Source organism: Roseateles sp. (assembly GCF_036486225.1).
GTDB lineage: Bacteria > Pseudomonadota > Gammaproteobacteria > Burkholderiales > Burkholderiaceae_C > Roseateles.
In genome coordinates this window covers 1-43,218 of record NZ_DASVNZ010000337.1, presented here as the reverse complement: position 1 = coordinate 43,218, position 43,218 = coordinate 1, and the positions used below count along the sequence as shown (strand labels likewise).

At 68.8% G+C, this 43,218-nt stretch carries 40 protein-coding genes; 29 read left to right on the top strand and 11 right to left on the bottom strand.

Annotation, left to right across the window (positions count from 1 at the left end; translation table 11 throughout):
* The first annotated feature begins 118 nt into the window (after positions 1–118).
* Positions 119–766 (top strand): epimerase, encoded by a 648-nt coding sequence (locus VF536_RS22010; RefSeq protein ID WP_331617039.1) that lies wholly within the window; start codon positions 119–121, stop codon positions 764–766.
* Complete coding sequence (locus tag VF536_RS22005; RefSeq protein WP_331617038.1) at positions 751–1,959, top strand: MBL fold metallo-hydrolase; 1,209 nt, start codon at positions 751–753, stop codon at positions 1,957–1,959. The genes VF536_RS22010 and VF536_RS22005 overlap by 16 nt, the downstream gene beginning before the upstream one ends.
* A 76-nt stretch (positions 1,960–2,035) precedes the next feature.
* On the opposite strand, the gene VF536_RS22000 is transcribed toward VF536_RS22005, so the two are convergent.
* Positions 2,036–2,695: a helix-turn-helix domain-containing protein gene (locus tag VF536_RS22000; RefSeq protein WP_331617037.1), complete on the bottom strand. Its 660-nt coding sequence runs from the start codon at positions 2,693–2,695 to the stop codon at positions 2,036–2,038.
* A 341-nt stretch (positions 2,696–3,036) separates the two neighbouring features.
* Here VF536_RS22000 and VF536_RS21995 point away from each other — a divergent pair, with 341 nt between their 5' ends.
* The 3 genes from VF536_RS21995 to VF536_RS21985 all read left to right on the top strand — a co-directional run bounded on the left by VF536_RS21995 (position 3,037) and on the right by VF536_RS21985 (position 7,893).
* Positions 3,037–6,396 carry a di-heme oxidoredictase family protein gene (locus tag VF536_RS21995; protein WP_331617036.1) on the top strand — a complete coding sequence of 1,120 codons (3,360 nt, stop codon included), beginning with the start codon at positions 3,037–3,039 and terminating at the stop codon, positions 6,394–6,396.
* Positions 6,397–6,518: 122 nt separating this feature from the next.
* Positions 6,519–7,094: a hypothetical protein gene (locus tag VF536_RS21990; RefSeq protein ID WP_331617035.1), complete on the top strand. Its 576-nt coding sequence runs from the start codon at positions 6,519–6,521 to the stop codon at positions 7,092–7,094.
* Positions 7,095–7,500: 406 nt separating this feature from the next.
* Positions 7,501–7,893: an SMI1/KNR4 family protein gene (locus tag VF536_RS21985; RefSeq protein WP_331617033.1), complete on the top strand. Its 393-nt coding sequence runs from the start codon at positions 7,501–7,503 to the stop codon at positions 7,891–7,893.
* 53 nt (positions 7,894–7,946) lie between these two features.
* Here VF536_RS21985 and VF536_RS21980 read toward each other — a convergent pair whose 3' ends face one another.
* From VF536_RS21980 to VF536_RS21965, 4 genes are all read right to left on the bottom strand, one after another.
* Positions 7,947–8,237 (bottom strand): hypothetical protein, encoded by a 291-nt coding sequence (locus VF536_RS21980; protein ID WP_331617031.1) that lies wholly within the window; start codon positions 8,235–8,237, stop codon positions 7,947–7,949.
* A gap of 29 nt (positions 8,238–8,266) precedes the next feature.
* Positions 8,267–8,872, bottom strand: coding sequence for a hypothetical protein (locus VF536_RS21975; RefSeq protein ID WP_331617030.1), 606 nt, complete (start codon positions 8,870–8,872; stop codon positions 8,267–8,269).
* Between the two features lie 65 nt (positions 8,873–8,937).
* Positions 8,938–10,119 (bottom strand): GGDEF domain-containing protein, encoded by a 1,182-nt coding sequence (locus tag VF536_RS21970; RefSeq protein WP_331617029.1) that lies wholly within the window; start codon positions 10,117–10,119, stop codon positions 8,938–8,940.
* 21 nt (positions 10,120–10,140) lie between these two features.
* Complete coding sequence (locus VF536_RS21965; RefSeq protein ID WP_331617028.1) at positions 10,141–10,587, bottom strand: helix-turn-helix domain-containing protein; 447 nt, start codon at positions 10,585–10,587, stop codon at positions 10,141–10,143.
* Between the two features lie 54 nt (positions 10,588–10,641).
* Here VF536_RS21965 and VF536_RS21960 point away from each other — a divergent pair, with 54 nt between their 5' ends.
* Positions 10,642–11,934, top strand: coding sequence for an MFS transporter (locus VF536_RS21960; protein WP_414710429.1), 1,293 nt, complete (start codon positions 10,642–10,644; stop codon positions 11,932–11,934).
* 37 nt (positions 11,935–11,971) lie between these two features.
* Here VF536_RS21960 and VF536_RS21955 read toward each other — a convergent pair whose 3' ends face one another.
* On the bottom strand, positions 11,972–12,370 hold the full coding sequence (locus VF536_RS21955; RefSeq protein ID WP_331617027.1) for a GtrA family protein: 399 nt from the start codon (positions 12,368–12,370) through the stop codon (positions 11,972–11,974).
* A 116-nt stretch (positions 12,371–12,486) separates the two neighbouring features.
* Here VF536_RS21955 and VF536_RS21950 point away from each other — a divergent pair, with 116 nt between their 5' ends.
* The 10 genes from VF536_RS21950 to VF536_RS21905 all read left to right on the top strand — a co-directional run bounded on the left by VF536_RS21950 (position 12,487) and on the right by VF536_RS21905 (position 20,995).
* On the top strand, positions 12,487–13,044 hold the full coding sequence (locus VF536_RS21950) for a hypothetical protein (protein ID WP_331617025.1): 558 nt from the start codon (positions 12,487–12,489) through the stop codon (positions 13,042–13,044).
* Complete coding sequence (locus tag VF536_RS21945) at positions 13,041–13,703, top strand: response regulator (protein ID WP_331617024.1); 663 nt, start codon at positions 13,041–13,043, stop codon at positions 13,701–13,703. Before VF536_RS21950 ends, VF536_RS21945 begins: the two co-directional genes overlap by 4 nt.
* Positions 13,700–15,133, top strand: a complete 1,434-nt coding sequence (locus tag VF536_RS21940) for a sensor histidine kinase (protein ID WP_331617023.1) — start codon at positions 13,700–13,702, stop codon at positions 15,131–15,133. The genes VF536_RS21945 and VF536_RS21940 overlap by 4 nt, the downstream gene beginning before the upstream one ends.
* Positions 15,134–15,262: 129 nt before the next feature.
* The gene (locus tag VF536_RS21935; RefSeq protein ID WP_331617041.1) at positions 15,263–16,261 is read left to right on the top strand and encodes a glycosyltransferase family 2 protein; all 999 of its coding nucleotides are present in this window, start codon (positions 15,263–15,265) and stop codon (positions 16,259–16,261) included.
* Complete coding sequence (locus tag VF536_RS21930) at positions 16,258–17,793, top strand: glycosyltransferase family 39 protein (RefSeq protein WP_331617022.1); 1,536 nt, start codon at positions 16,258–16,260, stop codon at positions 17,791–17,793. The genes VF536_RS21935 and VF536_RS21930 overlap by 4 nt, the downstream gene beginning before the upstream one ends.
* A 9-nt stretch (positions 17,794–17,802) precedes the next feature.
* Complete coding sequence (locus VF536_RS21925) at positions 17,803–18,639, top strand: ChbG/HpnK family deacetylase (protein ID WP_331617021.1); 837 nt, start codon at positions 17,803–17,805, stop codon at positions 18,637–18,639.
* Between the two features lie 93 nt (positions 18,640–18,732).
* Positions 18,733–19,110, top strand: coding sequence for a PepSY domain-containing protein (locus VF536_RS21920; RefSeq protein WP_331617020.1), 378 nt, complete (start codon positions 18,733–18,735; stop codon positions 19,108–19,110).
* A gap of 12 nt (positions 19,111–19,122) precedes the next feature.
* Positions 19,123–19,890, top strand: coding sequence for a hypothetical protein (locus tag VF536_RS21915; RefSeq protein WP_331617018.1), 768 nt, complete (start codon positions 19,123–19,125; stop codon positions 19,888–19,890).
* An 89-nt stretch (positions 19,891–19,979) separates the two neighbouring features.
* A complete protein-coding gene (locus VF536_RS21910) occupies positions 19,980–20,429 on the top strand; it encodes a hypothetical protein (protein WP_331617017.1) in 450 nt (149 codons plus the stop codon).
* An 80-nt stretch (positions 20,430–20,509) separates the two neighbouring features.
* Positions 20,510–20,995 (top strand): hypothetical protein, encoded by a 486-nt coding sequence (locus tag VF536_RS21905; protein WP_331617015.1) that lies wholly within the window; start codon positions 20,510–20,512, stop codon positions 20,993–20,995.
* On the opposite strand, the gene VF536_RS21900 is transcribed toward VF536_RS21905, so the two are convergent.
* Together VF536_RS21900 and VF536_RS21895 are read right to left on the bottom strand one after the other, a co-directional pair.
* Positions 20,970–22,367 carry a sensor histidine kinase gene (locus VF536_RS21900; protein WP_331617014.1) on the bottom strand — a complete coding sequence of 466 codons (1,398 nt, stop codon included), beginning with the start codon at positions 22,365–22,367 and terminating at the stop codon, positions 20,970–20,972. The genes VF536_RS21905 and VF536_RS21900 overlap by 26 nt on opposite strands.
* Complete coding sequence (locus VF536_RS21895) at positions 22,345–23,034, bottom strand: response regulator transcription factor (RefSeq protein WP_331617013.1); 690 nt, start codon at positions 23,032–23,034, stop codon at positions 22,345–22,347. The genes VF536_RS21900 and VF536_RS21895 overlap by 23 nt, the downstream gene beginning before the upstream one ends.
* 41 nt (positions 23,035–23,075) lie before the next feature.
* Between VF536_RS21895 and VF536_RS21890 the strand changes: the two genes are divergently transcribed.
* The 13 genes from VF536_RS21890 (at position 23,076) to VF536_RS21830 (ending at position 40,849) form a co-directional block, all read left to right on the top strand.
* The gene (locus VF536_RS21890; protein WP_331617012.1) at positions 23,076–23,816 is read left to right on the top strand and encodes a response regulator transcription factor; all 741 of its coding nucleotides are present in this window, start codon (positions 23,076–23,078) and stop codon (positions 23,814–23,816) included.
* A gap of 188 nt (positions 23,817–24,004) precedes the next feature.
* On the top strand, positions 24,005–25,567 hold the full coding sequence (locus tag VF536_RS21885) for an efflux transporter outer membrane subunit (protein ID WP_331617011.1): 1,563 nt from the start codon (positions 24,005–24,007) through the stop codon (positions 25,565–25,567).
* Positions 25,564–26,820, top strand: coding sequence for an efflux RND transporter periplasmic adaptor subunit (locus tag VF536_RS21880; protein ID WP_331617010.1), 1,257 nt, complete (start codon positions 25,564–25,566; stop codon positions 26,818–26,820). Before VF536_RS21885 ends, VF536_RS21880 begins: the two co-directional genes overlap by 4 nt.
* A gap of 2 nt (positions 26,821–26,822) precedes the next feature.
* Positions 26,823–29,948: an efflux RND transporter permease subunit gene (locus tag VF536_RS21875; protein ID WP_331617009.1), complete on the top strand. Its 3,126-nt coding sequence runs from the start codon at positions 26,823–26,825 to the stop codon at positions 29,946–29,948.
* Positions 29,945–30,718 (top strand): hypothetical protein, encoded by a 774-nt coding sequence (locus VF536_RS21870; RefSeq protein ID WP_331617008.1) that lies wholly within the window; start codon positions 29,945–29,947, stop codon positions 30,716–30,718. Before VF536_RS21875 ends, VF536_RS21870 begins: the two co-directional genes overlap by 4 nt.
* On the top strand, positions 30,715–30,927 hold the full coding sequence (locus VF536_RS21865; RefSeq protein WP_331617007.1) for a hypothetical protein: 213 nt from the start codon (positions 30,715–30,717) through the stop codon (positions 30,925–30,927). Before VF536_RS21870 ends, VF536_RS21865 begins: the two co-directional genes overlap by 4 nt.
* A gap of 104 nt (positions 30,928–31,031) precedes the next feature.
* On the top strand, positions 31,032–32,384 hold the full coding sequence (locus VF536_RS21860) for a HAMP domain-containing sensor histidine kinase (protein WP_331617040.1): 1,353 nt from the start codon (positions 31,032–31,034) through the stop codon (positions 32,382–32,384).
* 218 nt (positions 32,385–32,602) lie between these two features.
* Positions 32,603–34,576 carry an ATP-binding protein gene (locus tag VF536_RS21855; RefSeq protein WP_331617006.1) on the top strand — a complete coding sequence of 658 codons (1,974 nt, stop codon included), beginning with the start codon at positions 32,603–32,605 and terminating at the stop codon, positions 34,574–34,576.
* 148 nt (positions 34,577–34,724) lie between these two features.
* A complete protein-coding gene (locus VF536_RS21850; protein WP_331617005.1) occupies positions 34,725–35,237 on the top strand; it encodes a sigma-70 family RNA polymerase sigma factor in 513 nt (170 codons plus the stop codon).
* Positions 35,234–36,211 carry a FecR domain-containing protein gene (locus VF536_RS21845; RefSeq protein WP_331617004.1) on the top strand — a complete coding sequence of 326 codons (978 nt, stop codon included), beginning with the start codon at positions 35,234–35,236 and terminating at the stop codon, positions 36,209–36,211. The genes VF536_RS21850 and VF536_RS21845 overlap by 4 nt, the downstream gene beginning before the upstream one ends.
* A gap of 142 nt (positions 36,212–36,353) precedes the next feature.
* Positions 36,354–38,900: a TonB-dependent receptor gene (locus VF536_RS21840; RefSeq protein WP_331617003.1), complete on the top strand. Its 2,547-nt coding sequence runs from the start codon at positions 36,354–36,356 to the stop codon at positions 38,898–38,900.
* Between the two features lies 1 nt (position 38,901).
* Positions 38,902–39,600, top strand: a complete 699-nt coding sequence (locus VF536_RS21835) for a hypothetical protein (RefSeq protein WP_331617002.1) — start codon at positions 38,902–38,904, stop codon at positions 39,598–39,600.
* Positions 39,601–39,613: 13 nt separating this feature from the next.
* Entirely contained in the window at positions 39,614–40,849 is a 1,236-nt protein-coding gene (locus VF536_RS21830; RefSeq protein WP_331617001.1) for a PepSY-associated TM helix domain-containing protein, read from the top strand.
* Here VF536_RS21830 and VF536_RS21825 read toward each other — a convergent pair.
* The 3 genes from VF536_RS21825 to VF536_RS21815 form a co-directional block, all read right to left on the bottom strand.
* Positions 40,791–41,531, bottom strand: a complete 741-nt coding sequence (locus VF536_RS21825) for an FAD:protein FMN transferase (protein WP_331616998.1) — start codon at positions 41,529–41,531, stop codon at positions 40,791–40,793. The two genes, VF536_RS21830 and VF536_RS21825, sit on opposite strands and share 59 nt — an antisense overlap.
* 74 nt (positions 41,532–41,605) lie before the next feature.
* Positions 41,606–42,148, bottom strand: coding sequence for an FMN-binding protein (locus VF536_RS21820; protein WP_331616997.1), 543 nt, complete (start codon positions 42,146–42,148; stop codon positions 41,606–41,608).
* The coding region (locus VF536_RS21815) for a porin (protein ID WP_331616995.1) at positions 42,148–43,218 on the bottom strand (1,071 nt) is incomplete at its 5' end. The genes VF536_RS21820 and VF536_RS21815, both read right to left, overlap by 1 nt.

Genomic DNA, 43,218 nt, shown 5'->3' with positions numbered 1-43,218 from the left:
GAAGGCCTCACGAAGGACGAGTTCGACGCCTTCGTCGCGGCCAAGAAGCGATCGGTCAAGTGAGGCACCGGCATGACCCACGACCTTGGCCCACGAACCTGAAACACGGCGGATACCCATGAAGATCGTTCTGACCGGCGCGACCGGCTTTGCCGGCGGCGAGGTGCTCCGACAGGCACTCGCGGATACCGCCATCACGCAAGTCACCGTGCTGACGCGCAGGTCGCTGGGCCTCACGCACCCCAAGCTGAAGGAGGTCGTCATGCGCGACTTCCTGGACTACTCGGCACTGGACCTGTCCGATCACGCGGCCTGCATCTGGTGTCTTGGCGCGTCTCAGGTCGGCATCGGCGAGCAGGACTACCTCCGCATCACGCTCGACTATCCGATGGCCGCCGCCCGCGCCCTGCAGGCGATGAACCCGCGCCTGCGCTTCTGTTTCGTCAGCGGGCGCAGCGCCGATCCCACCGAGCAGCGGCGCTCGCTGTTTGCGCGGATCAAGGGGAGGGCGGAACGGCAGCTCGGCGAGACGGGACTCCCGCTCTTCGTCTTCCGTCCCGGCTATATCCGACCGACGGCCGTCAGCGGCGCGCGCAAGGACTTTGCGCGCTTCCTCGCGCCGGTGGGATCGCTGCTGTCGCTGTTCAGCGCCGACTACGCCGTCGACTGCGATCAGCTGGCGCGTTGTCTGCTCGACGTCGCCAAGCGCGGGGCCGATCACCCGCTGCTCATCAACAAGGAGCTGCGCGCATGGTCCGTACGCTGAGATCACGGATGGCCCGCGTGGGCATGGTCGCGGCCGTCGCGCTGCTCTGCGCGATCGGCACCTTGCTGACGATCACCGACAGCGCCGCGCTCGGCGACGCGCCGTCCGGCGACCGGCTGCTGCGCACGCAGCAGTCGCCGCAATGGCACGACGATCATTTCGAGAACCGTCAGCCGATCTGGGCCGACGGCCTCGCCGGCTGGCGGAACTTCCTGCTCGGCTCGGCTTCGCCGGACAGCTCGCCGCGCTCCCCCGTCCCGGTGGTCCGGCCCGATCCCCGGGCCTACGCGTCGCCGCCGGACTCGGGGCTGCGTCTGACCTGGCTCGGACACGCCACGACCTTGCTGGAAGTGGACGGCGCGGTGCTGCTGATCGACCCCTTGTGGAGCGAGCGCGCATCGCCGGTGTCCTGGGCCGGACCGCAGCGCTGGTATCCCCCGCTGATCGCGCTGGCCGACCTGCCGCGCGTGGATGCCGTGTTGATCTCGCACGACCACGTCGATCATCTGGACATGGGGACCATCGTCGCGATGCGCGACTGGTCGACCGTGTTCGTCGTCCCGCTGGGCATCGGCGCGCACCTTGAGCGCTGGGGCATCCCGGCCGCGCGCATCGTGGAACTGGACTGGTGGCAATCGACGCGGGTCGGCGCGGTCGAGCTGGTGGCGACACCGGCGCGGCACGCCTCGGGACGCCTGCGCAGCAAGACCAACAAGACCTTGTGGGCCGGCTGGGCCGTCGCGGGTCCGCGGCACCGCGTCTGGTACTCGGGCGATACCGGCTTCCACACGGACCTGGCCGCCATCGGCGAGCGCCTCGGGCCGTTCGATCTCACCCTGATCGAGGCGGGGCAGTACGACGCGAACTGGCCCGACACCCACCTGGGTCCGGAGCAGGCGGTCGAGGCCCATCGCCTGGTCCGCGGCGAGGTGATGGTGCCGGTGCATTGGGGACTGATCCGGCAGGCGCCGCACGCGTGGACCGAGCCCGTCGAGCGCGTGCTGGCCGCCGCCCGCTGCCGTCAGGTCCGCGTCGTGACGCCTCGACCCGGCGAGATCGTCGAGCCGATGCAGGCCACGACCGCTCCCTGGTGGCCAGCATTGCCATGGCGCACGGCCGAGCAGTTCCCCGTCCAGGCGACGGTCAGCGGGGATCCCGCGCATCGCGAGCGCGTGCCCGCGTGCCCGTCATGACGAGGCCCATAGCGACGAGGCCCGTGACGGGAGCCCGGTCCGTGACTTGTCGCGAGGCCCGTGACCCGTGGCCGGCTCAGTCCGCCGCGCCGGCCCGGCTGAACAGCATCGCGTCCATCACCTGCATGTAGGCCTTGGCCGTCTTCGCCTCCGACACCTGCACGCCGGTCGTGGCCGCGATGTCCGGCCCCATCACCGCCAGCGTGTTGGCCAGCGAGACCATCGCGTAGTACAGCAGCACCGGCTCGCCCTGGGGCAGGTCGCCGTCCTTCTGCGCCGCCTTGATCAAGGGGCGGGCCAGCTCGAAATGCGGCCGCAGGAAGTGCTGCGCCAGCCACTCCTGCCGGTCCTCGCTGTGCGTGCCCTCGCGCCGCTGCATCATGAAGCGATGCAGGTGCGGCTGGTCCAGCGTGAACTGGAAGTACGCGATGAATTCCTGCCGCAGCTGGCCGATCGCGGTCGCCGGCTTCGCCTGCCGGATCAATCCTTCGCGTGCCCGTGCAAGCTCTTCGTAGACCAGCGTCGCCACGGCTTGCCACAGTACCTCTTTCGATTGAAAGTGGTACGTGATCAGCTGATGCGTCAGCCCGCTCTGCTCCGCGATCGCACGCATGCTCGCCGCCTCGAAGCCGCGCTCGGCAAACTCCTTCAGCGCGGTCCGCAGGATCGTCTGCTTCGTGTCGGCCGAGCGCTGCTGTTCGCGGCGGCGGGGCGTGGAAATATCCGGAGTGCTCATGCCCGACATCATGCCTTTGTCATGCGCTGTAACTACCTCGCCGGAGGTAGCTTTCCGCCTTGAATTCCGGTTGCGTATCGCCCCTGTTTCCCGACTTGGTGCGTTGGTATCGATACCGTTGCATCGGCCTCCACCAGGGCATCAATTCGACACACATTAAAACTTGCCGCATGGCAAAACAAACGCGGACACTCGCGCCGCTTGCCCCTCTCAGGAGGGACATGTGGTGTGCCGTGTCGATGGGCGGCGCGCACACCGGACCAAGCCAGGTCCATCGAAGCGGTCGCGGGCACCACCCCCCCGCGGCACCAATCGCACCCACAGGCACGGGAGGGAACACCATGGAGTTCAAGCAACTCGGCATCATGATGGGCAGGGCATTTGTCCCTGCCCTGCTGGGTAGTGCGCTGCTCGCCGCATGCGGCGGCGGCAACGGTCAGCAGGACGGCGGCGTCCAGATCGCATCCGACGACAGTGGCGGCAACGCCGATTCCGCCGCACGCGCCAAGCGCATGGCCGGCGACAACGGCACCGAGACGGCGCTCACGCCCGTCTCCGCCACCGGCAGCTCGATGGAGCGCGGCGACCTGAACGGCGCCAAGGCCATCGACAGGGACGACAACAGCCGCTGGGGCTCCGCGTTCACCGACAACGAGTGGCTGACGCTGGACTACGGCAGCAGCGTCGCCATCACGCGGGTGCGCATCAAGTGGGAAAACGCCCACGCGAAGAAGTACCTGCTGCAGACGTCCGAAGACAACAAGACCTGGACCACGATCAAGACGGTCGAGAACAGCCCCGGCGGCGTCGAGGACCTGAAGGACCTCGGCGGCCAGGGCCGCTACCTGCGCGTGCAGGGCGTGACGCGCTCGACGCAGTACGGCTACTCGATCTTCGAGATCCAGGGCTTCACCGGCACGCCGGTCCCGCCGACCACCCCGACGGACCCGACCACGCCGACGAATCCGACCGATCCGACGACGCCGACCAACCCCACCGATCCGACGACGCCGACCCAGCCGACGCAGCCGACGGACCCCGTGGGCGACACGAGCAAGCCGGGCGTGGCGATCAAGCCCGTCGCGACGATCTCGTCGGCCCCCGAGAACGACGGCCTGGCCGCGAAGAACTCGATCGACGGCAACCTGTCCACCCGCTGGGCCTCCAAGCCTGAAGACGGCGCCTGGATCCAGTACGACTTCGGCACGGCGCAACCGCTGGGCTACATGAAGCTCGTCTGGGAGAACGCCTACGGCAAGGCCTACGAGATCCAGATCTCGGACGACGGCAAGGCCTGGACGCGCCTGCGCAACCAGCCGGCCGGCAAGGGCGGCACCGAGGAGTACTTCAACCTCGGCGTGAAGACGCGTTTCGTCCGCATGCAGGGCGTGACCCGCGCGACCAACTACGGCTATTCGCTGTTCGAGGTCGAGTTCAAGACCGTCGGCAGCGACAACAGCATCCCGACCACGACGACGACCCCGTTCTCCTTCCCGGTGAACGGTGCCAACGCGGGTCCGCTGTTCAACCCGCAGGCGCCGATCGAGCAGATCCAGTTCACGCTGCCGGACGGCACGCTGGTGACGCGTTTCGGTCAGCGCGGCGTCGGCCGTCACGGCCGCGAGCGCGGCGAGGACTGGAACGAGATCGGCTTCGGACCCAATGACACCGTGGATGCCAACGGCAATCCGCAGGACAAGGGCCCGGGCAACTACATGAACTTCGTCGCGAACTACTTCAAGAATCGCACGTGGGGCGTGGAGTTCATCGACAACTCGAACGTGGCGGGCGTCACCAAGCCGCGTCTGATCGTCAACCAGTACTTCCCGCAGGCGCAGCGCGGCGGCGGTCATTCCTTCTTCCGCCGCATCGACGACGTGGGCGTCACCGGCTACGGCTGGATGTCGCCGGGTCAGCTGCTGGATCCGACCACCTACACGGACGGGTTCGTCGACAAGACGTCCTGCCCGGTGGTGCCCAAGCCGCCGCAGAACGCCCTGGCCAAGCCCAACACGGGCTACAACGGCATCATCGGCGCCAACGACGGCTGCTCCGTGGTGCTGGACAACATGCCGGGTCACCAGGACCTGTCCCCGAACGCGAACGGCGTGCTGGTGCCCAACGGCGTCAACATCCCGGCCAGCCCGCTGAAGGTGGGTCAGGCGATCGAGTTCACGGGCTCGTTCTTCTCCAGCCGTGCGGCGATGGATGCGATCGGTGACAAGGGCGACATCCGCTACTACACCAGCGAAGTCATCTACGTCATGGGTGCCGGCCTGCGTCCGTGGTACGGCGTGCAGCCGCGCCTGAACAGCGTGCCGCTGCCGGATGCCGTCCTGTCGGGCGGTCTGGGTTCCGTCTCGTACAACTACTCGGACGAAGGCTGGCGCATGTTCCAGCAGCCGTTCAACAACATCGGCATGCAGAACCTGCAGCGATTCGTTGAAGGCCGCCGTGCGGTGCACAGCAGCTTCGTGACCGGGCAGCACATCGAGCCGGGCAACGATCCGATGACCTCGATCCAGAACCTGGCGGGCACCCGTTTCAACGCCACGGCCTGCGTGCAGTGCCACACCAACAACGGTCGCAGCCCTGCGCCGTTCACGGTGGACCAGCGTCTGGACAAGATGGCCTTCCACGTCGCGGTGAAGGCGGCTGACGGTTCGATCCGTCCGGACCCGCGCTACGGCTCGGCGATCCAGATGAACTCGACCTCGGCCACCGGTGCGCCGCAGGACTGGGGCAACGCGGTGAAGGTCGCGGGCTTCGATGTCAGCAGCGTCACGCTGGGGGACGGCTCGAAGGTCGAGCTGCGCAAGCCGAAGTTCGCCTTCGACGGTCCCACGCCGCAGCTGTGGTCGGCGCGTGCAGCGCTGCCGCTGCTGGGTGTCGGTCTGCTGGAAGCGGTGCCTGAAGCGGACATCCTGGCCCGTGCGCGCACGTCGCCGGACCAGGACGGCGTGGTGGGCAAGGCCAACTTCACCTTCGATCCGGAAACCGGCGCCACGCGTCTGGGCCGTTTCGGCTGGAAGGCGTCCAAGGCCAGCATCCGTCACCAGGTGGCCAACGCGCTGCTGAACGACATGTCGGTGACCTCGCCGGTGTACCCGAACCGCAGCTGCGCGACCGACCCGCAGGGTTGCCGCACGGCGCCGGCGCAGAAGGGCATCCAGGAAGCCGATCTGACCGCGCTGACGCAGTACATGCAGCTGCTGGCCGTGCCGGCCCAACGGAGCATCCCGAGCGGATTCCCGAAGGGTGTGGCGCCGACGGACGAGCATCGCGTGGATGCGGTCCAGGTGGCCAACGGCCGCAAGGTGTTCGACGCGCTGCGTTGCGCGGCCTGCCACACGGCGGAGATGAAGACGGGCAAGAACCATCCGTTCGCGGAACTTCGTGACCAGACCATCCGTCCGTTCACCGACCTGCTGCTGCACGACATGGGCCCGGCCCTGGCGGACAACCTGCCGGAAGGCCAGGCGCAGGGCGCGATGTGGCGTACGACGGCTCTGTGGGGCATCGGCTACACGGAGAAGGTCGCCCAGGGTCAACCGGTCGGCTACCTGCATGACGGCCGCGCCCGCAACCTGACCGAGGCCATCCTGTGGCACGGCGGCGAAGGCGAGAAGTCGCGTCAGCGCTTCGAGCAGCTGTCCAAGGCGGATCGCGACGCGCTGCTGGCGTGGCTGAAGACGCTGTGATGAGAACTTGAAGGAACGGGCGCCTCGCGCGCCGGTTCATCAAGCAGAAGGCCGTGGCTCAATGCCACGGCCTTTTTTCGTTCGGACGCCGCTTCGGTGTGCCGTGGCAGACTGGGGAGACCATGAAGAAACTCCTCATCTGTGGAAGCCTCGCCGCTGCGTTGCTCGGCGCGCCCGGTATCGGGCGCTGCGCGGAGATCGTCCTGGAGCAGTCCGCGGTCCAGTCGTTGCTGACCGAAGGACTGTTCAAGGAAGAAGGGAAGCTCCATCTGCAGAAGGGCGCCTGCTACGCCTATCTCGAAGATCCCAAGGTGTCGCTTCAGAACGGGCGCGTGATCATCCGGGTCCATCTCAACAGCCGGCTGGGCGTGCCCTCGGGGCGGGAGTGCCTCGGCGTCACGTTGGCGAGCTGGGCGACCGTGTCAGCGGCCCCGATCGCGCAGGGTCACGTCGTGCGCTTGACCGAGATCCGCGTGGACGAGGTGGAGGATCCCAACACGCGCAGCCTCTTGAACCTGGGCCTTGCGCCGGCGTTGCCCGGTGCCGTTGAATTCGATGTGAAGCAGGCGGTCGAGGAGATGCTCAAGGGCTCAGGGAGCAGGCTTCAAGGGGAAGTGCAGGCTTTGAAGATCGACTCGGTGAAGGCAGGGGACAACAAGCTGTCGATCAGCTTCGACTTCAAGCTCGTGGGGAGATGACCAGCTCTCGCAAGCCTACGGCTTGAGCGGTTCGCCGATGCACGAGGCGGCCTCAGGCATGTCCACTCAGGCGCTTTTGGGCAACGCCGCATATTTCGCCAGAACGGCGGCCAGGCAACTTGCCGCTGCACGCGACCTCTCGGACCTGTTGCCCCACCGTTGGGTGCCCTTCAGCTCCCAATGACCGCATACTGTCGCCGAGCGGAAGCCCAAACGGTCGAGAGCGAATCGCAGGTCCAACTTGCCCATCCGGCGGCGCTCGTGGAGGACACCTATGTTTGGATTGCTTCGACGTACCAAGCCAGTTCTGGAGTCCGCAAATGTGACGGAGTCCAGTGAGGGACCGTGGAGAACTATCGTTGAGTATTGGCGGCGATCAGGCGTCGCGATTCGGCCCGGAGTTTCCGTGGCGAAAGTTGAGGCGTTTCAAGTCAAAAACGGAGTCGCACTTCCGGCTGACGTGCTGGCGTACCTGATGACTGTCGACGGAAGCAGCGATGGCCACATGGACGTTGACCTATTCCGCTTCTGGCCGCTCGGCGAATTCGTCCGAGTTCACGAGGAACTGGACGAGCGGGGTGGCGTCATCTACCCGGACCGGTTCGCCTACCCAGACTGTTTTGTCTTCGCAGACTACCTCGTCAATTCGTGGCTGTACGCCGTCAAGCTCACAGCCGACTCAAAGCAACCAGCGCCTGTCTATCGTGTGACGGCCAGCGACCCTCCCGGCGAGCAGATGTCAGCATCGTTCAAAGAGTTCATGGCGAACTACGCGGCCAAACCTTCCAGCATCGTGTGAACTGCAGCGTGGCGGGGCGCGATGTCAAGCTGACTTCCCAGCACGCGTGTTGGTCAGGCCGGCGACGGGCGAGAGAATGAGAGCTTGCCCCCGCGTGGCGGAACAGGTCTCAGCGGCCATAGGGTGGCCGTGCCACCAATCAAGACCACGGTGAAGACGCCTGCTGCATAGAGGATGTTGATACCGCTCAGCCATTCGGAAAGGAGCAGGGCCGCCATCAGCAACAGCTCCAAGGTCGCGCCGACCAAGAGCGTCGCGACCGACGGCAGATAGCTGAGTTCGCCGCAGTTGCCGCATCGAACGGGCCGACGCCTGTCCGAGCGGAGGGCTGCAAGCAGCGGCATTGAACGAGCGGCGCAATGTGGGCATCGCTTCATGATGAGGACTCTTGTCCACGAATCTGCGTCCCACATGCCTCTCCAGAATTCAGGCGCAGACGAAAGGGCTCCCACCCGCCCGGCGGGTCCCACTCGGCATCGCCGAAGATCTGGCCGTCTTGGACTCGTCGGACGATGACACCGTCAACCGCAAGTTCAGACCTTCTCCAAAGGAGCCGGCCTCTTCCGTCGAAGCGCAGCAACTCTGATGCCGACGCAACCAGCACTGAAGCGCCGAGTTCCGACGACTCAAGGTCGCCGGCAGTGAAGAGGCCGCCGAAGTAACCATCGAGCGAGTGCGATTCCAACTCGCCCGTCATGGGCGAGAAGACGGCGATTTGCCGGCCGTAGCCGATGTAGATGAGTTCACCGACGCAGCGCACGTCCTGAAAGCAGGAGTGCCCAACGCCTGCGAGCAAGTCGATTCGCCATCGAACTTCCGCCCCTTGGCTGATCCCAACAGCCGCAACGACAGATGCAGTCAGACCGGCGAGGCCGCTCAATACGACGCGCTGGGCGTCATGCCAGTCGTCGACGTCCTCAGCAGTGATAAAGCTTGCCTGCATCTTCATGGCTAACCAATCTACCGAGGTGCATTCCATCGACTCATGTACGGTCGAGAGGCGGCGTCGCTACAGGAGTTCGTCTGCATCACCGCTGCGAACTGCTACAGCTTCGCGAGGTTCTCGATCGGCGGATGGTCACGCAGCGGGACCAGTTCCATCCGGTCCCTCCCCTTGCGCTTTGAAGCGTAGAGGGCTTCGTCGGCCTGCTTGAGCCAGTGCGACAGCTCCGCGTCCGGCTGTTCGGACAAGGTCGCGCCGATGCTCAAGGAGACCGGCTCCGGCGTCACGAACATCGCGCGCGCCTGCTCCGCGAATGTCTCGCGCAGCTCCTGGCTCAGCGCCTGCACAGTGGTGTCGGAGACGCCGCGCAGAAGAATCACGAACTCGTCCCCGCCCAGACGCGCGGCGAGCGCACCGTCGGGCAGCGCGCCGCGGATGAGGTCGCTCAGTGCCATCAGCAGGCGATCGCCGGCGTCGTGGCCGTGCAGGTCGTTGACCTGCTTGAAGTGGTCGATGTCGATCAGCAGCAGGGCGCAGGGGCGGGCCGGGGAGGCCTGCGCCAGCAGTGCCGGTGCGCGCAGGTAGAGCGCGCGGCGGTTGTCCAGGCCGGTGAGCGGGTCGCGTGCGGCGATCTCCGCAATGCGTTCCTCGCGGCGATGGCGCTCGGTGCCGGTCATCGAGATGGCGAGCAGCATGATCGCCATCGCACCTTCCACCAGTGAGACCAGGATCACCGCGCCGCGGAAGCCGGCCAGGTTGACGAAGGCCTCCGGCATCAAGGTCGACCCGGCCTTGGCGAGGTAGAAGAGGCCGTGGGCCAGCAGGACGAAGCGCAGCTGCGCCGCCCCCAGGCTCAACACGCCGCCTTGCGGGCGCAGCAGCAGGCCGGCGCGCAGGGTGATGACGGCGATCAGCAGCGACTGGGTACCCAGCATCACCTTGGACCACCACGGCCCGTCGGGCAGGAACAGCATCGCCAGCCAGACGACGGCCACCAGCCACCAGGCGCGCGGCAACCGGGCACGCGTGAATCCTGCGACGCCGGCCAGGAACAACCAGTGGGCGACGATCAGCAAGCCGTTGGGGAACCAGATGCCGAGCAGCACATGGCCGCTGGAGCGCAGCAGGGCCAACACGCTGCCCACGGCGATGATGGAGAAGCCGGCGCTCCAGAGCAGCAGCGAGCGTTCGCGCACGCTGCTCCATTCCGCGGCCAGGCACAGCGCCGAAGCGGCCGCCATGGCCGCGGTGAGGACGAGCAGGGTGAAGGGATCGAGAACCATGGGCGGTGGCTGGATGGGCGGCTAGGTCTTGCCGACGACCTTGAGGTCGCGGAAGTCCAGCGCGTCACCGCGTTTGCTGGTGACTGCGAGCCTTCCGACGGTCTGTCCCGTTGCATTCTCGACCAGACGCGAATGACGTTCGCCCCGAGCGAACAGGTTGTCCTCGCCCCACTGGCGCAGGGCCACCACGATCGGGAACAGTGTCTCTCCCTTGGCCGTCAGCACGTACTGCTGGTAGGCCGAGCCGTCCGTCGCGGGTTGGACCTCCAGTAAGCCTTCCGCGACCAATGCCTTCAGGCGCGTCGCCAGGATGTTCTTCGCCACGCCCAGGCTGGTCTGGAAGTCGCCGAAGCGGGTGATGCCATCGAAGGCGTCCCGCACGATCAGCAACGACCAGCGGTCCCCCACGATGTCTACCGCGCGGGCCACGGGGCACGTCGCGTCGTTCATGCGCTTGCGCTCAGCCATCTCGATCTCCCATCGGCGCTTGCGCCATCAGGTTGCATTTTAAAACTACCTGATATGCTGAACTGGTTGCAAAACAAAACCAGTAGCGTCATGCCAGAACCTTCATCTGTGGATTCGTCTTCGGACGCCTCCTCGGGCTCGATGCCCGCACGCCAGCTCACGCTGTTTGCCGTCACGGGCGCTGTCTGCGTGTCCAACGTCTATCTCGCCCAGCCGCTGCTCGACAGTCTGGCCAAGGACTTCAACGTGGCGCCCGCCGCGATCGGCGCGGTCGTGACGGCGACGCAGGTGGGGTCGGTGCTGGCGCTGCTGCTCATCGTGCCTTTGGGTGATCGGTACGCCAGAGCTCGCCTGATGCGGCTGCAACTGATCGGTCTCGTGCTCGCGCTGCTGGCGGTCGCGATGGCGGGCAGCTATCTCTTGCTGATGGGAGCGATGGTGCTCGTCGGCGCGCTGGGCACGGCGATGACGCAGGGCATCCTCGCGTACGCGGCCAGCGCCGCGGCAGCGCATGAACGCGGGCGTGTGGTGGGCGCCACGCAGGGCGGCGTGGTCATCGGGTTGCTGCTGGCGCGCGTGTGGGCCGGCGGCGTCGCGGACCTGCTCGGATGGCGCGGGGTCTATCTGGCGTCGGCGGTCCTGGTGGCAGGTATCGGCCTCGTCGCCTGGCGACGGTTCCCCATGTTGCCTGCGAGTCCGTCGAGCCTGAGCTACCCGCAGTTGGTCGGCTCCACGCTGGCGCTGCTGCGCACGGATCGCGTGCTGCTGCGTCGCGGCATCCTTGGCCTGCTGCTCTTCGCCGCGTTCAACGTCTTCTGGAGTGCACTGTCATTGCCGCTCACGGCCGCGCCGTACTCGCTGTCGCACTCGGCAGTCGGGGCATTCGGACTCCTCGGCGCCGTGGGGGCGTTGGCCGCCGGCAGGGCAGGGCGCTGGGTCGATCGTGGTCGGAGCAGGCAGGCAAGCGCCGTCGCGCTGTTGCTGATGCTCGTCGCGTGGGCGCCGCTGGCTGGGACGCGCTGGTCGTTGTGGTGGCTGATCGCGGGCGTCGTCGTGCTCGACCTGGGCTGCCAGGCGCTGCACGTCACCAACCAGGCGCTCATCCTGCGCGGGCCGGCCGAATCGCATGGTCGACTCATCGCCTGCTACATGTTGTTCTATGCGGTCGGCAGCGGGGCAGGGGCGGTGGCGTCGACGATGGTGTATGGGTGGGGCGGGTGGATGGCGGTGTGCGTGCTCGGTGCCGGGATCAGCGTGCTCGCGCTCGTGTTCTGGGCAGTCACGGAACCCGGGAGGAGCGGCGACTGCGCCGATGCGAACGCTGCATCAACGACGGCCATGACCTGACCGGATCAGCCGCCCCCGATCAAGGCGCCGGGAAACGCTATTCGTGCGGGCGCGCAAGAAACGCCCATCGGCTGCTGAGCAGATAGGTCAGCACGGCCACCCCGAGCAGCACGATCACCAGGCTCACCTGGTACGACTGGTCGGTCCAGCGGAGCAGGGCGGCGTAAGCCAGTTCGTTGACGAGGAAGCCGCCCGCCGAGATCGCGGAGAAACGCATCGCCGAGCGCCACATCGGCACGCCGTGGCCCTGGAAGGTCATCCGATGGTGGCCGAAGAAGGACACCTGCAAGGCGACGATCCAGCCCATCACGTTGGCGATCAGCGGATGCCACTGCACGGTCTGGACGATCGCCGTCACCACCAGCCAGTGCACGAGCGCGGCGGCGGTGCCGACGACGATGAAGCGGGAGATGCGGCGGGCGTGGACGTCTGTCACAGGGCTCGAGGGTCGGCTGCGGGCGCCAGGGCGCGCCGGGGGAGCGAAGAATAGCCCGGCAACCGCCAGTTAAGGCGCAGTTAAGTGGCGGCGGTCGAGCATCGGCGACTCCGCCCATGCTCAACCACCACCTCTTCTCGCTCATCAACGCACCGCCCGGACTGACGCCCGGCCAGCTGTTCCTGCCGATGATGCTGGCGCGCTGGAGCGTGCACGGCGCGGCTCTGGTGCTGGTCGTGGGCTGGCTGGTCGCGGAGCGCGAAGTCAAGGCGGAGCTGGTGCGGTTCGCGATGTGCGCGGCGATCGCGCTGCTGTTCGCCTGCGCGGCGGCGCTGGTAGTGCAGACGCTCGATCTGCACGCCGCCGACCGGGAGGTGATCGCGGGCACGCGTTACCTGGCGCGGGGATGGCTGCCCGATGTGCCGTCACGATCCGTGGCGATGCTCTGGGCCGCGGCGTTCACCGCCTTCGGGCACGGGCGCCTGTCCGTGGCCGGTCCTTTCCTGCTGACGCTGGGTCTGGTCGTAGGATGGTCCCGCATCTACCTGGGCGCCAGCCTGCCCGGCGACGTGCTGGCGGCCCTGCCCGTGGCGGCGGCCGCGGCGGCCGTCACCTGGTGGGCGAGGGCGTCCATCCATCGGTTGGCGCTGCGACTGGAGGACATACACGCATGAGACTGCTCCTCATCGAGGACGACGACATGATCGGCCGCGCGGTCCGGCAGGGCCTGGTGTCCGCGGGCTTCGCGGTCGACTGGGTGCAGGACGCGCGCGCGGCACAGCTGTCCCTGTCCACGGGCGTGTACGACCTCGCCATCCTCGACCTCGGTCTGCCGCGCGGCGACGGGATGGAACTGCTGAAGGACCTGCGCCAGGGCGGCGATTCGATGCCGGTGCTGATCGCGTCGGCGCGCGACACCGTCAAGGACCGGATCGCCGGCCTGGAGGCCGGCGCCGATGACTACGTCCTCAAGCCCTTCGACCTGGACGAGCTGGTCGCGCGCGTTCGGGCGCTGATGCGCCGCCATGCGGGCAGCGGCAGTCCGGTGATGCGGCACGGCGATCTGGTGCTGGATCCCGTGCGCAAGGAGGTGACCCTCGCCGACAAGGTGGTGGAACTCTCGGCGCGCGAGTTCGCCGTGCTGGAGGCCCTGATGCAGAAACCCGGCGCCGTCCTCTCGCGCGAACGGCTCGAGGAAGCGGTGTACGGGTGGGGGCAGGAAGTGGCCAGCAATTCGATCGAGGTGCACCTGCACAACCTGCGCAAGAAGCTGGGCAGCGAGACCATCAAGAACGTGCGCGGCGTCGGTTACCGGATCGGCAACGCGCCATGATGCGATCGATCGAGCGCGAGCTGCTCGCCTGGATCGTCGGCACCCTGCTGCTGGGATCGGCGCTGGTGGCGATGACGACCTACGTCGTCACGCTCGACGAGATGAACGAGGTCTTCGACAACGACCTCAAGAACGTCGCCGTCGGCGTGGCCACCTATCACCGCAGCAACGCGCCGCACGAGCAGGCCCATGCGCCGGTGCTGATCCCGCGCGACGACGAGCCGCAGGACAGCGAGATCGCCACCTTCGCCTGGGATGCCTCGGGGACCTTGATCTATTCGTCGGATCCGCGCGTCCCGATCGCCTTCGTCGCGAAGGAAGGGCTGTCGCACCCGCGCATCGGCGGCGAGGACTGGATCGTCTACACCGCGGTCCATGACAACGGCATCGTGCAGGCGGCGCAGCGGCGCGCGTCGCGGCGGGAGATGGCCGGCGAATCGGCGGCCAAGATCCTGCCCTTCCTGCTCGCGATGGCGGTGGTGGTGGCGGGCCTGCTGATCTATGGGCTGCGGCGCGGACTGCGGCCGCTGGACGCCGCGGCGCGCGACATCGCCGGCCGCAGCGCGCGGTCCCTGGCCGCGATCGACACGGCCGCGGTGCCCGCCGAACTGCTGCCCATGGTGCGCGCCATCAACAGCCTGATGGCCAAGCTCGACCAGTCCTTCAGCGCGCAGCGCAAGTTCCTCGGCGACGCGGCGCATGAGCTGCGCACGCCGATCGCCGCGCTGCGGCTGCAGCTCACGCTGCTGGAGCGCAGCGCCGACGAGGTCGAACGCGGCGCGGCCACGACCGCGCTCAAGCTGGGCGTCGTGCGGGCGCAGCGTCTGATCGGACAACTGCTCGCCGTCGCGCGGACGGACCCGGCGGGCCACGTCGATCCGCTGGTGCCCGTCGATCTGGACGAGCTGGTCCGCACCGTGCTGGAGCCGTTCGCGGCGAAGGCCGAGGAGGCCCGCATCGACCTGGGGGCCGAACTCCACGGGCCCGGCACGGTCATGGGCGACACGGAACAGCTGGCCCTGCTGCTCGACAACCTGATCGAGAACGCGCTGCGTCACACGCCCGAAGGCGGCGTGATCGACGTGGGCACGGAGATGGACGAGGGCCGGCCGACGCTGTTCGTGCGTGACTCGGGTCCGGGGATCCCGGCCATGGACCGGGAGCGTGTCTTCGGGCGCTTCTTCCGCGGCGATGTCGGTGGAGGCGGTGGCGGCGGAGGTGGCAGCGGAAGCAGCGGCGGTACCTCGGGCCGCGAGAACATCGGCAGCGGCCTGGGCCTGGCGATCGTCAAGGCGATCGCGGAGCGTCACGGCGCGACGGTGCGGTTGATGGACCGGGCGCAAGGTCCGGGACTGGAGGTGCGCGTGCGCTTCCCCGCCGCGGAACCCGCATCCGGAGGGGGCGCCGACACTGTTCGTCCGGATTCTTAAGGACGCGATAAGCGACGCTTTTTGATACTGCCGGACATGTCTGATGTCCATCCCCTCGCGTCCCGCTGGTCCGCCGCCCGGCAGGCCTCGGCAGCCACGATGGCGCCCCCGATGGCCGCATCGCCGGCGATGCCCGCGACGGCCGCCCAGCGGCACGATCCGGGCGTGCCGCTTCGCGATCGCCGGCCCCGCGTGTCCTGCGTGGTGCCCTGCTACAACGAGGCCACCAACCTGCGGGAGCTGCTGCCGCGCCTGGCCGCGGTGCTGGCGCAATGCAGCGACGACTGGGAGGTCATCCTGGTCGACGACGGCAGCGCCGACGACACCGTCCAGCTGCTGCGCCAGTGGGCTGCCCGCCCGGGTTTCGTGGCCTTGCAGCTGTCGCGCAATTTCGGCAAGGAAGCGGCGCTGACGGCGGGGATCGCCCGCGCGGGCGGCGACGTGGTCGTGATGCTGGACGCGGACCAGCAGCACGACCCGCGCCTGATTCCCCAGTTCGTCCTGCACTGGTGTCACGGTGCCGACATGGTCTATGCCGTGCGCATGACGCGGGAAGACGAGCCCTGGCACAAGCGCCTGGGCACCCGGCTGTTCTACGGCCTGCTCAACCGCTCGGGGCGCTTCGAGGTGCCCGCGGGCGCGGGTGATTTCCGCCTCATGGATCGTTCCGTCGTGGACGCCCTGATGGCCATGCCCGAGCGCAACCGCTTCATGAAGGGCCTCTACGCCTGGGTCGGCTACCAGACGGTGGCCGTCCCGTACCAGCCGGAGGCCCGCGCGCACGGCAGGACCCATTTCAATCCGCTGCGGCTGGCCCACCTGGCGCTGGACGGGCTCACCTCGTTCACGACCTGGCCCCTGCGCGCGGCCAGCGCGCTGGGCGTGCTGCTCGCGCTCGCGGCCTTCATGTACGGCGCGTACCTGACGCTCGTGTACTTCCTCTACGGCCACACGGTGAGCGGCTGGACCACCATCGTCGTGGGGCTGATGTTCTTCTCCGGCCTGCAGCTGCTGTTTCTCGGCGTCGTCGGCGAGTACGTCGGCCGCATCTTCGAAGAGGTCAAGGGTCGGCCTCTGTACGTCATCAAGAACGCTTGGGGAACCGGGCTCTCCAACGCAAGACAATGAATCGTCCTGAGTCCTCGTTCCGCCACGACTGGCTGATCGCCTTCGCCCTGAGCTTCGTCTGGCTGTGGATCACGGCCTGGGCCCGTCCGCTGTCCCTGCCCGACGAGGGGCGTTATGTCGGCGTCGCCTGGGAGGGCCTGCAGCACGGCGACTGGCTGGTCCCCACGCTCAACGGGCTGCCGTTCTTCCACAAGCCGCCGCTGTTCTACTGGATCACCGAAGCGTCGCTGGCCCTCTTCGGGCCGGGCGTGTGGGCCGCGCGCGCGGCGCCGCTGATCGGCGGGCTGATCGGCGCGATGGGCCTGTTCGGCCTGCTGGCGCGCTGGATGTCGACCCGCCACGCGTGGGCCGCGCTGCTCACGCTGCTGGCGATGCCGCTCTACTTCGTCGGCTCTCAGTTCGCCAACCTCGACATGCTGGTGGCCGGCCTGATCACGGCGACGATCGCCGCCGGCGCGGACGCCGCCCTGCGCGTGAACGCGGGCCTGCCGCACCGGCGCATGCTGGCGCTGGCGTATGCGCTGGCCGGCTTAGGCATCCTCGCGAAGGGCCTGATCGGCATCGTGCTGCCCGGCGCCGTGCTGCTGCTCTGGCTCGGCCTCACCGCGCAATGGCGCACCATCCGCGCGATGCTGTGGCTCCCCGGGATCGCGCTGATGCTGCTGGTGTGCGCGCCGTGGTTCGTCGCCATGCAGCTGCGCTTCCCCGGCTTCCTGCACTACTTCTTCGTCGTCCAGCACGTGCAGCGTTTCGCCGGCGGCGGCTTCAACAACGTGCAGCCGCTCTGGTTCTATCCGGTGGTCCTGATCGGCGCGACGCTGCCCGCGCTGCCGTGGCTCTTCAAGGGCTGGAAGGGCGAGCTGTGGCGGCCCGCGCCGGGACCGCACGCGCTGCACTGGCTGCTGCTGGTCTGGTTCGCGGTGATCCTGCTGTTCTTCTCGATCCCGCAGTCCAAGCTGGTGGGCTACATCCTGCCGACCCTGCCGCCGCTGGCCGGGCTCATCGCGGTCGCATGGCATCGGGTCGTGACGCTCGCGCCCCGCGGGTCGCGGTGGGGATACGTGTCGATTGCCGTCGGCGCGGTGATCGGGATCGCCGCCGTGGCCGCCTACGGCCTCGGCGCGGGCAAGTCGAACCGGTTGCTGGCCAAGGAGCTGGCGGCACTGCGCCAACCGCAGGACGGCGTCGTCATGCTGGAGCGTTTCGAGTACGACGTGCCTTTCTATGCGCGGCTGCGCGCCCCGGTCGTGGTGGTGGAGAACTGGGACGACGCCGAGCTGATGGCGCGCGACAGCTGGCGCAAGGAGCTGTGGGACACGCGCGCCTTCGCGGATCGCGGACGCGACACGTCCGCGTTCCAGAGCTGGGCCTCGATCAAGACCCTGGTCTGCGACAGGAAGGTGGTGTGGGCCATCGGCGACATCGAGCTCGCCAAGACACATCCCTGGCTCGAGAAGGCCGATCTCGTCGCCTCCGAGAAGCACATGGCGCTCTGGCGGCTGCGCGCCGCCGCGCTGGACTGCGCGCCCTGAGGAGACCCCGTGCACGCACTGCGTTCCATCTGTCTGTGCATCGACGATTTCGGTCTGCACGAGGGCGTCAACGAGGCGGCGCTGAGCCTGCGCCGGGAAAGGCGGGTGCACGCGCTGTCATGCATGGTGGGCGCGCCGGCATGGGCGTCGGGCGCCGCGGCGCTGCGGCGGGACACGGGCGGTCCCACCGACCTGGGCCTGCATCTGGACCTGACCCAGTACCCGCTGACGCTGCCGCCGGCGTCCTGGTCCTCGCTCTGGATGCGGGGAACGTTGGATCGTCTCTCGTTGTCCGACCTGCGCGACGAGATCGACGCCCAGCTCGACCTGTTCGAGCAGCACATCGGGCGTCGTCCGGACTTCATCGACGGCCACCAGCATGTCCATCAGTTCCCGCAGGTCCGCGATGCGCTGGTCGACGTGCTGCTGCGGCGCTACCCGTACCAGAAGCCCTGGCTCCGATCGACCCGGTCCGCGAGCTGGCAGCTCAAGCCGATGGCGATCAGTCAACTGGGAAACCGCACGCTGACGGCGGAAGCGGAGGTGCTTGCGTTCGCGCACAACCGACGTCTGCTCGGCGTCTACGATTTCACCGGAGGGCCGGAGCGCTACGAGTCTCTGCTGACCCGCTGGCTGCACCTGGCCAGGCAGGGCGACCTGCTCATGTGCCATCCGAGCTCGCAACTGGTGCCGGGCGACGCCATCGCTCAGGCTCGCCTGGATGAGTTCCAGGTCTTGTCCGACAAGCGCTTCGAGTGGCATGTGCGCTCGAACTTCGTCCGCCTGGAGGCGATGTCGCGCATCCTCGATGACGAGCGGTTCGCCGGGGCGCGACGCGCGATGTGAATCGTGCCGCGCGGGCGTCGGTGTTCAGTCGCCGATAAGTGTCCCGACGCCAGACTGCCTGCAGCGCAACGGTCTGCGCAACAGGAGTGAACGATGAAGACTTTGAATCGGACGATGAAGTACGGCGCGTTCGCCGCGATCGCCGTGGCGGCCAGCGTCGCGGGCGCCCTGGCCTACGCCGAGAAGCAGGAAGGCGGGAAGGACGGCGCGGAGAACGACGCCATCGCCGTGACCCGGGCCAAGGTGTCGCTGTCGCAGGCGGTGGCCTTGGCCGAGCAGCACCTCAACGGCAAGGCCAGCCGCGCGGAGTACGAGCGCACGAAGCAGGGCGACGCCTATGAGATCGAGGTCGTCAACGGGACCAAGGTCTTCGATGTCCGCGTCGACGCGGAGAAGGGCGTGATCCTGTCCTCCGCGCCTGATGAAGCGGACGGGAAGGGCGGTCGCGAAGACCGCGACGAGAAAGACTGAAGAGGTTCGGCCATGCAGAGCACAGCCCGCGCATCGCTGATCCGATGGGACAACAAGGTTCCCGAGATCGCCGCTTCCTTCTGGATCATCAAGATCCTTTCCACGACGGTCGGCGAGACGGCCGCGGACTTCCTGGCGATCGACGTCGGCTGGGGAACGGGGCGCACCACGGCGCTCACGGCCGCGCTGCTCATCGCGGCGCTCGTCCTGCAACTGAGGCAGGGCCGCTGCGTGCCGTGGGTCTACTGGCTCTGCGTGGTGCTGGTGAGCATCGTGGGCACGCAGATCACCGACCTGCTGACCGACGGCCTGGGCGTGAGCCTGTACCTGTCGTCCACCGTCTTCGCGGCGGCGCTAGTCGCGGTCTTCCTCGTGTGGTGGAAGGTCGAACGCACGCTCTCCATCCATGCGATCACGAGCCGTCGCCGCGAACTCTTCTACTGGGGGGCGATCCTCTGCACCTTCGCCTTGGGCACGGCGGTCGGCGATCTCGCCACCGAGGCGCTGGGACTGGGCTTCGTCAACGGATCGATCGCCTTCGGCGCGCTGATCGCCGTCACCTACGCCGCCTGGCGGCTGGGTGGGAACGCCGTGCTGACCTTCTGGGTGGCCTACGTCCTCACACGTCCGTTCGGCGCCGCCATCGGCGACCTGCTGACCCAGGACCGCACGTATGGCGGCATGGGCCTGGGGGCGGCGACGACCTCCGCCGTGTTCCTGGTGCTGATCGTCTCGCTCGTGGCGGCCGCCCAGCATCGCCTGCGCCGCGAGGCGATCTGACGGCGAGGTCCAAGGGCGCGGTCTGACGCCGCGTCCTCCCCGCTTTCACCTTCCACGTCCACCTTTCACTTTCCATCCTCGGATCCACCATGACTCCTCGTTTCAACCTCTGCGCGCCGTTCGCCGCGATCGCGGTCCTGATCGTCGCGCTCACCGGTTGCAGCCCTCAAGCCGGAGGATCGACGGCACCGCCGGCCCCCGGCGCGTTGGCCGGGACCGCCCCGGCCTCGGCCGCCGCGCCGGCGCCCAGCCGGTTGGGCGATCTCTCGGCCTTTCGTGCGATCGCCACCGACGTGTCCACCCATGTCGACCGGGGTGAGCTGATGGCGGCGCGCGTCCGCATCAAGGACCTCGAACTGGCCTGGGACGGCGCCGAGGCCGGCCTGAAGCCGCGCTCCGCCTATGACTGGCATCGGCTGGACAAGGCGATCGACGGCGCCTTGGAGGCCTTGCGCGCCGACAAGCCGACGTCCAAGGCCTGCTCGGACGCGATGAACACGCTGATGCAGACCTTCGATGTGCTGCAGGGGAAGCGCTGAACCGCGAACGGTCCTGCCGCTCGAAGGCTCTTCCGGCCGTCGTTTAGCTGGCGTTTAAGTCAGCGATCTAGCATCCGACCATGTCCCTTCGCTTCGCCCTCTCGTCCCGCGCTGCCGCGGCCGGCATGCTGGCGCTCGTCACCGGCATGACGGCGTCCATGGGCGGCGCGAGTTCTGCGCGCGCCGATGGGGCATGGCGTCACTCCGACGTGATGCCGTCCGACGGCGTCCAGGGCGATCTCACCGCGCTCCGTGCGACGGCGAGCCGAGCCGCGAAGCACGCAGCAGTCGGGGAACTGGCCTCGGCGCGCCGGCAGACGCAGGCGCTCAAGCGCGACTGGGACGCCGCGGCGTCGAGCCTGCAGCCACGACTGGGATCGGACCGATGGCGTCGGACGAGCCGATCGCTGGACGACGCGCTCGATGCCCTGCAGGCGAAGCAGCCTTCGCAGGCCGCGGCCTGGCTGGCGCTCGCGGACCTGCTGCTCGGGCTGCATGCGCTGGATCCTCAGCAAGGCACGGCCGAGGGCGCCGTCTGCATCAAGGCGTCGGTCGCAAGCCGATGACGCAACCGGGCGAGGCGTCGCCGATGGTGAGCTCCAGCCGATGCAGCCGGGCAATGGCCGCCACCAGGCTCAGACCCAGGCCGTGGCCGGGCTGATGCCGACTCTTCTCGCCGCGATAGAAGCGCGAGAAAACCAGCTCCCGCTCTTCGGGGGCAATGCCTGGCCCTGTGTCGCGCACCGACAGCAGCGGACCCGCCGCCGATCCAGCTTCCGATCCTGTGCCATGCGTTGTGCCAGAGGCGGAGAGCGCGACGACGACCCGTCCCCCCGCCGGCGTGAACTTGAGGGCGTTGTCCACGAGGTTGGCGACGGCGTCGAACAGCAGGTTGGCGTCCCCGCTCAGCGTCGGCGCGGACGAGTCGGCCTCCAGCACCAGCGCGATGCCGCGATCCTGCGCCAGGGGCTCGTAGTAGTCGACGACGTCCGCGCAGAGGCTCCGCAGGTCGACGTCCTCGAAGTTGTCCCGGCGCACGACGTCCTCGATCTCGGCGATGCGCAACAGCCCCGTGAACATCTGCATCAAGGCGCGGCCGTCGACGATGGCCTTGTCCACGACGTCGAGCAGTTCCTCGCGTGCGGGCGCCTGGGTCCGCGCGCGCTCCAGCGACGCGAGCATGCGTGTCAGGGGCGTGCGCAGGTCATGCGCGATGCCGTCGGTGACGCCCTTGACCTCGCCCATCAGGCGTTCGATGTCGTCCAGCATATGGTTGACCATCGTCGCGATGCGCGCGAGGTCGTCCTGCGAGCGCGACGCCGGCAGCCGCGCCGAGAGATCGCCGTCGACGATGCCCGCCAGGGCCCGTCGCATGCTCTCCAGCCGCCGGTGCGCGGACAGCCCGAAAGCCATCGCGCCGGCCAGGCCCACCAGCACGAACAGCAACAGGCCGATCGCGATGACCGCGCGCAGGCGCTCGCTGAATTCGCGCAGCTCGTGGATGTCCTGCGTCACGATCAGCACGTGTCCGCTGGGCAGCACGCGGGCGAAGGCCCGCAGGGGCCGCGTGCGGTCGTCGGCGTAGACCAGCGTCAGGTCGAAGGCGCGGTCGTAGCCCGGCACCGTCCGCTCATCGATCTCGATGCCGCCGGCCAGCCGGGTCCCCGCCGAGCCCAGCAGGACCGCCGGATAACGGCGCGTCGGATCGCGCTGCGTGCGGCGGCCGATCTCGCGCTGCAGGTTCTCGACGCTCAGCTGCGACCAGCGATCGACGTTGTCCTTGAGGCTGACGTCGACTTCGCGCAGCAGGTACACGGACGTCCGCCAGTACACGAGGCCGAGCACCAGCGACCCGGTGACGGCGAAGAGCAGCAGGAACTGCGCGGCCACCTTGAAGTGGCTGGTGCCCAGCGCCTCACGCAGCCGCGCGAAGGACATAGCCCGCTCCCCGCACGGTCTCGATCAGGGGCGCTTCCCCCTCGGATTCCAGCTTGCGACGCAGCCGGGCGATGTGCACGTCGATCACGTTCGTCCGCTCGTCGGCGCGGTAGTTCCAGACGGCTTCGAACAGCATGGTGCGCGTCACCGTCTGCCCCGCATGGCGCATGAGGTAGATCAGCAGGTCATGTTCCCGCGGCAGCAGATCCAGCACGCGCGCACCGCGACGCACCTCGCGGGTGAGCAGATCGGCGTGCAGCTCGCCGGCGACCAGGGTGGTCTCGCGCGGTGCGGCGGCGTCGCCGGTCGAGCGCCGGCACAGCACCTCGACGCGGGCCACCAGCTCGATGGTCTCGAAGGGTTTGGTCAGGTAGTCGTCGCCGCCGGCGCGCAGCCCCTTGACCCGTTCGTCAAGGCTGGACAGCGCGCTCAGCAGCAGCACCGGCGTGCGCGACCCGGCGGCGCGCAGCGCGGACAGCAGGCCCAGCCCGTCCAGCTGAGGCAGCATCCGGTCGAGCACGATCGCGTCATAGGACCCGGCCAACGCCTGGATGAGTCCGTCGCGCCCGTTGTCGGCGAGCGCGCAGCCGTGTCCCGCGTCGCGCAGGGCGGCGGCGATCTCCGACGCGGTGTCGCCGTCGTCCTCCACAATCAGAATCTGAAGCACAGCCCCTCCGTTCTTCCTTCCGATCTTCCTTCCGTTCCGACATGCGCATCCTGGTGATCGACGACGACCCCCGCGCGGCGGCCTACCTGGTCCGCGCGCTGCGGGAGGCCAATCGCGTCGCGGATCTCGCGCCGGACGTCGGCACGGGGCTGGCCATGCTCGCCGACGAGGTCTATGACGCGGTCGTCGTCGCGCGGCGCCTGTCGGGCACCGACGGGCTGGCCGGCGTGACGCTGCTGCGCGGTCGTGGATTCTCCCTGCCCGTGATCATCGTGGGCGCCGAGGGCGGTGCAGGAAGCGCGGCGGACACGCCGCGCGCGAACGAGGTCACCGACAAGGTCCGATGCCTGCGCGCCGGCTGCGACGACTACCTGTCGCATCCCTACGCCTTCGTGGAGCTCGACGCCCGGCTGGACGGACTGGTGGCGCGGCATCGGGACCGCCTGCCTGGCGAGCGGCTGCGCGTCGGCAGCCTGTCGCTGGACCTCGCCCGGCGCGAGGCCTTCATCGGCGAGCGCCGCGTTGCACTGACCCCACGCGAGTACCTGCTGCTGCAACGACTGGCGCGGCACGCCGGCGAGGTGGTCACGCGCGAGGCGCTGCTCGAAGCCGCGTGGGCCTTCGACTTCGAGCCGCCCGACCACCTCATTGATCGGCAGATGGCGCGGCTGCGTCAGAAGCTCGGGGACGTGTCGTCGCATGAATGGATCGAAGGAGTGCGTGGAGTCGGTCATCGGCTGCGTCCGGATGGCACCGGATCGGGCCAGGCCTTGCCGGATTGATCGCATTGATGGCATTGATCGTGATCGGATTGATCGACATCGATCCGGATTGAGCCCGACTTTGACCTGAATCGGCCGGGCGCGGGCGACAAGCCCACATGAAAGATTTGTCATCTTCGATGGGGCGTCGGGACAGGTGACCCCTTCTATCTTCTCCGGGTCGCTACCACCCACGGAGAAGTCCGGTCATGAGGTTCCCCGATCCGCCCCGTCGCACACTCGCCATCTCGGCGATGACGCTGCTGATCCTGCTGGCGACCGGCTGCTCCGTCGTGCCCGCCTACCGCAAGCCCGACGCGCCTATCCCGGCGCAATGGATGACGCCGTCGGAGACGCCGGGTGCCGCTGGCACGACGGGCGCGGCAGGCACACCGGCAACACCGGCTACAGCGGCCACGGCACTTCCGCCGTCCGTGGTCGCCCGCGTGTTCTGGTCCGGCTTCGGCAGTCCGCAGCTGGACGCGTTGCTGCAGTACGGACTGGTCAGCGGCCCCGACGTGGCGATCGCTCGCGCCCGGCTGGAGCAGGCGAAGGGCGCCGCCGACGTGGCCGGTTCATCGGCCAGTCCGACGCTCGGCATCGGCGCGGACCTGTCGCGCGGCAGCACGAGCGGCAAGCGCAGCACCTCCGTCACCTTCCAGGCCGGCTTCACGCCGGACCTGTGGGGCGCGCTGGACGCGAGGACGCAGTCGGCGGGCGAGGGCGCCCGCGCCACCGAATTCGACCTGGTGAGCGTGCAACGCAACCTGCTCTCCCAGATCGCGGCCCAGTACTTCGCGGTGCGCGCCTGCGAGGAGCGTCTGCGGCTGGCGCAGCTGGTGGCCGACGACGCGAGCCGCTTGCTCGGCCTCGTGGAGCGTCAGGCGAGCCTGGGCGCCGCCTCCGCGCTGGACGTGGCGCAGCAGCGCAATGCGGTGCAGACCCTGCAGGCGGCGATTCCCGCGCTCCGGCAGCAGCGTGTCGCTGCCGTGGCGCAACTGGCGGTGCTGGTGGACGTGCCGCCGGTGATGCTGAAGCTCGACGGCGAGCCGCTCCTGCAGCTGACGGTGCCCGACGTCGTCGCGGTGTCGCCCGCCGACGTGGTGGACGCGCGCCCGGAGGTGCAGGCCGCCGAAGCGCGACTGCGCGCCGCCAACTTCGATGTGGGCGCCGCGCGCGCCGCCTTCCTGCCCAGCCTGTCGATCACGGCGTCGGCGGGCTGGCTGCTCAATCCGACCGCGGCCGCCTGGGGCGTCGCGGGCTCGCTGCTGCAGCCGCTGTTCGACGGCGGTCAGCGCAAGGGCCAGTTGCGCATCGAGACCGGCAAGTCGGCGGAGATGCTGGCGAGTTATCGCCAGACACTGCTGCAGGTCCTCCAGCAGACCGAGACCCAACTCGCGGCGGTGGCGCAACTCAAGGAACAGGAGCGCTTCGACGCCGCGGCGGTCGACTCCGCGCGGGAGTCGCTGCGGCTGGCGCGCATCCGCTATGAGCGCGGCGCATCGGATCTGCTGGCGGTGCTGCTGAGCCAGAAGACCCTCGCGCAGGCGCAGGACACGCTGGTGCAGGTGCGCCAGCAGCGCCTGCAGGCCGCGGCGGCGCTCTTCGTCGCCACCGGCGGCCGCACGCTGCCTGTCGATACGCCGTCGACGGCGTCGGTTCGTCCGGACCCTCGGATCGCCGATGCGTCGCACGTTCCCGACACCACCATCCATGCCCACTCGAACCGCGCGTTCGACGCGGGCCGTCCCCTCCAAGGAGTCGCGCCATGACCCTCTCTTCCAACGACGGTCGCCGTTCCCATCGCCGCCGTCTGGCGCTCGCCGCGACTGCGGTGGCCGCCGGCCTGGCGGTGGCCGCGGTGGCTGCCTTCGGCGTGACCGCCACGACCTCGGGGACCGCCGGCGCGCCGGGTGACAAGTCCTCCGCCTCCGCCACGTCCGCCGCACCCGTGCCCGTGTCCCTGGCCGCCGTCGGCCGTCAGGACATGCCCGTGTGGACGGAGGGCGTGGGCAGCGTGACCTCCTTGAACGTGGTCAGCGTGCGATCGCGCGTCGACGGCCAGCTCGAGCGCGTGCTGTACACCGAGGGTCAGCAGGTGAAGGCCGGCGACCTGCTCGCGGTCGTCGATCCGCGTCCGTTCCAGGCGCAGACGCAGCAGGCGCAAGCCGTGCTGGCCCAGGAGAACGCGAAGCTCGCAAGCCTGCGCGTCGACCTGCGCCGGGCCGAGGAACTCGCCTCGGCGGGCGCCGGCCCGCGGCAGACGGTGGATACGCTGCAGGCCCAGGTCGCGACGCAGGCTGCGGCCGTCCAGGCGGCGCAGGCGGCGCTCCAGACCGCGCAGCTGCAACTGACCTTCACCCGAATCACGGCCCCCGCGGCCGGACGGATCGGACAGCGTCTGGTGCCCGCCGGATCGATGGTGCACGCGAGCGACGTCACCGGACTGACCACGATCACGCAGATGAATCCGGTGTGGGTGACCTTCCAGGTGCCCCAGGATGTCCTGGCGCAGGTGGTCGATCAGGGCCGGGCGCGCAAGCTGAGCGTCGAAGCCCTGGCGCGGGATCGCTCGCGCACGCTGGGCAAGGGCGAACTCGAATTCGTGGACAGCCAGGTCACCGCCGCGACGGGTCAGGTCATGCTGAAGGCGCGCTTCGACAACGCGGGAGACGGCCTCTGGCCTGGTCAACTGGTCGCCGTGCGGATGCTGCTCAAGACGGAGGCGAACGCGACCGTCGTTCCTGACGCGGCGCTCCAGCAGGGCCCCGCGGGCAGCTTCGTCTACGTCGTCGACGGGCAGCGTCAGGCGCAGGCGCGCGCGGTACAGGTGGGTTCGTCCTGGAACGGCAGCCGCCAGGTCCGCACGGGGCTGAAGCCGGGCGAGACCGTGGTGACGCAAGGCCAGTACCGCATCGCGCCTGGCGTGCCGGTCACCGACGCGGCCACGCTGGCCCCGGCGACAGGGGGGGTCGCGAGGGTCGATCCGTCGACGAAGACCGTGGCCTCCGCCACCGGAGGCTGATGATGAACCTCTCCGAGACCTTCATCCGCCGCCCGGTGGCCACGGCGCTGCTGGCCCTGAGCCTCTTCGCCATCGGCGCGCTCGCCTACTTCAACCTCCAGGTCGCGGCGCTGCCGCAGGTCGACTTCCCGTCGATCACCGTGTCGGCCACGCTGCCCGGCGCGAGCGCCGACACCATGGCCTCCGCCGTGGCCACGCCGCTGGAACGTGCGCTCTCGCAGGTCCCGCAGATCACCTCCATGACCTCGTCGAGCTCGCTCGGCAAGACGCAGATCGCGCTGCAGTTCGACCTGAACCGCAGCATCGACGGCGCCGCGCAGGACGTGCAGGCCGCGATCGCGCGGGCCACGCGCACGCTGCCCAAGACGATGACCACGCCGCCCAGCTTCAACAAGGTCAACCCGGCGCAGGCGACGGTCATGTCGCTGGCGCTGACTTCGTCGACGCGCACGCTGACCGAGCTCAACCGCTACGCCGACAACTTCCTGGCGCAGAAGCTCTCGATGGTGCCGGGCGTCGGCCTGGTGGACTATCACGGTCAGCAGCGGCCGGCGGTGCGCATCCGCGTGGATCCCGACGCCATCGCGGCGCGCGGCCTGACGCTGGCGGACGTGCGGTCCATCGTCGGCCTGAGCACGGTCAACGCGCCCAAGGGCAGCCTCAACGGGGCCGACAAGACGGTGGCGCTCAACGCCACCGACCAGCTCGGCACCGCGAAGGAATTCGCCGACCTCGTCGTGGCCTACAAGGGCGGGGCGCCCATCCGCATCGGCGACTTGGGCGAGGTGGTCGACGCGGCCGAGGACGTGCGCCAGGCCGCCGGCGTGCAGGGCCGGCCGACCGTCATCGCGGACATCCATCCGCAGCCGGGCTTCAACGTGGTCGACACCGCGAACGCCGTGAGAGCGCTGCTTCCGCAGCTCACGGCCTCGATGCCGCGCGACGTGACGCTGCAGGTCGTCGGCGAACGCACGCAGACCATCACCGCCGCGGTGGCCGATGTGAAGTTCACGCTGCTGCTGTCGGTCGGGCTGGTGGTGCTGGTGATCTTCCTGTTCCTGCGCAACGTGGCCAGCACGCTCATCGCCAGCGTCACGATCCCGCTCGCCCTGCTCGGCACCTTTGCGACCATGTACCTGCTGGGCTACACGCTGGACAACCTGTCCATCATGGCGCTCACCATCGCGTCGGGTTTCGTCGTGGACGACGCGATCGTCGTGCTGGAGAACATCGAGCGGCATCGCGAGCAGGGCAAGTCCGCGCTCGAAGCCGCCCTGGCGGGGACCCGCGAGGTGGGCTTCACCGTGCTGTCGATGACGATCTCGCTCATCGCGGTCTTCATCCCGCTGCTGATGATGGGCGGCATGGTGGGCCGCCTGTTCCGCGAGTTCTCGATCACGCTGAGCGCGGCGATCCTGGTGTCGTGCGTGGTGTCGCTGACGCTGGCGCCGATGCTGTCGTCGCGCCTGCGCGGCGGGCATGGTGAGCCTGGCCGGTTCAGCCGCGCGGCGGGATCCGCCTTCGAGTGGATCGAGGGGTGGTACGCGCGCGGCCTCGACGTGGCGCTGCGTCACCAGCGCCTGGTGCTGCTCCTGGCCGCGGTCACGCTGGCCGCGACGGCGGCGTTGTACGTCGCCGTGCCCAAGGGCTTCTTCCCGGTGCAGGACACGGGTCTGCTGAACGCGACGGTGGAGGGCGCGCCCGACATCTCGTTCGACGCCATGAAGCAGCGCATCGCGCAGGTCGCCGACACGATGCAGGCCGACCCCGACGTGCAGACGGTGTACTGGTGGATAGGTCCCAACCCGACCATCAGCCAGGGCAAGATGATGGTCAGCCTGAAGCCCTTCGACCAGCGCTCGGCGACGGCGGCGCAGATCATCGCGCGGCTCAAGCGGCGCGCCGGCATCGTGCCGGGGGTGAAGACCTCCATGCAGGCGATCCAGGACATCCAGATCGGAGGACGCGTGGCCAAGGCGCAGTACCAGTGGACGCTGCAGGCGGCGGACATCGGGCTCCTCGATCAATGGAGCAGCGTCATGCAGCAGCGGCTGAAGCAGCTGCCGCAGCTGGTCGACGTGTCCACCGACCGCCAGCCGTCGGCCGCGCAGACCACGCTGAAGATCGACCGCGATACCGCGGCGCGGCTGGGCGTGTCGGTGCAGGCCATCGACGACGCGCTGTACGACGCCTTCGGTCAGCGGCAGGTGGCCACGCTGTTCACGCAGCTCGACCAGTACAGCGTGATCCTGGAGGTCTCGCCGTCGTGGCAGCTGTCGCAGGAGGCGCTCGCGCATCTGTACGTCAGCTCGTCGAGTTCGCAGACGCTGGTGCCGCTGAGCATGGTGGCCACGCTGGAGCAAGGCCTGGCGCCGGTGCAGATCAACCACCAGGGGCTGTTCCCGTCGATCACGCTGTCGTTCAACCTCGCGAACGGCGCGTCGCTCGGCGACGCCGTCACGGCGATCGATGCGGCTGCGCGGCAGGCCGGGCTGCCGGACGCCGTCACGGGCAGCTTCCAGGGGACGGCGCAGGCCTTCCAGGACTCGCTGAAGTCGCAGCCCTGGCTCATCCTGGCCGCGGTGCTGGCGGTCTATGTGGTCCTGGGCGTGCTCTACGAGAATCCGATCCATCCGCTGACCATCCTCTCGACCCTCCCGTCCGCCGCGCTGGGCGCGCTGCTGGCGCTGAAGGTGGCCGGGCTGGATCTGGGCATCCTCGGGATGATCGGGATCATCCTGCTGATCGGCATCGTCAAGAAGAGCGCCATCATGATCGTGGACTTCGCCCTGGTCGCGCAGCGCGAGCAAGGACTGACCCCGTACGAGGCCATCCGCCAGGCCTCGGTGCTGCGTTTCCGTCCGATCCTGATGACCACGCTGGCGGCGCTGTTCGGCGCGCTGCCGCTGGCCTTCGGCGCCGGCGCCGGGTCCGAGATGCGCCAGCCGCTGGGCCTGGCGATCGTGGGTGGTCTGGCGGTCTCGCAGATCCTCACGCTGTACACGACGCCGGTGATCTACCTGTGGTTCCAGAAACTGGTGGATGCATGGCAGCGACGCCGGGGGCGGGCGCCAGAGGCCTCGGAGCAGGTCGTGCTGGATCAACACATTGCAGGGAACACACCATGAGTACCTTGTCCACGGCCTGGCCGGCCATCGGCGCGGCCTTCGCTGCCTCTCTGGTTGAAGTGGTCGAAGCCTTCACGATCGTGCTGGCCGTCGGCAGCACCCGGGGCTGGCGCGCCGCCTGGATCGGCACGCTGGCCGCGCTGGCGCTGCTGGCCGCGACGGTCGCGCTCGTCGGACCGGCGCTGCTGCGCGTGCCCATCCATCTGCTGCAGTTGATCGTCGGCGTCCTGCTGCTGCTGTTCGGACTGGGCTGGTTGCGCAAGGCGATCCTGCGATCGGGCGGCGTCCTGGCGTTGCGGGATGAAAGCGCGCTCTACGAGAAAGCGACACGCGAGCTCGGCAGCGACGGCGATCGCGACGAGGCCAACGGTTCGTCCGCGAGCGCCCGCGACTGGATCGGCGTCATCACGGTGTTCAAGGCCGTGCTGCTCGAGGGCATGGAGGTGGCTTTCACCGTGCTGGCCATCGGCGCGGGGCACGACCTGATCCTCGAGGCCTCGCTGGGCGCGGCCGCGGCGTGCGTGCTCGTCCTCGCGATTGGCATGATCCTGCGCCAGCCGCTCGCGCGGGTGCCGGAGAACGGCCTCAAGTTCGGCGTCGGCATCCTGCTCACGGCATTCGGCGTGTTCTGGACCGGCGAAGGGCTGGGGCTGACCTGGCCGGGCGCGGAGCTGGCCCTGCTCGCCCTGATCGCCTTGTTCGTCGTCATCGGCCTGAGCACCGCGCGCCTGCTGCGTGCGCGCGGCGCGGACACCGGGAGATTCGCATGAGTCTGCTGCTGGAAGTGATCCAAGAACTCTTCGGCATGTTCTGGGCCGACGCCGGCCTGTGCCTGGGCGCGCTGGGCGTGGTGCTCGGCGTCGGTCTCGGGCTGCGGCTGGGCTGGCTCGATGCGCCGTGGGCGATCGCGGCGCTGGTCGCGGGCATCGTCCTGACCCTGCTCCTGAATGTCTGGGCTGCTGCGTCGAGACGGCGTTGAAGGTTTTCCTGTGAGCGGGCACTCGCGAGGCGGGGCGCGAGGCTGCTATCTTCCCGGGCAGGACCATGCCAATCAAAAGACCTACGTCCGCGCCCGCCTTGCGCGTGCCTTCCATCGCCGGCCGGCTCGGTCGGCAGGTGCTGCTGATCTCGCTGTGCTGGGCGCTGCTCGCCGGTGTGCTGGTCTGGGCGGTCGTCCAGGAAGAGGTCGACGAACTGCTGGACGAGACGATGCAGGCGTCCTCGCAGGTGCTGGGGCAGCTGCTGCGTGATCGTCCGCCGGAGGGCGGCGCGGTGGCGGACGACGACGATCTGTCGACCCACTTCTCCTGGCAGCTGGTGCGCGGCGACGGCAGCTTGCTGTTCCGGTCGCCGCTGGCGCCTTCATCGCCGTGGCGGCTGCCCGTCGGCTTCAGCGACTGGAATGGCGACGCCGCGTCCTCGCCGCCGCACGCGGCGCTCGGCCACGGCAGCGAGCACGGCTCGCATGACGGCGACTGGCGGGTGCTCGTGCGGCCGTTCAAGACCCGCTACGTCGACGGTTGGCTGATCGTCGCGCAGACCAGCGCGGAGCGGCGGGAAGTGCGCGACCGTGTCGGCATGGCGAGCGCGCTGTCGGCCTTGCTCGTCGGCGGCTTCTGCATGGTCTGGCTGAACCGGCGCGCGAGGCGCGAGCTGGAGCCGTTGTCGGACATGACGCGCGCGCTCGCGCAATACGATCCGCTGGACAGCCGGCAGTCGCTGCCCGAGCAGCACCGGCAGGAACTCGCCGCGATCCGGTCAGCGGTGCTGGACCTGGGGCACCGGCTGGCGCAGCGGGTGGCGAATGAGCGGGCCTTCAGCGCGCATGCGGCGCATGCGTTGCGCACGCCGCTGGCGGGCATGGACGCGCAGCTGGCGGTGGCGTTGCGCGAGGCGCCGGAAGGGCAGCGTGAGCGGCTGCAGCGCACGCGGGAGGCGACCGATCGCCTGCGCCGCGTGGTGACGGCACTGCTGACCTTGTTCCGCACGGGGATGAGCCTGCAATGGCAGTCGCTGGATGTGAATGAGCTGCTGGGGCACCTGCCGCTGCCCGATGGGCTGGTGCTGGACCTGCCGGAGGAGGGACGCGTTCAGGCCGACCCGGATCTGCTGGCCGCGGCGCTGATCAATCTGCTCGACAACGCCTGTCGGCATCGGGCGACCCGTGTGACGCTGCGCATCCGATCGAGCGAAGGCGGTGGGTGCGAGCTGGCGCTGGAGGACAACGGCGACGGCGTCGACGCCGACAAGCGAGACGATCTGAATGCGGCGCTGGCCAGCCAGCAATACGAAGGGCGCATGGGGCTGGGACTCATGATGGCGCACCTCGTGGCGCGGGCGCATGGGGGAGATCTGGTGCTGCCGCGGAGCGAGCTGGGGTTCGCCGTGTCGATGCGGCTGGGGCCTGCGCCGGCGGGCAATGAGGTTGTCGCCTGATATCGAAAGGGTGGCGATTGGTCGCCACCGCGGATGTCTCCAGAGTTTCGAACCGCGCTTGGTCGCATTCTCCAGCTGGGCATGTTCAGCAGGACCGTTCGGAGCGTGACCCCTGGCATTCACATGACTACCTCTCCGCCTGACTTAGCATGGATGACTGCGCGATGTGCGACATCGTCTCGCGCTGATGTGTTGCTTCAGAATTGGTAGAGGAAGGCATGGCGACGAAAAGCAAGGCAAGGGCCGACGCGGAGACGGGATCGCTGTTCGAGGAGAACTATCTCGTCCGCACGCTTGGGCGCATCGCCCAAGACCCCGAGATCGCGCTCACCGAACTCGTGGCCAACGCGTGGGATGCGGGTGCCTCCATCGTGGATCTGACGATCCCGCCGACCAACGCGCTGGTTCTGACGGTAGCGGACGATGGGCACGGCATGACCGCCGCGCAATTCAAAGGCCGCTGGATGAAGCTGGGCTATGACCGCATAAAGCATCAAAGCGCGATGGTCGAGTTCCCGCTGGAGCGCGAGGGCTGGCGTCGAAGGGCTTACGGCCGCAACGGCGTAGGCCGGCACGGGCTGCTGTGCTTCGCCGATCAATATTCGGTCGAAACCTGGCGCGTGGGCAAGGGCGCAAGCTTCGACATTGGCACCAAGAGCGAAGAGAACCCTTTCAAGATCGAAAGGGAGAGCTCTTTCATCAAGGAGGGCCACGGGACCAAGGTCTCCGTCATCGTGCAGCGGCATTTGCCCGACGCCGACGCCATCCGCGCGATCCTGGCGGCGCGCTTTGTCCACGATCCACAGTTCGTCGTGAGGGTCAACGGGGAGTCCGTCGCCTTGGCCGATCAGACGGGACTCATCGAACAGACGCCGTTGCGGATTGACGGCTGTCCGGGGGCCGAGGCATATGTGGTGGACTCGACTCGCTCCAACAAATCGACTCTCTATCAAGGCATCGCCTTCTGGGTCAACGGGCGCCTTGTCGGCATGCCGAGCTGGGTGGTCGGCTCAGAGGCCGTGATCGATGGCCGTGCACGCTTCGCCAAACGCTACTCGATCGTCATCAAGGCCGATGATGGATGGCTGCCCGAGGTCGAGCAGGACTGGGTCCGTTTCAAGAACAGTTCAAAGGTGGCCGCCCTGTTCGAGGCCGCACGCGGCTACGCCAAGAAGGTTTTCGCCCAACTCTCGGCGACGCTGGTGGAAGAAAGCTCCGAAGAGGCCCTGATCAAGAACCGCGAGGACTTCAAGGAGCTCTCGCCGTTGGGCCGCGCCGAGGTCGCCAGCTTCGCCCGGGATCTTGTGAAGACCGCGCCCACCGTCTCGCAGGACGTGCTCTCGGCCGCGGTGCAAGCGTTGATCAACATCGAGAAGGCGCGCGGCGGCGCGGCGCTGCTCGAGAAGCTCACCAGGCTCGAAGAGTCGGATATCGAGGGTCTCGACCGGCTGCTGAGCCAATGGACTGTCCGTGATGCGTTGTCGGTGCTCGATGAGATCGACGATCGCCTGGCGGTGATCACGGCCATCGAGAAGCTCTCTGGCGACGAATCCTCCGACGAACTGCACACGCTGCATCCTCTGGTGACGCAGGCACGATGGCTCTTCGGCCCCGAGTTCGACAGCAGCGAATACTCGTCCAACGTCAGCCTTCGCACGGCTGCGGAGAAGGTTTTCAAGAAGCGGCTGTCGACGCAGGCGTTCATCAACGCCAAGCAGCGCCCCGACATCATGGCCTTGGCCGATGCGACCTGCTCAATCGTGGGCACGGAGGGCTTCGATGTCGCCGATCCGACGCTCACGCGCATCCAGAACGTCCTGATCATCGAGCTGAAGAAGGGCCGCTCCGCGATCGGCCGCGAGGAGATGAATCAGGGCAACGGCTATGTGCAAGATTTCCTCGGCAGCGGCGCGCTGGACGGAACACCCATGTTCCGCGCGTTTGTCGTCGGCCATGAGATCACTGCGAAGACGACGCGCGAGATCGAGCTCAAGGAGGAGGGTGTGCTGCGGGGCAGGGTCCAGGCCGTCACCTATGGCCAGCTCACGCGGTCGGCCCATCAGCGGCTGTTTCGCTTGAGGGAGCGCATCCCTGCTCGATACGAGGACGTGTCAGGCGCCGATCTTTCTGCCAAGGTGATGCGCACCGCCTCGCAAGCGAATCTCGGCCTGACTGTGGAAGAAAAGACCTGACCCCTCCCGCCCACCAATCGCCCTGGACCTTCCCCGCACATTTGCCGTTGATAATGGTTCGCATTTATCATCTGCTTCTTCGCGTGCCTGAACGCGTTCCGCGGCGAACGGTCGCCGCGATCGAACCTTCCGCCTCCCGTCCCGGTCCATGTCCGCTACGTCCGCGCCGTCCGTGTCGTTGCAGCTGGTGGGCTCGCTGTATGTCGAGCATCACAGCTGGTTGCAGTCCCTGTTGCGCAAGCAGCTGGGCTGTGCCGTCGACGCCGCCGACCTCGCGCATGACACCTTCGAGCGAGTGCTGACCCGTCGGGAGCCCGGCACCTGGCGTGAGCCGCGCGCCTTCCTCACCACCATCGCCCGCGGGCTGGTCGTCGATCTCTATCGCCGCCGCGACCTCGAGCGCGCGCTGATCGAGGCGATGGCCGTCCGGCCCGACGCCTGGGCGATGAGCCCCGAAGACCGCACCGTCCTGCTCGAAACGCTGCAGGCGATCGACGACATGCTCGACGGCCTGGCCCGACCGGTGCGCGAGGCCTTCCTGCTGTCGCAGCTCGATGGGCTGACCTACCGCGAGATCGCGCAGTCGCTGGGCGTCAGCGAGCGCACGATCGCGAGCTACATGGCGGCCGCGATGTCGCGCTGCGTCGAGCTCGCCGCGTGAGCGACACGGACGCACGCACCCGCGCCGTCGAGTGGTTCGTCCTCCTCGCCTCCGGCAACGCGACGCCGCAGGAGCGGCGCGACTGGGCCGCATGGCATGCCGCCGATCCCGCGCATCAAGCGGAATGGGACCGCGTCGAACGCGTGCAGCGGATGATGTCCGGCGTCCCTGCGGACCTGGCCTCGTCGACCTTGCGGCGACCCGCGCCGCGGCGTCGTCAACTGCTGAAGTCCGCCGCGATCGCCGGCACAGCCGGCGTGCTGGGCTACGGCCTCTGGCGTGAAAGCGGCGGCCCCATCTCCGCCGCCTGGTTCGCGGACCACCGCACCGCGACCGGCGAGCAGCACCGGCTCGCGCTCGACGACGGCAGCGTCGTCGTCATGAACACCGCGACCGCGCTGGATGTCCGATTCGATCGGCAGTGGCGCGCGCTGCGCCTGCATGAGGGCGAGGTGTTCATCGAGACCGCGAACGCCCTCGGCGTGGACATCGGCGCCAACGGCGCGCGCGATCCGCGGCCGCTCATCGTGGAAACGCGCTACGGCCGCGTGCGCGCGCTCGGCACCCGCTTCCTGCTGCGCCTGGAGGACCGCCGCCTGAATGTCGCCGTCATGGACAGCGCCGTGGAGGTCCGCGGCACCACCGGCGCCGTGCGTCGACTCGATGCCGGGCAGCAGGTGGAGGTCGAGGGCACGACCATCGGCCCCGTCGAGGCCATCGCCGGCGACATGGCGGCCTGGACCGCCGGGCATCTCATCGTCGACAACGCGCGCCTGGCCGATGTGATCGCCGAGCTCGACCGCTATCGCCGCGGCCGCCTGGGCTGCGATCCGCGCGTGACGGAGCTGCGCGTGTCCGGCGCCTTCCCGGTCCTCGACGTCGATCGTGCGCTCGCCGCGCTGGAAGCGACGCTGCCGGTGCGGGTGGATCGCGCGAACGCGTACTGGGCGACCGTGCGTCCGCGCGGCGCATGACGCTGACGACGCGCGCATAGCGCACGCATCAGCGTCCAGGCGCTTCATGTTTTTCCGGCTCGTCCGGCAACAGGGAAGAGAACTTCGAGAACGTTCGAGCGCCTTCGAACGCGCTCCGCACCTTCCCTGGAAAGACTGCTTCATGACTTCCCGCTCGACCCCTCGTCCGCGCACCGCTTCCGTGCGCCATGTCCGCCGTTCCACGCCCGTCCGGCTGGCCGTGTCCATGCTGTTGTGCGCGGGCGTCGCGGTGCCCCTGGTTGTGAGCGCGCAGACGGCTGCACCGGCCGCGAACGCCGCGAGCGGCGAGCGCGAGTACCGCATCGAGCCCGGCGCGTTGTCGACCACGCTTGGCCGCTTCGCCGCCGCCAGCGGTGTGACGCTGGCCTTCGATCCGGCGTTGACGAAGGACATCGCCTCGCGCGGTCTGCAAGGGCGTCACACGGTGAGCGCAGGCTTCGCCGCGCTGCTGAGCGGTACCGGACTGCAGGCCGTGCCGAACGCGCAGGGCGTCTACACGCTGCGCAAGGATGCAGCGGTTATCAGCGCCACCGACGCGACGGCCGCAGGCACGGCGGGCGCCGCGCCTGAAGCGGACATCACGCTGCCGCAGGTGCGTGTCGTCGCCCGCGCTGCGCCGGCGCCGGAAGAGGCCGACCGCCGCTACCAGCCGACGCCCGATGCCTCGACGCTGCGCACGACCGACTCGATGCTGGACATCCCGCAGGTCGTGAACGTCGTCTCCGCGCAGGTGATCCGCGACCAGCGGCCGCGCTACCTCGACGACGCGCTCTACAACGTCAGCGGCATCACGCAGGGCAACACGCTCGCGAGCACGCAGGACACGATCATGAAGCGCGGCTTCGGCGGCAACCGCGACGGCTCGGTGATGCACAACGGCATGCCGCTGGTGCAGGGCCGCGGCATGAACGCCGCCGCCGAGAGCGTCGAGGTGCTCAAGGGCCCGTCCTCGCTGCTGTACGGGATCATGGATCCGGGCGGCGTGATCAACGTCGTCAGCAAGAAGCCGCGCCTGAATGCACGCACCAGCGTGTCCATCGTGGGTTCCGGCTACGCGGGCGGCCGCACGGGCGTCGGCGGCACGCTCGACACCACCGGACCCATCGGCACGCCCGATCCCGCGGACAAGACCGGTCTGGCCTACCGCCTCGTGGTCGACCAGATCAACGAGGACTACTGGCGCAACTTCGGCACCCACCGGGAGACGCTGATCGCGCCGTCGATCGCCTGGTACGGACGCGACACGCAGGCGGTGCTCTGGTACGAGTACCGCAACTACCTGACGCCCTTCGATCGCGGCACCGCGCTCGACCCGGCCACCAAGCAGCCGCTGCCGATCCCGAAGACGCGGCGGCTCGACGAGCCCTTCAACCAGATGGACGGCGAGACGCACCTGGCGCAGCTGTCGGTGGACCACAAGCTCGGCGGAGGCTGGGCCGCGCACGTCAACGCGAGCTACAACCGCGAGACCTACGACGCCAACCAGCTGCGCGTGAACGGCGTCAACACGAAGACCGGCACGCTCACGCGCAGCAACGACGGCACCCAGGGCGCGCTCAGCACCGACAGCTACGGCACCGCCTATGTCGACGGCAAGTTCACGACCGGCGGCGTCACGCACGACGTGCAGCTCGGCGCCGACGCCGAGTACCGGCTGATCTACCGCCGCGACCTGCTGCGCCAGGCGACCAAGACCACCTTCAGCTACCTCGATCCCGTCTACGGCACCGAGCAGCCGTCGCAGACCGTCTCCGCCAGCGACAGCGACCAGACCGACAAGCTGCACAACCAGTCGGTGTTCCTGCAGGACGCGCTGCGTCTGGGCGAGCGCTGGACCGTCGTCGGCGGTCTGCGCTACCAGCACTGGACGCAGGAGGCCGGCCGCGGCCGGCCGTTCAAGGCCAACACCGCCACCAGCGGCGACAAGTGGTTGCCGCGCGTGGGCCTGATCTACAACCTGACCGACACGGTCTCGCTGTACAGCAACTACTCGACCTCGTTGAAGCCGCAATCGACGATCGCGCCGCTGTCGTCGGGCGTGGTGATCGACTCGTCGGTGAATCCGGAAGAGGGCAAGTCCTGGGAAGCCGGCGTGAAGCTCGACCTGCCGGGCCGCGTCACCAGCACGCTGGCCGTCTACGAGATCAGGAAGCGCAACGTGCTGGTCTCGCAGTTCAACGACGTCACCAAGCTCACCGACTGGCGCACCAACGGCGCGGCGCGCTCGCGCGGCATCGAGTTCGACATCGCCGGCGAGTTCGCGCGGCACTGGCAGGGCATCGCCGCGCTGGCCTACACCGACGCGAAGACGACCGAGGATCCGCAGTTCGCCGGCCTGTGGCTGTGGAACGTGGCGCGCGCGACCGGCTCGCTGTCGGTGGTGCACGACTTCGGCCAGATCGGACCGGGCAAGCTGCGGCTGGGCGGCGGCGCCCGCTACATCGGCCGCCGTCCCGGCGATTCCGCCAACAGCTTCGTGCTGCCGGCCTACAGCGTCGCGGACGCGTTCGCGACCTATGAGACCAAGGCCGGCGGTCTGCCGCTGAAGCTGCAGCTCAATGTGAAGAACCTGTTCGACCGCACCTACTACTCGTCCAGCGTCAACACCTACTTCGTGTCCGTCGGCGACGCGCGTCAGGTGTTGCTCTCGGCCTCGATGGAGTTCTGAGATGAGCGCACGTCGGAATTTCCTTCGAAGCGCCGCGATGCTCGTGGCCATCGGACTCGGCGCAGCGTCGGTCGCCTTCGCCGCCGGCGAGCGTGTCGTGCTCGTCGTGCAGAAGAGCGGTCCCAACCGGGCCGTCGACGATGCGGTGGCCAAGCGCCTCGGCGAGCGCGGCTTCATCGTGCAGCTCGAGGATCAGAAGGCGTCGCCGACCGTGGCCGCGGACGCGGCGCTGGTGGTGATCTCGTCGACGGTGTCGAGCAAGGACGTCGATCCGGGCTGGCGGCAACTGCGTGTGCCGCTGCTGACCTGGGAGAACGACGTCCTCGACGACCTGGCGATGACGGGCAAGAAGCACGACGTGGACTTCGGCGCAGAGACCAAGGAGCGTTACCTGTGGATCGTCAACGCGCCGCACCCGATGGCGGGCGGCCTGCCGGCGGGCATCGCCAACGTCTACGTGAAGCAGGCCGGCATGGGCTGGGGCCGCCCAGGTCCGGGCGCGACGACGATCGCGACGATCTACGGCGAGCCGGGCAAGGCGGCGCTCTTCGGCTACGAGAAGGGCGCCACGATGGACTACGAGTCCCTGGCGCCGGCCCGCCGCGTCATGGTGTTCCTCGACAATGACACCTTCACCAATCTCTCGGCCAGCGGTCTCGCGCTGTTCGACGCCGCCGTCGATTGGGCGGCGGGACGATGACCCAAGGAAGGCGATGACCGCGCGCAAGTTCTGGACCCAGCTGCATTGGCTGCTAGGCATCACGGCAGGGACCATCCTGCTGCTCATCGGACTGACGGGTGCGACGCTCGCCTTCCGCCAGGAGATCACCGAGGCGATCAATCCCGGCGTCTTGCGGATCGAATCGCCTTCGTATCGACCCGCGACGCCGGACGCGCTGCTGCAGGGCTTCGCCGCGGCGGAGCCGGAACGGCGCGTCGCGACGCTCACGTTGTACGCGGAACCCGGTCGGACGCCGAAGGCGATCCTGGAGCCCGCGCCGGGCGAGCGGCGCGGCGACGTGATCTATCTGAACCCCGTCACCGGCGCGCCGCTGGCGGACACGAAGGGCGCGGAGTTCTTCGAAGTCGCCGAGTCGCTGCACCGCTGGCTGCTGTTGCCGCGCGAGCCGGGGCGTGTCGTGACCGGCGTGCTGGCGATCGGCCTGCTGGTGTTGGCCTTGTCGGGGTTGTACCTGCGTTGGCCGCGGGACTGGAAGAGCGTCTCGGAGTGGTGGCGCATCGACCGCAAGACGCGTGGTCGCGCCTTGCTGCGGCGGCTGCATCTGGTCGTCGGCACGGCGTGCCTAGTGGCCTACGTGCCGGTGACGCTGACGGGAATCTTCTGGGCCTTCGACGGCGTGCGGGATCCGGTGAGCGCGTGGCTCGGCGAGCCGCGGCCGCCGCGCGCAACCGCCAAGCCGATGGGCGAGAAGATGGCTGAGAAGAATTCCGACAAGACGGTGGAGAAGAAATCCGAGAAGTCGTCGGAGGGCGCGCACGTCGTCGCCATCGACACTGCATGGCAGGCCTTCGAGCGCGCCGCGCTGCCCGGCGGCTGGAGCGAGGTGATCGTCCGCGTCCCGACGGGCGCGAAGGCGCCCATCCTCTTCACCTGGCTGGATACCTCGCCCGCGCATGAGCGCGCGCGCAACCGCACGACGATCAAGGCGCAGGACGGCGAGATCGTCAAGGACGAGCGCTATGGCGCCAAGGCCGCGGGCGGCCGCGCCCTGGCGGCGATCTATCCCTTGCACATGGGCACGCTGTTCGGGCTGCCCGGGCGCATCGCGATGTTCATCGCGGCGCTGATGCTGCCCGCGTTCACCATCACCGGCTGGTGGCTGTACCTGGGCCGCAAGCGGCTGGAGCGCGAGGCGGCGATGAAGCGGCTCAGGAAGAGTGCGGCAAATCCAGCGGCCACCGCCACGCCATCGCACCAAAACGCCTGAGCAGCGGATGCTCGACGTCGCCGCTCAAGGCGACGACCTTGGTCAGCGCGTCGGCCCACATCGCCTGCGGTGCCGCGACGCTGATCTGGCAAGGGGGCAGGTCGTGAGCATCGCGCATGCCCGCCATGTCGGCCAGCGATCGGCTGCCAGGCCCGAAACGACTGGTGGCCAGCGCGCCGTCACGCAGCGTCCCGAAGAGGCGGACGCCCCCGCTGTCCTCGTCGCGCCGCCGCACCGGCAGGTCGACGTCGCCGAAGACGCGCAGGTCGCCGCCCGCGTTGACCCAGCCGGCCCCGGCGCCCGACGCGATCAGCGCCTGCACCGCGGCATCGACGGCATAGCCCTTGCCGATGCCGCCCAGGTCCAGACGCACGTCGGCGTGGCGCTTGCGCAGCCGCCCGTCGACGACGTGCCAGTGTCGAGGGCCGCTCCCCAGGCTGACGTCGAACAGCCCGCCGGACACCTCCTGGAGTTCGCGCGCGGCGCGCAGGACGGCGACCGTCTCGTCCCGCAGGCGGAACTCGTGGTCCGCGGGGGAGGCATTGAATCGACCGATGTCGCTGTCGGGCAGGAAGCGCGACAACACCGCTTCGACGGCGGCGATGCGATCGAACGCGCGCTGCAGCCGCGCGCCCTGTCCCGCGGGGACACCGACTTCCACCAGCGTGCCGAGCAAGGGCACGGCGCGTCGGGTCCATGCGGGCTCCGATGCCGTCGCTGCCTTTGTCGCCGCGCCCACCGTCATCGCCTCGTCCTTCAGCTCGGCAATGCGGCAGAACGCCGCATCAGCGCGACCGCCGCGACGATGCGCCGGATCGCATCGGTCACGTGCGTGCAGCTCAGCGTCGCGCCGCTGACGTTGGCGATGTCCTCGCCCACGCGCAGCGCCGCCGTCGCGCCCTTGCCGACGAACTGCCGCCGCCACGCCGGCATCCGGATCTCGTGGCCCTGGCTCTCGCGGTAGCTGAGGATCTCCACCTGCTTGACGGTGCCGTCCGGCGTCAGCCCGACGGCGAAGTCGATGAGCTCGGCCTTGCCCAGCGCCTGGTCCGTGACGACATACCCCAGCACCGCGCCGCCGCGCCGCGCGATGCGCACCGTCCAGCTGTGGGTGCGGCCGCCAGCGCCTTGCTCGTGCAGCTGCTTCAGCCCCGCCGCGTCGGGCGCTGCGGTGCGCGTTTCGAAGGCGTCGGCGTCCGGGAACATCAGCTTCGCGGCCGCGTCGGCGCTCTGGTAGTCGACGGCGAAGGCGATCGCCGGCAGCGTCACCGCCGCGGCGCCGACCAGCACCACGCGCATCAGAAGTTCCAGCCCAGACCCAGGTTGACCCGGTTCTGGTCGCTGGCCTCGCGGAAGCGCTGGTAGTCGATCTTGAAAACGACGTTGGGCGAGATCTGGAAGTTGGCGCCCGCGGTCCACACCTGCTCGTTGCGCGCGGCGTCGGGGGTCAGGCCTTGACCCAGGTCCGCATAGGACTTCGCGGTGTTGAACTGCTCCCAGCGCACGAAGGGCAGCAGCGCGTAGTCGCCCTGCGACCACAGCTTGTAGCCCGCCTGGACGTAGAAGCCGTCGAAGGTGCGCGGGATCAGCGTCGGATTGCCGACCAGCGGCGCGTTCAACTCGGCCGTGTTGGAGATCGAACCGCGCGTGTAGACCGTGGACAGGTCCCAGCGGCCCGGCGTCCAGCGTGCGTGCAGATCCCACAGGGTCACGCGTCCCTTGGCCGTCTGGCCCTGCGAGGCCTGGCCGCTGAACACCGAGCCGCCCAGCAGCAGGCCCGGGATGCCGCGCCAGTTCACCGCGCCGAAGACCGCGAGGTCGCGACCGCGCGCCAGCGCCATCTCCTGGTGGATCGAGCCGAGCGGCGATTCGCGCCCTTCGGTCGCGGCCGCGTCCCATTTGCTGAGGTCGAAGCCGGTGGTGATGCCGGCCTGCGCGGTGAGGCCGTTGTCGAAGGTGCCGACCAGCTGGATGCCGCCTTCGCGCCAGGTGCTGGGGATGATCGCGGTCTCGACGAAGTTGCGCTCGACGCCGAAGAAGGACGTGGGCTCGTGATGCTCGTTGAGCAGGCCGGCCGGGATCAGGAACAGGCCGGCGCGCACGCCCCAGTTCGCCGCGAACTGGTGCTCGATGTAGGCCTGCTCGACTTCCACTTCGCCGGGATCGCTGGAGGACGACACCGCGTGTTCGACTTCCAGTTCGGTCACGACCTTGGTCTTGGCGTCGAAGCGGTGTTCGTAGCCGAGCACGAAGCGCCGCACGTCCGCCTGAGCGTTCTCCTTGGCCTTGGTGGGACGGTTGTAGGTGAGCTCGCCGTAGCTGGTCAGCACGGTGTCCGGGCCGAGCAGGCCGCCGCGCGGGGCCGGCTC

Bases quoted from the DNA above. Each gene is read 5' to 3' on its own strand.
- VF536_RS22010 (WP_331617039.1), top strand. From the start codon at position 119: ATGAAGATCGTTCTGACCGGCGCGACCGGCTTTGCCGGCGGCGAGGTG.
- VF536_RS22005 (WP_331617038.1), top strand. From the start codon at position 751: ATGGTCCGTACGCTGAGATCACGGATGGCCCGCGTGGGCATGGTCGCG.
- VF536_RS22000 (WP_331617037.1), bottom strand. From the start codon at position 2,695: ATGAGCACTCCGGATATTTCCACGCCCCGCCGCCGCGAACAGCAGCGC.
- VF536_RS21995 (WP_331617036.1), top strand. From the start codon at position 3,037: ATGGAGTTCAAGCAACTCGGCATCATGATGGGCAGGGCATTTGTCCCT.
- VF536_RS21990 (WP_331617035.1), top strand. From the start codon at position 6,519: ATGAAGAAACTCCTCATCTGTGGAAGCCTCGCCGCTGCGTTGCTCGGC.
- VF536_RS21980 (WP_331617031.1), bottom strand. From the start codon at position 8,237: ATGCCGCTGCTTGCAGCCCTCCGCTCGGACAGGCGTCGGCCCGTTCGA.
- VF536_RS21975 (WP_331617030.1), bottom strand. From the start codon at position 8,872: ATGGAATGCACCTCGGTAGATTGGTTAGCCATGAAGATGCAGGCAAGC.
- VF536_RS21970 (WP_331617029.1), bottom strand. From the start codon at position 10,119: ATGGTTCTCGATCCCTTCACCCTGCTCGTCCTCACCGCGGCCATGGCG.
- VF536_RS21965 (WP_331617028.1), bottom strand. From the start codon at position 10,587: ATGGCTGAGCGCAAGCGCATGAACGACGCGACGTGCCCCGTGGCCCGC.
- VF536_RS21960 (WP_414710429.1), top strand. From the start codon at position 10,642: ATGCTGAACTGGTTGCAAAACAAAACCAGTAGCGTCATGCCAGAACCT.
- VF536_RS21950 (WP_331617025.1), top strand. From the start codon at position 12,487: ATGCTCAACCACCACCTCTTCTCGCTCATCAACGCACCGCCCGGACTG.
- VF536_RS21945 (WP_331617024.1), top strand. From the start codon at position 13,041: ATGAGACTGCTCCTCATCGAGGACGACGACATGATCGGCCGCGCGGTC.
- VF536_RS21940 (WP_331617023.1), top strand. From the start codon at position 13,700: ATGATGCGATCGATCGAGCGCGAGCTGCTCGCCTGGATCGTCGGCACC.
- VF536_RS21935 (WP_331617041.1), top strand. From the start codon at position 15,263: ATGCCCGCGACGGCCGCCCAGCGGCACGATCCGGGCGTGCCGCTTCGC.
- VF536_RS21930 (WP_331617022.1), top strand. From the start codon at position 16,258: ATGAATCGTCCTGAGTCCTCGTTCCGCCACGACTGGCTGATCGCCTTC.
- VF536_RS21920 (WP_331617020.1), top strand. From the start codon at position 18,733: ATGAAGACTTTGAATCGGACGATGAAGTACGGCGCGTTCGCCGCGATC.
- VF536_RS21915 (WP_331617018.1), top strand. From the start codon at position 19,123: ATGCAGAGCACAGCCCGCGCATCGCTGATCCGATGGGACAACAAGGTT.
- VF536_RS21910 (WP_331617017.1), top strand. From the start codon at position 19,980: ATGACTCCTCGTTTCAACCTCTGCGCGCCGTTCGCCGCGATCGCGGTC.
- VF536_RS21905 (WP_331617015.1), top strand. From the start codon at position 20,510: ATGTCCCTTCGCTTCGCCCTCTCGTCCCGCGCTGCCGCGGCCGGCATG.
- VF536_RS21900 (WP_331617014.1), bottom strand. From the start codon at position 22,367: ATGTCCTTCGCGCGGCTGCGTGAGGCGCTGGGCACCAGCCACTTCAAG.
- VF536_RS21890 (WP_331617012.1), top strand. From the start codon at position 23,076: ATGCGCATCCTGGTGATCGACGACGACCCCCGCGCGGCGGCCTACCTG.
- VF536_RS21885 (WP_331617011.1), top strand. From the start codon at position 24,005: ATGAGGTTCCCCGATCCGCCCCGTCGCACACTCGCCATCTCGGCGATG.
- VF536_RS21880 (WP_331617010.1), top strand. From the start codon at position 25,564: ATGACCCTCTCTTCCAACGACGGTCGCCGTTCCCATCGCCGCCGTCTG.
- VF536_RS21875 (WP_331617009.1), top strand. From the start codon at position 26,823: ATGAACCTCTCCGAGACCTTCATCCGCCGCCCGGTGGCCACGGCGCTG.
- VF536_RS21870 (WP_331617008.1), top strand. From the start codon at position 29,945: ATGAGTACCTTGTCCACGGCCTGGCCGGCCATCGGCGCGGCCTTCGCT.
- VF536_RS21865 (WP_331617007.1), top strand. From the start codon at position 30,715: ATGAGTCTGCTGCTGGAAGTGATCCAAGAACTCTTCGGCATGTTCTGG.
- VF536_RS21855 (WP_331617006.1), top strand. From the start codon at position 32,603: ATGGCGACGAAAAGCAAGGCAAGGGCCGACGCGGAGACGGGATCGCTG.
- VF536_RS21850 (WP_331617005.1), top strand. From the start codon at position 34,725: ATGTCCGCTACGTCCGCGCCGTCCGTGTCGTTGCAGCTGGTGGGCTCG.
- VF536_RS21840 (WP_331617003.1), top strand. From the start codon at position 36,354: ATGACTTCCCGCTCGACCCCTCGTCCGCGCACCGCTTCCGTGCGCCAT.
- VF536_RS21835 (WP_331617002.1), top strand. From the start codon at position 38,902: ATGAGCGCACGTCGGAATTTCCTTCGAAGCGCCGCGATGCTCGTGGCC.
- VF536_RS21830 (WP_331617001.1), top strand. From the start codon at position 39,614: ATGACCGCGCGCAAGTTCTGGACCCAGCTGCATTGGCTGCTAGGCATC.
- VF536_RS21820 (WP_331616997.1), bottom strand. From the start codon at position 42,148: ATGCGCGTGGTGCTGGTCGGCGCCGCGGCGGTGACGCTGCCGGCGATC.